Origin of the sequence: Streptococcus sanguinis, assembly GCF_020729765.1 — a bacterium.
GTDB lineage: Bacteria > Bacillota > Bacilli > Lactobacillales > Streptococcaceae > Streptococcus > Streptococcus sanguinis_Q.
Map to the genome: position 1 here is coordinate 1 of NZ_JAJEPD010000070.1, position 57,671 is coordinate 57,671.

At 42.9% G+C, this 57,671-nt stretch carries 54 protein-coding genes, 2 tRNA genes and 1 rRNA gene (1 of these 57 running past the window's edge); 3 read left to right on the top strand and 54 right to left on the bottom strand.

All coding sequences use genetic code 11. The annotated features are described in order from the left end of the window. The 8 genes from K4H96_RS09790 to K4H96_RS09825 form a co-directional block, all read right to left on the bottom strand. Nucleotides 1–118: ribosomal RNA gene (locus K4H96_RS09790) — 16S ribosomal RNA — on the bottom strand; the annotation flags it as partial. Nucleotides 119–540: 422 nt separating this feature from the next. Continuing rightward, nucleotides 541–1,467, bottom strand: a complete 927-nt coding sequence (locus K4H96_RS09795) for an ATP-binding cassette domain-containing protein (protein WP_002920134.1) — start codon at nt 1,465–1,467, stop codon at nt 541–543. A 10-nt stretch (nt 1,468–1,477) separates the two neighbouring features. Further along, the gene (locus K4H96_RS09800; protein ID WP_002898856.1) at nt 1,478–2,545 is read right to left on the bottom strand and encodes an ABC transporter ATP-binding protein; all 1,068 of its coding nucleotides are present in this window, start codon (nt 2,543–2,545) and stop codon (nt 1,478–1,480) included. A gap of 8 nt (nt 2,546–2,553) precedes the next feature. Continuing rightward, nucleotides 2,554–3,480 carry an oligopeptide ABC transporter permease OppC gene (gene oppC / locus K4H96_RS09805; RefSeq protein ID WP_002920135.1) on the bottom strand — a complete coding sequence of 309 codons (927 nt, stop codon included), beginning with the start codon at nt 3,478–3,480 and terminating at the stop codon, nt 2,554–2,556. Then, nucleotides 3,480–4,976, bottom strand: coding sequence for an ABC transporter permease (locus K4H96_RS09810; RefSeq protein ID WP_125382486.1), 1,497 nt, complete (start codon nt 4,974–4,976; stop codon nt 3,480–3,482). Before K4H96_RS09810 ends, oppC begins: the two co-directional genes overlap by 1 nt. 64 nt (nt 4,977–5,040) lie before the next feature. Beyond that, on the bottom strand, nt 5,041–7,017 hold the full coding sequence (locus K4H96_RS09815) for a peptide ABC transporter substrate-binding protein (protein WP_223337592.1): 1,977 nt from the start codon (nt 7,015–7,017) through the stop codon (nt 5,041–5,043). A 232-nt stretch (nt 7,018–7,249) separates the two neighbouring features. Continuing rightward, nucleotides 7,250–9,220 (bottom strand): peptide ABC transporter substrate-binding protein, encoded by a 1,971-nt coding sequence (locus K4H96_RS09820; RefSeq protein WP_223337593.1) that lies wholly within the window; start codon nt 9,218–9,220, stop codon nt 7,250–7,252. Nucleotides 9,221–9,395: 175 nt separating this feature from the next. Further along, nucleotides 9,396–11,351: a peptide ABC transporter substrate-binding protein gene (locus K4H96_RS09825; protein ID WP_223337594.1), complete on the bottom strand. Its 1,956-nt coding sequence runs from the start codon at nt 11,349–11,351 to the stop codon at nt 9,396–9,398. A 292-nt stretch (nt 11,352–11,643) separates the two neighbouring features. Between K4H96_RS09825 and pbp3 the strand changes: the two genes are divergently transcribed. Further along, complete coding sequence (gene pbp3 / locus K4H96_RS09830; RefSeq protein WP_223337595.1) at nt 11,644–12,903, top strand: D-alanyl-D-alanine carboxypeptidase PBP3; 1,260 nt, start codon at nt 11,644–11,646, stop codon at nt 12,901–12,903. Between the two features lie 62 nt (nt 12,904–12,965). Here the strand turns inward: pbp3 and K4H96_RS09835 are convergent, their stop codons facing one another. The 10 genes from K4H96_RS09835 to K4H96_RS09880 form a co-directional block, all read right to left on the bottom strand. Continuing rightward, nucleotides 12,966–13,535, bottom strand: a complete 570-nt coding sequence (locus K4H96_RS09835; RefSeq protein WP_223337596.1) for a hypothetical protein — start codon at nt 13,533–13,535, stop codon at nt 12,966–12,968. A gap of 66 nt (nt 13,536–13,601) precedes the next feature. Further along, on the bottom strand, nt 13,602–15,014 hold the full coding sequence (gene sufB, locus K4H96_RS09840) for a Fe-S cluster assembly protein SufB (RefSeq protein ID WP_223337597.1): 1,413 nt from the start codon (nt 15,012–15,014) through the stop codon (nt 13,602–13,604). Between the two features lie 17 nt (nt 15,015–15,031). Continuing rightward, nucleotides 15,032–15,469 carry a Fe-S cluster assembly sulfur transfer protein SufU gene (gene sufU, locus K4H96_RS09845; protein WP_002902442.1) on the bottom strand — a complete coding sequence of 146 codons (438 nt, stop codon included), beginning with the start codon at nt 15,467–15,469 and terminating at the stop codon, nt 15,032–15,034. Then, nucleotides 15,456–16,688 carry a cysteine desulfurase gene (locus tag K4H96_RS09850; RefSeq protein ID WP_223337598.1) on the bottom strand — a complete coding sequence of 411 codons (1,233 nt, stop codon included), beginning with the start codon at nt 16,686–16,688 and terminating at the stop codon, nt 15,456–15,458. The genes sufU and K4H96_RS09850 overlap by 14 nt, the downstream gene beginning before the upstream one ends. Before the next feature lie 40 nt (nt 16,689–16,728). Further along, on the bottom strand, nt 16,729–17,991 hold the full coding sequence (sufD, locus tag K4H96_RS09855; protein WP_223337599.1) for a Fe-S cluster assembly protein SufD: 1,263 nt from the start codon (nt 17,989–17,991) through the stop codon (nt 16,729–16,731). A gap of 41 nt (nt 17,992–18,032) precedes the next feature. Then, nucleotides 18,033–18,803 (bottom strand): Fe-S cluster assembly ATPase SufC, encoded by a 771-nt coding sequence (gene sufC / locus K4H96_RS09860; RefSeq protein WP_223337600.1) that lies wholly within the window; start codon nt 18,801–18,803, stop codon nt 18,033–18,035. Nucleotides 18,804–18,892: 89 nt separating this feature from the next. Then, nucleotides 18,893–20,059 (bottom strand): glycosyltransferase family 4 protein, encoded by a 1,167-nt coding sequence (locus K4H96_RS09865; RefSeq protein ID WP_317628006.1) that lies wholly within the window; start codon nt 20,057–20,059, stop codon nt 18,893–18,895. Continuing rightward, entirely contained in the window at nt 20,050–20,802 is a 753-nt protein-coding gene (gene mecA, locus K4H96_RS09870) for an adaptor protein MecA (protein ID WP_223337601.1), read from the bottom strand. Before mecA ends, K4H96_RS09865 begins: the two co-directional genes overlap by 10 nt. Nucleotides 20,803–20,976: 174 nt before the next feature. Then, nucleotides 20,977–21,819 (bottom strand): undecaprenyl-diphosphate phosphatase, encoded by an 843-nt coding sequence (locus K4H96_RS09875; RefSeq protein ID WP_223337602.1) that lies wholly within the window; start codon nt 21,817–21,819, stop codon nt 20,977–20,979. Between the two features lie 139 nt (nt 21,820–21,958). Continuing rightward, nucleotides 21,959–23,854 (bottom strand): DUF2207 domain-containing protein, encoded by a 1,896-nt coding sequence (locus K4H96_RS09880; protein ID WP_061592739.1) that lies wholly within the window; start codon nt 23,852–23,854, stop codon nt 21,959–21,961. Nucleotides 23,855–23,985: 131 nt separating this feature from the next. Between K4H96_RS09880 and K4H96_RS09885 the strand changes: the two genes are divergently transcribed. Together K4H96_RS09885 and K4H96_RS09890 are read left to right on the top strand one after the other, a co-directional pair. Then, nucleotides 23,986–25,551, top strand: coding sequence for an ABC transporter substrate-binding protein/permease (locus K4H96_RS09885; protein ID WP_223337603.1), 1,566 nt, complete (start codon nt 23,986–23,988; stop codon nt 25,549–25,551). After that, entirely contained in the window at nt 25,548–26,288 is a 741-nt protein-coding gene (locus tag K4H96_RS09890) for an amino acid ABC transporter ATP-binding protein (RefSeq protein WP_002893646.1), read from the top strand. Before K4H96_RS09885 ends, K4H96_RS09890 begins: the two co-directional genes overlap by 4 nt. 95 nt (nt 26,289–26,383) lie before the next feature. Here K4H96_RS09890 and K4H96_RS09895 read toward each other — a convergent pair whose 3' ends face one another. The 36 genes from K4H96_RS09895 to K4H96_RS10070 all read right to left on the bottom strand — a co-directional run. Beyond that, nucleotides 26,384–26,599 carry a capsule biosynthesis transcriptional regulator gene (locus K4H96_RS09895; RefSeq protein ID WP_002893653.1) on the bottom strand — a complete coding sequence of 72 codons (216 nt, stop codon included), beginning with the start codon at nt 26,597–26,599 and terminating at the stop codon, nt 26,384–26,386. A gap of 108 nt (nt 26,600–26,707) precedes the next feature. Continuing rightward, nucleotides 26,708–27,640 carry an SPFH domain-containing protein gene (locus K4H96_RS09900; protein WP_002898882.1) on the bottom strand — a complete coding sequence of 311 codons (933 nt, stop codon included), beginning with the start codon at nt 27,638–27,640 and terminating at the stop codon, nt 26,708–26,710. 56 nt (nt 27,641–27,696) lie between these two features. Continuing rightward, the gene (gene ilvA / locus K4H96_RS09905) at nt 27,697–28,947 is read right to left on the bottom strand and encodes a threonine ammonia-lyase IlvA (protein ID WP_223337604.1); all 1,251 of its coding nucleotides are present in this window, start codon (nt 28,945–28,947) and stop codon (nt 27,697–27,699) included. A 99-nt stretch (nt 28,948–29,046) separates the two neighbouring features. Continuing rightward, complete coding sequence (gene ilvC, locus K4H96_RS09910; RefSeq protein WP_002902418.1) at nt 29,047–30,069, bottom strand: ketol-acid reductoisomerase; 1,023 nt, start codon at nt 30,067–30,069, stop codon at nt 29,047–29,049. 64 nt (nt 30,070–30,133) lie between these two features. Continuing rightward, entirely contained in the window at nt 30,134–30,610 is a 477-nt protein-coding gene (ilvN, locus tag K4H96_RS09915) for an acetolactate synthase small subunit (protein ID WP_002898887.1), read from the bottom strand. Next, the gene (locus tag K4H96_RS09920; RefSeq protein ID WP_223337605.1) at nt 30,603–32,303 is read right to left on the bottom strand and encodes an acetolactate synthase large subunit; all 1,701 of its coding nucleotides are present in this window, start codon (nt 32,301–32,303) and stop codon (nt 30,603–30,605) included. Before K4H96_RS09920 ends, ilvN begins: the two co-directional genes overlap by 8 nt. Before the next feature lie 260 nt (nt 32,304–32,563). Then, nucleotides 32,564–33,163: a response regulator transcription factor gene (locus tag K4H96_RS09925; RefSeq protein WP_223337606.1), complete on the bottom strand. Its 600-nt coding sequence runs from the start codon at nt 33,161–33,163 to the stop codon at nt 32,564–32,566. Beyond that, nucleotides 33,160–34,260 carry a sensor histidine kinase gene (locus tag K4H96_RS09930; RefSeq protein ID WP_223337607.1) on the bottom strand — a complete coding sequence of 367 codons (1,101 nt, stop codon included), beginning with the start codon at nt 34,258–34,260 and terminating at the stop codon, nt 33,160–33,162. The genes K4H96_RS09925 and K4H96_RS09930 overlap by 4 nt, the downstream gene beginning before the upstream one ends. Nucleotides 34,261–34,264: 4 nt before the next feature. After that, nucleotides 34,265–34,999, bottom strand: coding sequence for an ABC transporter permease (locus K4H96_RS09935; RefSeq protein ID WP_004193330.1), 735 nt, complete (start codon nt 34,997–34,999; stop codon nt 34,265–34,267). A 10-nt stretch (nt 35,000–35,009) separates the two neighbouring features. Continuing rightward, complete coding sequence (locus tag K4H96_RS09940) at nt 35,010–35,885, bottom strand: ABC transporter ATP-binding protein (protein ID WP_223337608.1); 876 nt, start codon at nt 35,883–35,885, stop codon at nt 35,010–35,012. A gap of 416 nt (nt 35,886–36,301) precedes the next feature. Continuing rightward, nucleotides 36,302–36,901, bottom strand: coding sequence for an SP0191 family lipoprotein (locus tag K4H96_RS09945; protein ID WP_061592746.1), 600 nt, complete (start codon nt 36,899–36,901; stop codon nt 36,302–36,304). A gap of 109 nt (nt 36,902–37,010) precedes the next feature. Next, nucleotides 37,011–38,675, bottom strand: coding sequence for a DAK2 domain-containing protein (locus tag K4H96_RS09950; protein WP_223337609.1), 1,665 nt, complete (start codon nt 38,673–38,675; stop codon nt 37,011–37,013). Nucleotides 38,676–38,677: 2 nt separating this feature from the next. Next, a complete protein-coding gene (locus tag K4H96_RS09955; protein WP_002893676.1) occupies nt 38,678–39,043 on the bottom strand; it encodes an Asp23/Gls24 family envelope stress response protein in 366 nt (121 codons plus the stop codon). A 143-nt stretch (nt 39,044–39,186) separates the two neighbouring features. After that, complete coding sequence (gene rpmB / locus K4H96_RS09960; RefSeq protein WP_001140948.1) at nt 39,187–39,375, bottom strand: 50S ribosomal protein L28; 189 nt, start codon at nt 39,373–39,375, stop codon at nt 39,187–39,189. A gap of 126 nt (nt 39,376–39,501) precedes the next feature. Further along, entirely contained in the window at nt 39,502–40,164 is a 663-nt protein-coding gene (locus tag K4H96_RS09965) for a LiaF transmembrane domain-containing protein (RefSeq protein ID WP_223337610.1), read from the bottom strand. Nucleotides 40,165–40,169: 5 nt separating this feature from the next. Further along, complete coding sequence (locus K4H96_RS09970; protein ID WP_002893678.1) at nt 40,170–40,616, bottom strand: LytTR family DNA-binding domain-containing protein; 447 nt, start codon at nt 40,614–40,616, stop codon at nt 40,170–40,172. A 191-nt stretch (nt 40,617–40,807) separates the two neighbouring features. Next, nucleotides 40,808–40,880 (bottom strand) — tRNA-Thr (locus tag K4H96_RS09975). A gap of 51 nt (nt 40,881–40,931) precedes the next feature. After that, nucleotides 40,932–41,390 (bottom strand): GNAT family N-acetyltransferase, encoded by a 459-nt coding sequence (locus K4H96_RS09980; RefSeq protein ID WP_223337611.1) that lies wholly within the window; start codon nt 41,388–41,390, stop codon nt 40,932–40,934. Nucleotides 41,391–41,440: 50 nt separating this feature from the next. Then, nucleotides 41,441–42,226: an ABC transporter permease gene (locus tag K4H96_RS09985; protein ID WP_002908043.1), complete on the bottom strand. Its 786-nt coding sequence runs from the start codon at nt 42,224–42,226 to the stop codon at nt 41,441–41,443. 1 nt (nt 42,227) lies between these two features. Continuing rightward, a complete protein-coding gene (locus K4H96_RS09990) occupies nt 42,228–43,046 on the bottom strand; it encodes an ABC transporter permease (RefSeq protein WP_223337612.1) in 819 nt (272 codons plus the stop codon). A 1-nt stretch (nt 43,047) separates the two neighbouring features. Next, nucleotides 43,048–44,040 carry an ABC transporter ATP-binding protein gene (locus K4H96_RS09995; RefSeq protein ID WP_223337613.1) on the bottom strand — a complete coding sequence of 331 codons (993 nt, stop codon included), beginning with the start codon at nt 44,038–44,040 and terminating at the stop codon, nt 43,048–43,050. Between the two features lie 334 nt (nt 44,041–44,374). Then, on the bottom strand, nt 44,375–44,623 hold the full coding sequence (locus tag K4H96_RS10000; protein WP_223337614.1) for a hypothetical protein: 249 nt from the start codon (nt 44,621–44,623) through the stop codon (nt 44,375–44,377). After that, nucleotides 44,595–44,963: an inorganic pyrophosphatase gene (locus K4H96_RS10005; protein WP_223337615.1), complete on the bottom strand. Its 369-nt coding sequence runs from the start codon at nt 44,961–44,963 to the stop codon at nt 44,595–44,597. Before K4H96_RS10005 ends, K4H96_RS10000 begins: the two co-directional genes overlap by 29 nt. 127 nt (nt 44,964–45,090) lie before the next feature. Continuing rightward, nucleotides 45,091–45,897, bottom strand: coding sequence for a hypothetical protein (locus tag K4H96_RS10010; RefSeq protein ID WP_223337616.1), 807 nt, complete (start codon nt 45,895–45,897; stop codon nt 45,091–45,093). Between the two features lie 238 nt (nt 45,898–46,135). Beyond that, the gene (locus K4H96_RS10015) at nt 46,136–47,017 is read right to left on the bottom strand and encodes a class II fructose-bisphosphate aldolase (RefSeq protein ID WP_002893690.1); all 882 of its coding nucleotides are present in this window, start codon (nt 47,015–47,017) and stop codon (nt 46,136–46,138) included. Between the two features lie 178 nt (nt 47,018–47,195). Beyond that, nucleotides 47,196–47,281: transfer RNA gene (locus K4H96_RS10020), tRNA-Leu, on the bottom strand. 144 nt (nt 47,282–47,425) lie between these two features. Then, nucleotides 47,426–47,836 carry a GyrI-like domain-containing protein gene (locus tag K4H96_RS10025; protein WP_223337617.1) on the bottom strand — a complete coding sequence of 137 codons (411 nt, stop codon included), beginning with the start codon at nt 47,834–47,836 and terminating at the stop codon, nt 47,426–47,428. A 70-nt stretch (nt 47,837–47,906) separates the two neighbouring features. After that, a complete protein-coding gene (locus tag K4H96_RS10030; RefSeq protein WP_223337618.1) occupies nt 47,907–49,520 on the bottom strand; it encodes a CTP synthase in 1,614 nt (537 codons plus the stop codon). Nucleotides 49,521–49,718: 198 nt separating this feature from the next. After that, complete coding sequence (locus K4H96_RS10035) at nt 49,719–50,405, bottom strand: B3/B4 domain-containing protein (RefSeq protein WP_223337619.1); 687 nt, start codon at nt 50,403–50,405, stop codon at nt 49,719–49,721. A 120-nt stretch (nt 50,406–50,525) separates the two neighbouring features. After that, nucleotides 50,526–51,116 carry a DNA-directed RNA polymerase subunit delta gene (gene rpoE / locus K4H96_RS10040; protein ID WP_002898937.1) on the bottom strand — a complete coding sequence of 197 codons (591 nt, stop codon included), beginning with the start codon at nt 51,114–51,116 and terminating at the stop codon, nt 50,526–50,528. Nucleotides 51,117–51,307: 191 nt separating this feature from the next. Further along, on the bottom strand, nt 51,308–52,591 hold the full coding sequence (gene tig, locus K4H96_RS10045) for a trigger factor (RefSeq protein ID WP_223337620.1): 1,284 nt from the start codon (nt 52,589–52,591) through the stop codon (nt 51,308–51,310). Between the two features lie 79 nt (nt 52,592–52,670). Beyond that, nucleotides 52,671–53,234, bottom strand: a complete 564-nt coding sequence (locus K4H96_RS10050) for a TIGR01440 family protein (protein WP_223337621.1) — start codon at nt 53,232–53,234, stop codon at nt 52,671–52,673. A gap of 17 nt (nt 53,235–53,251) precedes the next feature. After that, nucleotides 53,252–53,728, bottom strand: a complete 477-nt coding sequence (locus K4H96_RS10055; RefSeq protein WP_149565873.1) for an ECF transporter S component — start codon at nt 53,726–53,728, stop codon at nt 53,252–53,254. Beyond that, nucleotides 53,709–54,479, bottom strand: a complete 771-nt coding sequence (locus tag K4H96_RS10060; RefSeq protein ID WP_223337622.1) for a bifunctional hydroxymethylpyrimidine kinase/phosphomethylpyrimidine kinase — start codon at nt 54,477–54,479, stop codon at nt 53,709–53,711. Before K4H96_RS10060 ends, K4H96_RS10055 begins: the two co-directional genes overlap by 20 nt. Then, a complete protein-coding gene (truA, locus tag K4H96_RS10065) occupies nt 54,469–55,218 on the bottom strand; it encodes a tRNA pseudouridine(38-40) synthase TruA (RefSeq protein WP_149565871.1) in 750 nt (249 codons plus the stop codon). The genes K4H96_RS10060 and truA overlap by 11 nt, the downstream gene beginning before the upstream one ends. Nucleotides 55,219–55,473: 255 nt before the next feature. Next, nucleotides 55,474–57,671, bottom strand: partial view of a ZmpA/ZmpB/ZmpC family metallo-endopeptidase gene (locus K4H96_RS10070; protein ID WP_223337623.1) — the end only. It continues 3,505 nt past the right edge of the window; 2,198 of the gene's 5,703 nt are visible here — the last part of the coding sequence; the start codon falls outside the window, past its right edge — the gene reads right to left on this strand; its stop codon occupies nt 55,474–55,476.

Genomic DNA, 57,671 nt, shown 5'->3' on the forward strand with positions numbered 1-57,671 from the left:
TTACTCACCCGTTCGCAACTCATCCAAGAAGAGCAAGCTCCTCTCTTCAGCGTTCTACTTGCATGTATTAGGCACGCCGCCAGCGTTCGTCCTGAGCCAGGATCAAACTCTCATTAAAAAGTACTCACCCGTTCGCAACTCATCCAAGAAGAGCAAGCTCCTCTCTTCAGCGTTCTACTTGCATGTATTAGGCACGCCGCCAGCGTTCGTCCTGAGCCAGGATCAAACTCTCATTAAAAAGTTTGAGTTCGCACTCATTACTGTCCACTGACAGATTTATTTTCTCGTTTTTTGACAGGTTACATATCTCTATGTCACCCTGCACTTGGTTCGTCTTGTTCAGTTTTCAAAGGGCTTTGTCTTTCGCGACAACTATATTAGTATATCACCTATACCTACTACCTGTCAATACCTTTTTTGAAAAAATTTAAAAAATTATTATTTTTAAATTGGTGGATAGTTTTACATACCTTTGAGGCTGGTAATTGACCTACATTCTTTCTTTTAAAGGCGCAAAAAATGCCCTTTCGGACATTTTTTCTATTCTTGTTCTTGTTTATACTTTTCGAGTTCAGCTTTATTAGCCCAGACATAATGTCCCGGACGAATCTCTGCCATTTCTGGTTTATCAACAGAATAATCGTGCTGGTCAGGATCATAGACCTTCAACACTTTCTTGCGCTCTAAGATTGGGTCTGGTATTGGAACAGCCGAGAGCAAGGATTGTGTATAGGGGTGGACAGGATGGTTGAACAATTCCTCTGTCTCAGCCACTTCTACAATGACACCTTTGTAAATCACGGCGATACGATCAGAAATAAAACGAACTACCGAAAGGTCATGGGCAATAAAAAGATATGTCAAACCCAACTCTTTTTGGAATTTTTTCAAAAGATTCAAGACCTGAGCCCGAACAGATACATCCAAGGCTGAAATCGGCTCATCAGCAATCACAAAGTCTGGTTGCATGACCAAAGCACGAGCAATCCCAATCCGCTGACGCTGTCCACCAGAGAATTCGTGAGGATAGCGAGTTAAATGCTCAGCCAACAAACCGACTTCATTGATGATATCTTTGACTTTTCTTTGACGGTCTTCTTCACTATCAAACAAATGGTAATTATAAAGACCCTCAGATATGATATAGTCAACTGTTGCACGTTCATTCAGGCTAGCTGCTGGGTCTTGGAAAATCATCTGAATCTTGCGAATCAAGTCCGCTTCTTCTGCTTTTGACTTTTTACCATTAATCTTTTTGCCTTCGTAGAAGATATCACCTGAACTGGTATCATTAAGGCCGATAATAGCTCGACCAATAGTAGTCTTACCAGATCCTGATTCTCCTACAAGAGAGAAAGTTTCTCCCTTGTTAATGAAGAAATTTGCGTTTTTTACTGCTACAAATTTCTTACTTCCTTCGCCGAAGGAAATTTCTAAATCTTTAATTTCAACTAATTTTTCAGTCATTTCCTTCCTCCTAAGCTTCTAATTGATTGAAGCCCATTTTTGAACGAATTTTTTCATGTAGGTTTTCGATAATCTCTGGTTTATCAACCTTAGGCGCATCTTCGTGCAGCAACCATGTCTTAGCCCAATGAGTATCTGACACATTGAAAGCCGGTGCTTCTTCTTCAAAGTCAATTGACATGGCATAGTCAGAACGCAAAGCAAAGGCATCCCCTTTGATCGGTGAATAAAGTGACGGCGGAGTACCAGGAATCGAGTAAAGTGCACCATTCGCATCTGCCAACTGAGGCAAGCTGGATAGCAAACTCCATGTATAAGGATGTTTTGGCTCGTAGAAGATTTCTTCAACTGTACCGTATTCTACAATTTCACCGGCATACATGACCGCAACCTTATCTGCAATACTAGCCACAACACCAAGGTCGTGCGTAATAAAGATGGTTGTGAAATGATATTCTTGCTGCAAGGATTTGAGCAAGTCAATGATTTGCGCTTGAATTGTTACATCGAGGGCCGTTGTCGGCTCATCACAGATAAGAATATCAGGACGGCAAGCCAAGGCAATAGCAATAACAATCCGCTGACGCATACCACCTGAGTATTGGAAAGGATATTCTTCAAAACGTTTTTCCGCATCTGGAATCCCGACCTTACTCATGTAATCAATGGCCATTTTTTTAGCCTCTTTGGCTGATTTTCCTTGGTGCTTGATAATGACTTCTGTAATCTGGCTTCCAATCGTATTAATGGGATCCAAGCTCGTCATCGGATCTTGGAAGATAGTCGCAATTTTTGCACCGCGAATCGGCTCCCAATCCTTATTACTCCGAAGAGTTGTCAAATCTTTGCCGCGGTAGTCAATAGTTCCTTTGGCCACACGGCCATTTTCTTCTAACATACCAGTAAAGGTCTTAGTCAAGACAGACTTACCTGAACCAGATTCACCAACAATAGCCAGCACTTCGCCTTCAATCAAGTCCAATGAGACACCGCGAATGGCGGTTAAGACACGATCGCGAACATCGAATTCCACGACAATATCGCGAGCAGTCAATATTACATTTTCATTCTTTGTCATATTTACTCCTATCTATGTGTACGTGGATCGCTCGCGTCGGCTAAGTTTTGACCAACTACGAAGAAGGTAAGGGATACCAAAATCAAAGTTGTGAGTGGAATCCAAAAGAGGTAGGCATTCGTCGTCACGTTTTGAGAATAATCTGAGATCAAGCGTCCCAAACTCGGCACTGTTACAGGAAGCCCTAATCCAAAGAAGGACAGAAAGGCTTCGTAAGAGATAAAGCTTGGCAACATCTGTGAAGTGGTGGTCACGATAACAGATACCAACTGCGGCATAATGTTCTTCGTAACAATCTTGAGAGTCGGTGTACCAAGGGTACGAGAGGCAAGGTTGTACTCCAAATCCCGATAGCGCATAATCTGCACACGGATGGTGTAAGCAATACCAACCCAACCAGTAATCGTCATGGCAAAAATCAGATTCCAGAAACCAGCACCGATAGAGTAAGTCAAGACGATGACAATCAAAAGAGCTGGGATGTTTGAAATAATATTGTAGACTTCCATCATGACGCGGTCGACTGTTTTGGAAATTCCCCAGATACCGCCGATGATAACTCCGATGGCCAGATTAATAACCGTCGCAATAATCGAAATAAGAATAGAGTTACGGGCACCAAACCAAACACCGTCAAAGAGAGACTTACCATTACTATCCGTTCCAAACCAGTATTGAGCACTTGGTTTGATATAACGCATGCTAAAGTCATTTACCTTGCTCACATCATTAAAGTCGAAGTTGGAAAACATAGGATAAATGAAGCTCATGAGAATAATGGCAATCAGAATCCCTAACATGGTAATGGTTGATTTCTTTTTCAGAAATTGACGCATGACTGATTTCCAGTAAGAGTAGGCTGGAGCATCAATCGTTTCAGAGGCAAAATCGTCACGTTTGACAAATTGGAATTTGCTTTTATCAATTGTAGCCATTATTTACCTCCTTTTGATGTTAACTTGATACGTGGGTCCAGTACTGTCATCAGAATATCACCTAGCAAGAGTGCAAAGATAGACAGACATGTGAAAATGAATACAAGACCAACAACCATAGAGTTATTAGATGCCTTGACGGAATCAATCAGCATCTTACCCATACCAGGGAAAGCAAAGACTGTTTCTGTCAAGGTCGCACCTGCAATAACACCAACGATAGAAGCTGGGATACTAGATACCAGCGGCACCATAGCGTTTTTAAAGATGTGCTTGTTAGAAATTTCTTTTTCAGAGAGTCCCTTTGCACGCGCAAAGCGGACAAAGTCCTGAGACTGAAGGTCAATCATATACCGGCGAATCCAAACCGCTGTCCAAGGAGCACTCAAAAGGCCTAGGATAACAGCTGGCAGGACATAAGAACGCCAATCTCCTGCTCCCAAGATTGGGAAGGAATCTGGAAGACCAACAGCAGAGCCAGCCAAACGGACGATGTAGACCAAGGCGATGGTTGGCAGTGACATCATAAAGGTCAAGCCCGCTGTAGAAATGCTATCAAACCATGTATTCTTGAGTCGAGCCATGTAGGATCCGAGCGGAATAGCAATCAGATAAGACAGAGCCACACCAATCAAACCGATAATGGCTGAGCTGGTAATCATGGATGGATTTTGATAGTTGCTTTGAGTCGCTGTATAGGCATCTCCCTTACCAAACTTAGCAATGTCCTGTGAATCGGCTTTGCTTGGTGTCTTATAGGTACGAGAGTAAATGTTAACAGACGATGTCTTTTTGCCTGTTGGGAATTGAACTTCAGAAGACTTAGTTTGTCCTTGTCCCTGTGTAATAACCTGCAGTACAGGGATATTAGCATAGGTTGGATAAGAATTMCCTAAATTAAAGGTAATAAAGTTCTGGTGGACAAATGGAAACTGACCRTTAAARTAAAGTAAATATTTATGCTTGGTACCAGAACCTACAAGAGACCAACCAATAGAAGGATCATTTTCAAACCGGATATAACGCTCTAGGTTTGGATTTTCCTCATCTTGGATAACATTTGGATGGTCAATTTGAATCAAATTAGCATAGAACTCAAAGACACGTTCATACACAGGTACTTCGCGTACAGCGTAGAATTCTCCGCTCAGTGGAAATTTCTGCAATTTCCAGCCATTACCGAGTTTATCAATATACTTCTGATAAATCTTCTCGTTTGCTTCAGTAGCTTCTGTGGTAACAGAAGAATCTTCCTTGCTGGCTTTCTCCTGCAGTTCCTTTGTATCATAATAGTCAATGTAGCCCATCCGCTCAAAGATAGTGTTTTCATAGTTAGTCTTTTTATCTTTATTGGTCGCTATCTTATTATAGTTAGGATCCTGCTTGAAAATCAACCTTCTTGGCACCATAGTATAGATAATGGCATAAGTCAGGGTCGTCACCAAGAAAATCGACACAATTGAGCGTAAGATACGCATAAAAATATATTTTTTCATTTATCGTTTCCTTTAAATTCCAAAAGAACTTTCTCCTCTATTAGAGAAAGTTCTCTTAGCAAGCTTATTTCACGTGGTCTGCTAATTCTTCTTGAGCTTTTTTATTAGATTCCGCACGTTCTTTATTCCATTTTTCCTGAGCGCTATTATAATCTTTTGTCGTTACAGGCTCATCCTGCAATTTCATGTATTTATAACTTGCTGCTTCACGCGCCTTAGCACCAGACCAAGCAAACGGTGCTGAGAAAGGCACTACCTTAGTCAAGGTTGGACGACCTGTTCTAGAAGTTACCGGAATCAACAAAGCACTATCAGTCAGCCAAGCCTGAGCAGCCGCATATTTTTCATAACGCTTGTTCAAATCTTGCTTTTCTGCACCAGCTTCGTCAACCAGCTTGGTATATTCATCCAAACCAACTTGTTTCGCTGCGGCATTATCTGTGCCATCAAATCCTAAGAAGGTCTTGGTATTTTCACCACCAGGTTTGATGACATCTAGATAAGTAGATGGATCTTGATAGTCCGGAGACCAGCCGACATTATCTGAAATATCCCAGTCCTCTTCAGCAGCAGAAGGAGCAAACAAGGTAATGTTAGTCACTTCATCCTTAGACAATTGGTGAACATCAATCACAACATTATCTGTTCCCAAAGTCTTCTCAATGGATTGCTTGAGGGATTGAACGCGCTGTACTTTAGAAGTAGCCGTTTGATCAACCGGAATGTCCAGATGAATTGGGAATTCTACTCCATCAGCTTTCAAAGCTTCTTTTGCTTTAGCAAATTCAGCCTTTGCTTTGTTCTCATTATAGAGACCATCTTGGCCATCTGAGAAGTCCACATCTTTCCATTCGTCGCCATAAGTTACTACTTTTTCCTTAACTAAGTCACCGAAGGACTTGTCACCAGCCTGCACAAATGTAGGTGGGATGTAAAGGTTACGAAGAAGTTTGTCTGCTCCGTCCTTACCATTAATCTGAGATGCATAGGACTCACGATTGAAGGCAAAGGTCAAAGCCTGACGGAAGTCCTTGTTAAGCAAGGCTTTCTTAGTTGAAGTTTTTTGAGTTTCTGATGTCTTAGCAGTATGATTATAAGACTGACGATCAATGTTTGTACCTACTAAGAAAGTTGAGGCATCTTGAGGTGTATAGACGATATTATCTTTAAAGTCTTTTTCAACCTTTTCATAAGTCGCACTAGTTGGGAAAAGTCTGGCTGTTGTCAATGCGCCTTGGCTGAACTGCTCAGCAGGTTTTCCTTGATCTTGTCCATCATAGAAAGAGAGTTTCACTGCATCTACGTGAACATTTTCTTTGTCCCAATAATTAGGATTCTTCTCAAATTGAATTTCCGATTTTGAAGTCAATGATTTGAGCAAGAAAGGTCCGTTGTAAAGCAAACTTGTTGGATCAGTTGCTTGAGCGAACTTATCACCTTGGTTTTCCAAAAAGTCTTTGTTTACTGGGTAGAGAATTCCCATTGTAGTCTTAGAGTTCCAGAAGCTTTCTGGCTCATTAAGAGTATACTCAACAGTATGATCATCCACTGCTTTGATTCCTACTTCTGAGAAATCAATCTTCCCAGAAATATAGTCCTTAAGCCCTTTTACAGAATCCTGAACCAAGTAGATTGTTTCAGATTTGTTGTCTGCCGCATACTTAAGACCTGTGACAAAGTCTTCTGCTGTCACATCTGCGTACTCTTCACCTTCAGAAGTATACCACTTAGCATCTTTGCGAAGCTTGTATGTATAAGTTTTTCCATCTGATGATACAGTCCATTCCTCTGCCATTGAAGGAACCAAGTTCCCATATTGGTCGTTTTCTAAAAGACCATCAATGACATTTGCTGTCAAGTCTGTTGTAGCAGCTTTACTTGAAGTGAGATAGTTCAAGTTTTCAGGATCTGTCTCGTAGATATAATTAAAGGTGTTAGAACTGCCTGATTTTGTGTTTGGCTTAGAGCCTGAGCAAGCTGCAAGAAAGCCAGCCGCAAGAAGAGTAACTCCTGCTAACGCAAGGACTTTGCTTTGTTTCATATGGGTTTCTCCATCTTTTAGATTTTTAGATTTAATTAAGATTATAGCATAGATAGTACTAAAAGTAAAATAAATTTTCAGAATATTAAGTTAGCTCACTGGCACCCTCATATGTTTATGTAATCAGGTTTCCCGCATGTCTGTCATCTAGGATTAGACAACCTTAGTCTCGCCCATTCCGCCTCTAAAATCATCAAAAATCCCACTGTTGCTACAATGGGATTTTCTTGATTTATTTGATATGTTCCGCGAGTTCTTCTTGAGCTTTTTTATTGGATTCTTCCTTTTCTTTTGCCCATTTTTCACGCGCTTTCTCATATTCTTTAGTCGTTATTGGTTTATCTTGGATTTCAACATATTTAAAGCTGTATTCACCCTTGTTTCCAGTCCAAGCAAATGGTCCTGAGAATGGAACAACCTTACGGACACTTGGTGTTGCACCAGATGACCATGCCGGCATTAACAGGGCACTGTCTGTCAGCCAAGCCTGAGCTGCTGCATACTTTTCGTAACGTTTGTTAATGTCCTCGTTTTCTGAAGCAGCGTCTTCCAAGAGCTTGTCATACTCTTCAAAGCCAGCCTCTTTAGCTGCTGCATTATCCGTTCCAGGGTCAAAACCAAAGTAACTGTCAACATTCTCACCAGTCTTAGATCCAGTGATTTCCAGATAAGAAGAAGGATCGTTATAATCTGGACTCCAGCCGAGATTATTATTCAAGTCCCAGTCTTCTTGAGATGCTGAGGTCGCAAAGTAGGTGATGTTATTCAACTCATCATCTGTCATCTGCTGAATATCAATCACCACATTGTCAGAGCCAAGATTAGCTTCGATAGACTGCTTCAGTGACTGAACACCCTTAACGCCATTGGTATCTGCTGAGCTAACCGGAATATCCAGATGAATAGGGAATTCTACTCCTTCTGCCTGCAGCGCTTCCTTAGCTTTGGCAAATTCTGCCTTGGCTTTTTCTGGATTATAAAGACCATCCTGAGCGTCGTCTAATTTGACTCCCTTCCACTCATCACCATAGCTAGCCAGGTTTTCTTCTACAATGCTGCCGAACTCTTTACCATTAGCTTGTACAAAGGTTGGCGGAACAAAGGTATTACGAAGCTGCTTGTCTGCCGCTTCTTCTCCATTAGTTTGTGCAGAATAGGCAGTACGGTCAAAGGCAAAAAGCAAAGCCTGACGAAAATCTTTATTGAGGAGTGCTTTCTTGGTAGAAGATTTCTGTGCATCCGTTGTCTTAGAAGTATGCTCGTAAGACTGACGGTCGATATTAGTTGTGACAAAGAAGGTTCCTGAACCTTGAGGAGTGTAGACGATATTATCGCCATACTGTTTCTTCACACTGGCAAAGTTGGAGCTATTTGGGAAAAGACGAGCAATGGTGTAGTTGCCATCAGAAAAGCCACGTACCAGAGATTCTGTATCTTGACCATCATAGTAAGAGAATTTGACAGTGTCAATTTTTACCTTTTCCTTATCCCAATAGTTTGGATTTTTCTCTAAGCTAATTTGAGATTTTGAAGTGATAGATTTCAAGATAAACGGACCGTTATAGAGGACACTAGTCGGATCCGTTCCCTGAGCAAACTTGTCACCTTTTGATTTCAGAAATTCTTCATTAATTGGGAAAAGAATCCCCATGGTTGTCTTAGAATTCCAGAAACTTTCTGGCTGATTGAGAGTGTATTGAACAGTAGAATCATCCACCGCCTTGACACCCACTTGAGAGAAATCAGTTATTTTACCATTGACATAGTCGTCCAAGCCTTTAACAGATTTTTGAACGATATAGAGACCATCAGACTTGCTGTCTGCGGCATGCTTCAGACTGGTCACAAAGTCCTTAGCAGTCACATCTGCATACTCTTCACCATCAGAAGTATACCATTTCACTCCCTTACGAAGCTTATAAGTATAGGTCAGACCATCTTTTGAAACGGTCCAATCTTCTGCCAAAGAAGGCACTAAGTTACCATACTTATCGCTTTCCAGCAAACCATCCACTACATTAGCCATAATCTCGTTGGTTGCCCGCTTATTGGACACAGTGTAATCCAACGTATCTGGATCTGCGGTATAAACATAGCTATAGTTTTTCCCAGATGAATTGGAGCCGCCAAACGAACAGGCAGCCAGAATTCCTGCAGAGAGAATGACAAGCCCAGCAGCTGCAGCTAACTTAGATGTTTTCATAAACTTCCTCCAGTTTTCATTAAGATTACTTTCATTATAGCACTTCTGCGACAGGATGTAAACGCTTCAATGCAATGAAGGCCGATATAAAAAAAGAGAGAACAAAAATGTTCTCTCAACTAAATAACTTAATTCAGGACAACCACAAAGAGACAAACTTTTGCTGTTCAAAATCTTATTTGATATGTTTTTCTAGCTCTTCTTGGGCTTTTTTATTGGATGCTTCCTTTTCTTTTTCCCATTTCTTAAGAGCAGCTTCGTAGTCTTTAGCTGTCACAATATCATTTTGGAGCTCCATGTTCTTAAAGACATAGACATCTCCTTTGATTCCAACATAAGAGTAAGACTTGGTAAATGGCACGACCTTCTGAACGACTGGTGAACCACCGCCAGAAACACCAGGAATAACAATGGAGCTATCTGTCAGCCAAGCCTGAGCTGCTGCGTATTTGGTATAACGAGCATTGGTATCTTGTTTTTCCTTATCTGCCTCATCCAATAACTCTTTGTATTCGTTCAAGCCAACTTTATTTGCAACATCAGCATTTTTCCCTTTTTCTAAACCAATATTATCTGTAGCGTCACCCGTTTCTGGGTTGAAAATATTCAGATAAGTTGATGGATCTTGGTAGTCTGCTGACCAACCAGACATGTTGAGGTCGTAGTCCTTCTGAGCTGCTGTTTCTGCAAAGTAGGCAGAGTTATCAAAGTCATCTGTAGACATTTGCTGAACATCAATAACGACATTGTCCTGACCGAGTGCTGCTTCAACAGACTGTTTGAAAGAGTTGGTCCGTTGTACCAAGACTTTGTCAGTCTGATCCACAGGAATATCGATATGAATCGGGAATTCAACACCTTCTGCTTGCAAGGCTTCCTTAGCCTTAGCAAACTCAGCCTTGGCCTTGTCAGCATTGTAGATGCTGTCTTGGGCATCTGTCAGTTTGACACCGCTCCACTCATCGCCATAAGTAGGAAGTTTGCTCTCTACAACATCTGAAAAGTCTTTGCCATCAACCTGCACGAAGCTAGGAGGAACTAGTAAGCTACGAATGAGTTTAGTCGCTCCGTCTTTACCATTCATCTGAGCTCCAAAAGATGTCCGGTCAAAGGCAAAGTTGATTGCCTGACGGAAGTCTTTATTTTGAATAGCCGCTGTAGTTGATGCCTTCTGAGCATCTGATGTCTTAGACGAATGATTATAAGTCTTACGATTCAGATTGAAAGCAAAATAGAAACTAGTTGAATCCTGCCGTGAGAAGATAATATTATCCTTGTATTGCTTTTCTACAGAAGCGTAGTTAGAACTTGTTGGGTAAAGCCGTGCTTGAGAATAGGCACCGTCTGAGAAGTTGCGAATCAGTGATTCCTGATCTGAACCATCAAAGTAAGTCAGCTTTATATTTTCAATCTTGACATTGTCCTTATCCCAGTAGTTCTGGTTTTTAGCGTATTCAATGACAGACTTAGAAGTGAATGCTTTCAGAACATAAGGGCCATTATAAAGAATAGAGGAAGGTTTTACGGTACCAAAATCTTTGCCTTGTGACTTTAAGAAATCCTCATTGATTGGGAACAGAATCCCCATAGTAGTTTTAGAGTTCCAATAACTTTCTGGCTGGTTAAGAGTATACTCAACCGTATAGTCATCGACAGCCTTGACACCGACGGTTGAAAAGTCATTTGACTCACCCTTGACATAGGCATCCAAGCCTTTGATAGAGCTTTGGACAATTGGAAGAGCTTCTGATTTTTCATCTGCTGCATGCTTCAAACCAGTGACAAAGTCTTGAGCTTTAACCTCTGAGTATTCTTCACCGTCTGATGTATACCATTTAGCATCTTTGCGAAGCTTATAGGTATAGGTCAGACCGTCCTTTGAAACAGTCCAGTCTTCCGCAATAGATGGAACCAGATTGCCATATTCATCATTTTCTAAAAGGCCATCCACCAAGTTTGCAATAACATCAGAAGTAGTAGCTCGATTTGAATTGACATAGTCCAAAGTATCAGGGTCATTCGAATAGACATAAGAATAGGTATTGCTTGCGTTGGAATTTCCACAAGCAGCTAAGATTAGTGTTGACACGACTGTCAGTCCAGTAATGGCCAACCATTTAGATTTTTTCATGAGCATTCTCCTTCTCAATTTATATTGTATTATTATACAATATTTTTTTATAAAAACAAACGCTTTATGTAAAAAAATAATAATTTTCTATTTTTCAGTCTATTTAACTGTGTTTTTTCAAATATTTTTCTATTTTGTGAGATTTTCTGAAAGATGCTTTTATAAAAAATCTCTTTAAGGGGATTACTCTACTTTTCTCTACATTTATTTTGTAATCTTTTATTATCCTTGATTTATAAAAGAAAAGAGAATTTTATGATACAATGGTTATATCTTGTTTTAGGGGAAAGAAATGAAACGATTATTCCTATGTTTACTAGTTTTGGTCGGAATGACCGCCAGCAAGGTTGCAGCAGATGATTTCAACATTGCCGCTAAGAGTGCAATGGCTGTAGACGCTACTTCCGGAAAGATTCTCTACGAAAAAGATGCTAATACTCCAATTGAAGTCGGCCCCATCACCAATCTTTTGACCATCTACCTGGTCTATGAAGCCATTGAGAGAGGAGACCTGACTGCCGATACTTATGTTGATATTTCAGACTATGCTTACAATCTGACATCTAATCCAAATATCAGCAATGTCCCTTTGGAAGCCAAACGTTACAAAGTCAAGGACTTGATTGCCGCTTCCTTGATGTCCAGCTCCAACAGCGCCACGATTGCTTTGGCTGAGAAGGTTGGAGGCAGCGAAGAAAATTTCGTCCAAATGATGAAGGCCAAGCTCAAAGAATGGGGAATCACAGATGCTACTATTGTGAACTCCACAGGGCTGAATACTCTTCTTCTGGAATACGCAACTGAAGAAACCGACTATACTAGCACAGCTAAAAAAAGCAAGGACACTGAAAATAAATTCAGCGCCTACGACTTGGCTGTTATCAGCAGACATCTGATTATGGACTTCCCTCAAGTGACAGACATCACGTCCAAGTCTACAGCCAAAATTGCGGGGACGAGTCTTGAAAATTATAACTTCATGCTGGAAAACCAGTCCAATTTCCGCTCAGGTGTAGACGGACTCAAAGCCGGCAGTTCGGATAAGGGAGGATCTTCCTTTGTTGCGACGACTACTGAAAATGGTATCCGCATGATTACTGTTGTGCTGGACGTTGAGCAAACCGACGGCGACCCCTACGCACGCTTTGTAGCCACAGCCTCTTTGATGAACTATGTTTCGCAAAACTTCACCCAGACGACTATTGTGGCTGAGGGGGAAGCCTACAATAAAAGCAAGTCAACCGTTATTGATGGCAAGCAAAAGACCGTTCCAGCCGTTGCCAGCAAGGATTTCACCATCATTGAGCGCATCGCCAATCAGGCTGAGCACAAGGTAGAATTTTCAACCAACGAAAAAGGCTTCCAAGCTCCGCTGAAAAAAAATACTGAACTTGGTACCCTGACCTATACCGACCCTGAACCGATCGGCCAAGGCTATCTGGAAAACAAAGCACCTTCTGTCACAATGGTAGCAGGTCAAGAGGTGGAAAAAAGCATTTTCTTCAAGGTCTGGTGGAATGACTTCGTCCGCTATGTCAACGAGAAACTATAAAGAAAAGCCGCGAATCAAATGATTCGCGGTTGTTTTGTATGTTTTGATTAAGAAGAAAACAATTAAATTTCAAAGTAGGGCAAAGCACTATCACTGTCTAACGGTTGTGTTGGAATTGCCTCTTCCAAGACAGCCCGCCAACCAGCTGCTAATTCTTGGAAAGTGAGGCTCGATTCTGGTGAAACAGTCATAATCTTACGACCAAACCAAGCCATCGTTTGAGTTTCAAACTTAAGCATAGCATAATCAATTAAAGGAACACCTGCATCTTTATATTCAGAATTAACTGCACGCGCTACTTCTGGCGCTTGGGGAATAAGCTGATTCTCAAGCTTTTTCACCACATCCGGATCCATTTCTCTCCACGATATTAGTTTCCCATCAACTTGATAATATAGTTCGAATGTTTCCTGTCCCTGTTTAAAATTAACAAGAACAAAAGCACGCTCCACCTTATCGGGTCCACCCGCTGCCTTAACAGCATTTATCAAAATATTTTGTTCCATTTGAAACCAGTAGTTGTCCGCCTCTTCTTCAAGACTAGGAGCAAAGGATTGGTTCAATTCCTCTATCCTCGCCTCCCCCTTATTAACTTCTTCTACCTTACCAAATAAACGTTTTAAAAACCCCATTCTAACCTCCAGATAAGCCAATGTTTTCTTTCATTACTAAAATCAACCAAACACTATTAGCTCTTTTTACCCAACTGATCCTTCCATTTCATAGCAGATAAGACGGTTAAGCTCAACAGCATATTCCATAGGCAGTTCTTTGGTGAATGGCTCGACAAAGCCCATGACAATCATTTCAGTTGCTTCGGATTCAGACAAGCCACGGCTCATGAGATAGTAGAGTTGCTCTTCTGAAATCTTAGAAACCTTGGCCTCGTGCTCCAGAGCTACCTGAGAGTTATGGATTTCATTAAAGGGAATGGTATCTGACGCAGAAATATCATCCATGATAATCGTATCACACTCAATATGGCTAACAGACTTCTGTGAATTCTTTCCAAAGGTCACTTGACCGCGGTAATCCACTTTACCTCCTCCCTTAGCAATGGACTTAGACACGATAGATGAGCTGGTATGCGGAGCATTGTGAATCATCTTAGCACCTGTATCTTGGTGCTGATTGGTATTAGCAAAGGCAATGGAAAGCATAGTTCCACGCGCTCCAGGTCCGTCCAGATAGACAGACGGATACTTCATAGTTGTTTTTGCACCAAGGTTCCCGTCAATCCACTCAACCGTCGCATCTTTCATGGCCCGCGCCCGCTTGGTCACGAGATTGTAGACATTGTCGGACCAGTTTTGAATAGTGGTGTAGCGCATATAGGCACCATCGAGGGCAAAAATTTCAACAATCGCAGCATGCAAGCTATTACTGGAATAAGTCGGAGCTGTACATCCTTCTACATAATGGACACTTGCTCCCTCGTCAACGATAATCAAAGTCCGCTCAAACTGACCCGAATTTTCATTGTTAATCCGGAAATAAGTCTGCAAGGGAACATCTACCTTGACACCTTTTGGCACATAGATGAAGGTACCACCAGACCAGACAGCGGAGTTGAGAGCTGCTAGCTTGTTATCTGTTGGAGGGACCAGCTTAGCAAAATACTGCTTGAAAAGCTCTGGGTATTCCTTGAGAGCTGAGTCGGTATCTGTGAAGACGATTCCTAGCTTTTGGAACTCTTCCTTCATATTGTGGTAGACCACTTCGGACTCATACTGGGCAGCCGCACCAGCCAGGTAGGCTCTCTCCGCTTCTGGAATCCCAATCTTCTCAAAGGTTTCCTTGATCTTCTCAGGCACTTCATCCCAGCTTCTAGCAGGTTTATCAGAGGCCTTTTGGTAATAAATCAAGTCATCAAAATTAATTTCTGACAAATCCGGCCCCCAAGACTGCATAGGCATCTTCTTGAAAGCCTCGTAGGATTTGAGGCGGAAATCCAGCATCCATTCTGGTTCATCCTTGGCTGCAGAAAGCTCACGAATGACCGCTTCATTCAGTCCTTTCCCTGTCGAGATAACAGGCTCAACATCATCATGGAAACCAAACTTGTACTCACCGAGATCAATCGGTTTTGGTTCTACTCTTTCTTCTGACATAATTTCCTTTCACATTCTTACTTTTTATCTTCTTCAATTGCTCGCTTGAGGGCATTCCAACCCAAGGTCGCACACTTAATCCGCTGCGGGAATTTGGCAACGCCTGCTAAAAAGGCTCCATCTCCCAATTCTTTCTGGCGACTGTCTTCCTGGCCCTGAACCATCTGCGAGAAGACCTCTGCTAATTCCAGCGCCTGCTCTTTTGTCTTGCCCAGAACCGCATCCGTCATCATGCTGGCCGAAGCCGTTGAGATAGTACAGCCGGAATTCACAAAGGCAATATCCTCAATTTGATTTTCAGCATTAAACTTCACAGACAGGCTGATAACATCGCCACAGGTAGGATTATTTAAGACTACCTGCTCCACATCTTCCAACTTACCATGATGATGGGGGTGAGCTGAGTGGTCGGTCACAACCGCCTTGTAAAGACTGTCTAACTTAGAAAGCGCCATTGAAAAACTCCTTTGTCTTTTCTAAAGCATCTACCAGCTTGTCACAATCGGCATATGTATTGTAGATATAAAAGCTAGCCCGCACAGTCGCCGGCACCTGCAGGTAGGTGAGCAGGGGCTGGGCACAATGATGGCCCGCCCGAATAGCTACTCCTTCGTAGTCCAGAGCCGTCGCGACATCATGCGGATGGAGACCATCTAGGTTAAAGGCAATCACACCTGAGCGCTGGGCCAAATCCTGAGAGCCATAAATGGTCAAGCCTTCCACAGCTTGCAGCTTAGGAAATACGTAGGCAATCAAGTCCTGCTCATGCTGAGCAATGGCATCCATGCCCAAGTCTTCCAAATAATCAATGGCCGCCGCAAGACCGATTACTCCTGCCATATTTGGCGTTCCGGCCTCAAACTTCCAAGGCAATTCCTTCCAGGTCGCTTCCTGTTCATAGACAAAATCAATCATTTCACCGCCAAACTCGACTGGCGACATCTGATCTAGCAGCTCTTCCTTGCCATAGAGAACTCCGATACCAGTCGGGCCTGCCATCTTATGCCCAGAAAAGGCGAAGAAGTCCACATCCAAATCCTGCACATCAATCTTCATGTGCGGAATGGACTGAGCCCCATCTACCACCAAAAGCGCTCTTTGCTGATGAACCAACTGGGCAATCTCCTTGATGGGGTTGATGACACCGAGGACGTTAGAAGCATGAGCCAGAGAGACAAACTTCGTTCGCTCATTAAGCTTGGCATGGAAATCCTCCATATCCAGAGCACCGTCTTTGAGATAAACATAAACCAACTTGGCTCCAGTCTTCCTACAAGCTTCCTGCCAAGGAATGACATTGGAATGGTGCTCCATGATCGAAATCAGCACTTCATCACCAGGCTGCAGCCTTTCAGCCGCAAACTGAGCCACCCAATTGAGACTCGTCGTGGTTCCTCGCGTAAAGAGGACTTCTCTGCTAGAAGCCGCATTGATAAAAGAGCCAACTCTTTCCCTGGCTGCTTCATAGGCCGCTGTCGCCCGCTCGGCTAGCGTATGCACACCGCGGTGGACATTGGCATTGTCTCTAAGATAGTAGTTTTCAATAGCTGCCAGCACCTGCTTGGGTTTCTGGGTTGTCGCCGCATTGTCCAAATAAACCAAAGGCTCATCATTGACAATTTGGTCCAAAATGGGAAAATCTTGCTTGATTGCTTCTGCATTAAATCCAGTCATGAAGACTCCTATCTACTTACAAGGGACAAGGCCCAGCTTTTTATCTTTTTGCGAGAATAATATCGATATTTTCAATCATTTCATCACGGACTTCCTTAACAGGAATTTCCACAATTACTGAGCCCAAGAAGCCGCGCACGACCAAGCGTTCAGCCGTCGCCTTATCAAGACCCCGACTCATGAGGTAGTACATATCTTCTGGATCTACCTGACCGATAGAAGCCGCGTGACCAGCTGTCACATCGTTCTCATCAATCAAGAGAATGGGATTAGCATCTGAGCGCGCTTGATCAGACAGCATGAGAACCCGGCTTTCCTGCTGGGCATCTGCTCCCTTAGCCCCTTTGATAATATGACCGATACCATTGAAGGTCAAGGTTCCTTTTTCCAGGATAACCCCGTGCTGCAGGATATTTCCGATAGAGTTGCAGCCATAGTTAGTTACGCGGGTATCAATCCCCTGAACTTGCTTACCGCTTGAGAGAGCCACGACTTTCATATCAGCATGGCTGCCCTTGCCATAGAGATCGCTATCAAAGTCAGCCACGACATTGCCTTCATTCATAACACCGATAGCCCAGTCAATCATAGAATCGTTGTTCAGCTTACCGCGACGGCTGATATAAGCTGTTACATTTTCGCCCAAGCGGTCAATAGCTGAAAACTTAATCTGAGCACCAGCCTGAGCAATAACTTCGACAGTGATATTGGCTGTTATCGGAACAGATCCTTCACCATAAGTCTCCAGACGTTCCAAGTAGTTAACCTTGGAATGCTTGCCTGCGATAATCAAAATATGCTTGTTAAAAGGAACATCGCTTTCGCTGTCCTGATAAAAAATTCCTTCAATCGGCTGGTCAATCTCAACATTGTCCGGCACATAAAGAACCGCACCGCTGTTGAAATAGGCAGTGTGATAAGCCGCTAATTTGTCCTCATCGTACTTGACCGCGGACATAAAATGCTGCTCCACCAACTCTGGAATTTCTTCCAAAGCTGTGTGGAAATCAGTGAAAACCACACCTTGGGCTGCCAAGTCAGCTGGCAATTGCTCCAGGACAGTCTGAGTTCCCACCTGAACAAGCTTGAGATTGTCATCTAGGGCTGTAAAGTCTGGAACACTTGTCAGCGGCTCACTCTCTGAAATACGGCCGTCACCCAGATTCCAGCGGTGAAATTTAACCCGCTCGATCCGAGGAAGTTCCAATTGGTCAATTTTATCAAAGGCCCGCTGGCGCAGTTGAAAGAGCCAGTCTGGCTCTGTATGTAGCTGTGAAAATTCTTGAATTAATTCTTTAGTCATGTCATTCTCCTATCTTTTATCAAAGTCAAAAGAATGTTTGACTAGGCTTCTTCGGTATAGGTGAAGCCCAACTCTTCAGCCAATTTAGCATAACCTTCTTTCTCCAAGCGAACTGCCAATTCAGGACCGCCAGAAAGAACGACTTTACCATCCATCATGACATGAACCACATCTGGAGTGATATAGTTGAGCAGGCGTTGGTAGTGGGTGATAATCATAGCACCAAAGCCTTCACCTCGCATAGCATTAACTCCTTTGGACACAACCTTAAGAGCATCGATATCGAGACCTGAGTCAATCTCATCCAAGAGCGCAAAAGTCGGCTCTAGCATGAGCAACTGCAGAATTTCATTGCGCTTCTTTTCACCACCAGAGAAACCTTCATTAAGGTAACGCTCAGCCATTTCTTCTTTCATGTTGAGCAGTTCCATCTTTTCATCCAGCTTCATGATAAAGTCGCGGACAGAGATTTTTTCCTCTTCTTCCTTGCCAGCATTCATAGCTGCACGTAGAAACTCTGCATTAGTAATACCAGGAATTTCACTAGGGTACTGCATAGCCAGGAAGAGTCCCATGCGAGCACGCTCATCCACTTCCAATTCTAAGATATTGACTCCATCAAAAAGCACTTCTCCTTGAGTCACTTCGTAGTTAGGATTGCCCATAATTGCTGCAGACAAGGTGGACTTCCCTGTTCCATTTGGGCCCATGATGGCTGCAACCTCTCCCGTTTTCAGAGTGAGATTCACCCCTTTGAGAATTTTTTTCCCTTCGATTTCTACATGAAGATTTTTGATTTCTAAGACAGACATTTCTTTTTCCTTTCTTTGCTTAGCTGATTTACACACTTTAGTATACCAAAAAAAAGCCCAAAAGGCTTTTATTTTGTTTAGAGCTATTCTTATTTATTCCTCTTTTGACGCCATTTCCGCCGAACTTCCTCACGGTAGGAGGAGTTGCCAATAAAGCGGAGAATATTGAGCAAAGGAGTACGATTAGGCCCCAAAACTCCGACCAGCTCAGCAAAGAGCTCAACTCCCAGAAGTAAGCCGATCATCAAGAGCACGCCACCAATTCGACTGGAAACATTCAACAAGAGAGAAATCATGGCAAAGACCAGTGAAATCCCATAGATAACCAACACTGTCCCGCGGTGAGTCAATCCCAAGGACAAGAGTCTGTGATGAAGATGATGCTTGTCAGGCGTGTAGAATTTCTGGCCAGACAGAGTACGGCGGATAATCGCCAGAAAAGTATCCGTAATCGGCACCCCTAAGATAATCATAGGAGTCACTACCGCAACAGCCGTTGCATTTTTCAGCCCTTGCAAGGACAGAACAGCAATCATAAAGCCGATAAAGAGGGCTCCTGTATCACCAAGATAAATGATAGCAGGGTGGTAATTGTAAGGGAAAAAACCAGCAATTGACAAGACCAAGACGAAAATTGTCAGGGTCAAAAAGAGATTGTGCTGGGGCAAAAAGAAGTAAGAAACAATCCCCATCGTCACCAAGGAGATGATGGACACCCCACTCACCAGACCATCCAGACCGTCAATCAAATTAACTGCATTGGTGATAGAAATAATCCACACCACTGTCAAAATATAGGATAGCCAAGGCTCAAAATGCAGGAAAGGTCCGCCAAAAGGAATCTTAAAATCATCCAATCGGAAATCTGTCAGCCACCAGATTAGACTGGCTGCTAGAACAATTCCCCCCATTTTCAGCATGGGCGTCAGCTCTTTGATATCATCAACCAGCCCTGTAAAGGCAATAATCAAACCACCTAGAACGACCGGCCAAACATAATCAAAATAGGCCTGTCCAAAAAAATCTACAGCAACAATCTGCGGCATCAAGAGCAGAGTAGAGATAGAAAAGGCCGCTACAATCGCCAACCCGCCACTGCTAGGCATGGGCTTTTTATTGATGCGGCGAGCATTGGGATAATCTACCGCCCCAATCTTAAAGGCTAGGAGCCGAACCAAGGGTGTCAGAATCACCCCGATAAAAAAAGTTCCCAGCAATACCAAGATAAACTTTAAAGGAAAAGTAATCATAGGCATTCAACCTTCTGCAGGCCGGAGACGGCATCTGTCATCAAAAGCAGATGACCGTGCTCCTGCAGCACTGCCCGAGTGATATCTGAATCATCTGCGAATTCACGCATCTTAGCCAAAAGCCAAGCTGGATAGCGCTCTGGGAAGCCCTCAACATCTACTAAAATCGTCAAATAATAAGCTGAATCGTACTTATAAAGCTCTGATAAGTCAATCTTATAGTCCACCGTCTGGGCAAAGGCCGCAGCAGCCTTAATATCTTCAAAGCGCAGGATATAGTATATATAGCGCTCTGCATTTTCTGCCGACTGCTCATCCGCCGCCTCCTGAGAAAGCTGCTCCCTTTCCTCTGCTTCGGCTGTTTCCAAAGATTGGACTGCTTCTATGTCTTCCTTACTCTTTTCAAAAATGCTCTTTTCCAATGTCTTGAGGAATTCATCTGGAGACATATGAGACAGCTCGTCCATGTCTGGCAGATCTGCCAAATCCTCAAAACTCAGATTCTTATCCAACTTAGATTTGGTAACAAAAACATCTACCTTGTCTGGCTTAGGCGTCACTCGAAAACTCAGCATACCGCTGTCCAAAAAATTATCCGGCATCTCCAACTCATCTAAGATGGTATAGAAAAACTCTTCCGTCTTTTCTTGGGGAACCAAGAAATCGGCCATTTCCATGCCGCGCTCTTCCAAATCTTCCAGCTGAATCGTGATTTTTATGGTCGAATCACTAATCTGTTTCATTTCCATATCTCTACCTCATACACTTCTAGTCCTACTATTATACTAAAAAATCCCCCGTATTTCAAAAAATAGCTAGTATTGCTCTGAAAACGGAAGTTACAAGAAAAAAACTCTCAGAAAATTCCGAGAGCTTATTATTTCACTACATGAGAGAGTCAGGGAAACATTAAAATTGCCTTTTTATCCCATCAAGGCTTTGATGGCTGCATAAACCAGAAGCACACCGCCTAGGCCAATCCGGTATTTGCCAAAAGCGGTAAAGTCATGCTTTTTGACGTAGTCTGTCAGGAAACGAATCACGACTAGACTGACACCGAAGGCCACCCCCATGGCAACTAAGAGCAAGAAGATTTGCCCAAATCCTAGACTATTCCCATTCTTGATAAATTTAAGAATTTTCCAGCCACTAGCGCCAAACATAATGGGAATCCCCAGATAGAAAGTGAACTCTGTCACGACAGAACGACTGACACCATTTAAGAGACCGCCGACAATGGTGGCACCAGAACGGCTAGTCCCAGGAAAGAGAGCTAGAATCTGAAAGAGACCAATTTGCAAGGCAGTCTTGTAAGGAAGAGAAGCTAAATCAGTCACAATAGGCTCCTCATGCTCGCGCCTTTCCAGATAGATAAAAGCCGCCCCATAGACAATCAGCATCACTGACACAGAGACCAAATTATAGAAATGCGCTTCAAACCAATCATCCAAAAATAAGCCGATAAGAGCAGCCGGCAAGGCTGCCACGACCACCTTGGCCCAAAGCTGCCAGGTCTTTTGAACCTGACGTGCTGACTTGCCTGGTTTAAAAGGGTTGAGCTTATCAAAATAGATGACAACAACCGCCAAAATAGCTCCCAGCTGGATAACGACATTAAACATTTCCATAAAGGCTGGACTTTGATTCTTAAACTGGATAAAGTCTTGAATCAAAATCAGGTGCCCTGTACTGGAAATCGGCAGCCATTCTGTGATTCCTTCGATGATACCGTAAATAATAGAGATGAAAATTTCAATGATAAACATAGAATACTCCTGAAACAAGGGTTTACTCAAGGAAAGTCACATTTAAATTCCCAAAGAGTATTAGGTCTTATTATATCACAATTTCAAGGCTAGGAAAAGCCAGTACGATAACTTTTCTGGCTAGCAGAGAGCTTGTCTATTAGAAAGCTCCACCGCCTCCGCCACCTCCGCCGCCGGAGAACCCACCACCTGAACTTCCGCCAGATGAGACAGAGAAATTGCTGGCTGTGGTGGCTACATGGCCGTAGTTTGAGAAACTGTGCATGCTGCTATAGAAGGCATAGTGCAGGTTAGCCTGAACATAGCTGTCCATAGATGGATTTTCCAAGTGAATCTGACGCAGAGTCATGACACGGCTGACACGATCTGCATAGCCAAAGAGAGTCGCATAGACCAAGAGACGGTTCCAAAGGATAATGCCTTCGATTTCCGTCTTGTCCAGATGGGCAATATCTCGTAGCATATTGGAAAAACTTCTCCACAGATAGTAATCATGCGCGCCTTCTTCATTCAGGACGCCATCTCGCCAATAAAGCTGTGACTTACTAGCAAAAATGCAAATCATAACAAGTCCCACCAGTGCTAAAGGAATATATATCCAAATAAGACTTTCAAAAGCTGCCATATAGACAAACAAAACTCCAATAGAGAACAACAAAACAGCACTAGCTAGAATAATGGCAGTAATCAGCAATCTCTTTTCCTGAACTTTAAGAGGCCGATAGTGACCAAAGAGACCCAAACGCTTGCCTTCCGAGCGCACTTCTTTAGATAAGGAGCGCAAACTGTTTGTAAATAAGGACTTAATATTGCTACCGATGTTACGGATATAGGACTCATCCGCAGAAGACTTGTGCTTATAAATATCTTCTGAAATTTGATAGGCTGAAAAGAGATCTTTCACCCTAGCCTGGGATTGCTTGTTAAAAGCCATGCCCAGAAAACGTCTCTCAAAGTCTGCCAGCCCATCATAAGTCGCTATTTGCAGAACAGGATTTTCAGCATCCCCCTGCAGGAGGAGATTGCCCCTGTCCAGCAAGTCTAACAAAGTCGCCTGAACCATGTTTTCAAAGTTCAGCACTGCCTTTCCGCCCCTAGTCGGATCGACATCCTCCATGTCTACCGCGTAAATATTTTCCGCCAAGACAAGAGGAGCCAAGTCCTGAGGCGCCTCGTATAGACGGGCATTCTTGGGATAAGACTGCTTAGGCTTGATCTTCTGAGCAAAGACAAAATAAAGGATAGCCGCTACAAGGATAGCACATAGGAGCAGCAAGGGTATATAAATTTCTCCTAGCTGCCGGTAAAAGACCGTCTTGCGGGCAATCTTTTCTTCTTGAGCTTTAAAGGTTGGCAAGTAGTCGCTCTCGTCTTCATTCTGGGACACAAGAGAGACCGCTTGTCGATCCCAATAACCGTGGAGCTCGACATTATCGCCCGAGCCAATTCCATTGAGTTTGACCAGATAGTCGGTGCCATCCTTATCCACGAAAGGCTGGGTTCCAAAGTAGCCACTATGAGCAAAAAGCTCGCTCTTATCTGGATTGCTCAAGCCAGAAACCGTTAAAACGACCTCCCCTATCCCCTGGTCCCAGTCACTGATAGGAGTCCAGTTGAGCTCAGCAATATCCTTGTGAAGAAAAAGGAGATTTCTCAGCTGCCAAGTCACAGTAACAACAACTCTGTCACCGTCGTTTCCGGAATTATAGATTTTGACTTCATAGCCATCTCCCAAGTCTCTGACTTGGGGGTTAATGTCCATATCTGGCTCACCATTCGTCAGAACCGAGACCGTCGGATTCCCATCAATGGCAAAGCCATTAGGCATCTTTCCAGCAGAACCCAGCGAAACAATCTGACCATTATAGTCGTCATTAAACTTGTAGGTTACTTTTTCTGTATAGGTAGCTGTATTGTCCTCACGCAAGGCCAGATCGCCTTGATAGGATTCAATATCATAGTCAACAGCCGAGACAACCCGACCAAAACAAAGGCAGGAAAATAAAACCAACAGAAGATAAAAATATCGCTTCATATTCAACCTCTCTTTACAGATACTTGGCTCTATTATATCATTTTTATCAAGTAAGGGCTTACTAGGATTGAAAAGAGTAGCAATTTTCGATAGAATAGGAAGAACTATTATTAGATAAGCAGGAGAATCCCATGAAGAAATTATTACTCACTTTATTTACAGCCCTCCTGGTCACCTTAGGAACGGTCCATGTTATTCAGGCCGATGACTACCTGAGAATCGGTATGGAGGCAGCCTACGCTCCCTTCAACTGGACTCAGGATGATGATTCCAACGGTGCTGTAAAAATCGAAGGCACCAACCAATATGCCAACGGATACGATGTGCAGATTGCCAAAAAAATTGCTCAAGAGATGGGTAAGGAACCTCTGGTTGTTAAGACTTCTTGGAATGGCTTAATTCCTGCTCTGACTTCTGGCAAAATTGACATGATTATTGCAGGTATGAGTCCAACTGCCGAGCGGAAAAAGGAAATCGCCTTTTCCAACAGTTACTACACCAGCGAGCCTGTTCTCCTAGTTCGTAAAGATGGAAAATATGCATCCGCTAAGACTCTAGAAGACTTCAAAGACGCCAAAATCACTTCCCAGCAAGGAGTTTATCTCTACAATCTCATTGACCAGTTGCCTGGCGCCAAAAAAGAAACAGCTATGGGTGATTTTGCCCAGATGCGTCAAGCCTTGGAATCTGGGGTTATTGATGGCTATATCTCTGAGCGGCCAGAAGCCTTGACTGCCGAGACTGCCAACTCAAACTTCAAAATGATTCAATTTGAGAAAGGCTTTGAAGTTGGCGAAGAAGATGCTTCTATTGCAATTGGGATGCGTAAAGATGACAATCGTATCGAGCAAGCTAATGCAGCTATCGCTAAGATTACTACCAATGACCAAGTCAAGCTGATGGATGAGATGATTCAGAAACAGCCTGTTGATACGGATAGTGAAACAACGAATGAATCATTCTTCAGTCAAGTAGCTAAGATTCTAGCTGAAAACTGGCCGCAATTCCTACGCGGAGCTGGTTTGACCTTGCTCATTTCGATTACAGGTACCATCGCAGGTCTCATCATCGGACTGCTGATTGGCGTTTATCGAACAGCGCCAGCTTCTAAGAATAAACTCCTAGCATCACTGCAAAAAATCTTTGGCTGGTTCTTAAATGTCTATATTGAGATTTTCCGCGGAACTCCCATGATTGTTCAGTCCATGGTTATCTACTACGGAACTGCCCAGGCTTTTGGAATTTCTATCGACCGGACTATCGCTGCCATTTTCATCGTCTCCATCAATACGGGAGCTTATATGAGCGAGATTGTCCGCGGCGGTATCTTTGCTGTTGATAAGGGGCAATTCGAGGCTGCAACGGCACTGGGTATGACACATGGTCAGACCATGCGCAAGATTGTTCTGCCTCAGGTCGTCCGTAATATTCTGCCTGCAACTGGTAATGAATTTGTCATCAACATCAAGGATACATCCGTGTTAAACGTTATCTCAGTGGTTGAGCTTTATTTCTCTGGAAATACTATCGCTACCCAGACCTACCAATACTTCCAAACCTTTACTATCATCGCTGTAATCTACTTTGTCCTGACATTCAGCGTGACACGCATCCTGCGCTATGTTGAAAGACGCTTCGACACAGACAACTACACGACAGGCGCCAATCAAATGCAGACAGGAGAAGTGAAATCATGACAGAAACTATTCTAGAAATTAAAAACCTCAAAAAGTCCTACGGTGAAAACCAAGTCCTCAAGGACATCTCCCTCACTGTTCATAAAGGAGAAGTGATTTCCATCATCGGCAGTTCCGGTAGCGGAAAGTCAACATTCCTGCGCTCCATTAACCTTCTGGAAACACCAACTGGCGGACAGATTTTCTACCGCGGCAAGAATGTCCTGGACGAGAATTACGACTTGACCCATTACCGTGAAAAGCTGGGCATGGTCTTTCAGTCTTTCAATCTCTTTGAAAATCTTAATGTCCTGGAAAATACCATCGTCGCTCAGACAACGGTCCTGAAAAAAGAACGGTCAGAAGCCGAGAAAATTGCCAAAGAAAACCTCAACAAGGTTGGAATGGGCGAGCAATACTGGCAGGCCAAGCCTAAGCAACTCTCAGGCGGTCAGAAGCAGCGGGTCGCTATTGCCCGCGCCCTCTCTATGAATCCTGACGCCATCCTCTTTGACGAGCCGACTTCAGCCCTCGACCCTGAAATGGTTGGTGAAGTTCTAAAAATCATGAAAGAACTGGCTCAGGAAGGGCTGACTATGATAGTCGTAACCCACGAAATGGAATTTGCCCGTGATGTCTCCAGCCGTGTTATCTTTATGGACAAGGGCGTCATCGCTGAAGCTGGCAGCCCGCAGGATATCTTTACCAATCCAAAAGAAGAAAGAACCAAAGAATTCCTGCAGCGCTTCCTCAGCTAAATTACTTCGATTTTCAAAAGCAAAAAGGAATCTGGAACTAAATCCAGATTCCTTTTTTGATTTAATGAGCAATATCAGTTGCACAATTTTGAAGTTTAGTCTTCAAATTTTTCATGGTTTTTGTCGTAGAAATCAATCAAGCCAAGAGCTGTTTCAAAAGAGATATTTTTCACTTTTGCACGTCCTTGAGCAAGAGCAATGATAGACATTTCACGTGCATTTGTTTCTTTACTAATACGGTAACCAGTGATCTTCTTATCACGTACCCAACTAACAACAGATTCTACTTTCTCGAAATTAGATTTAGCCATTTCTTACTCCTCTCTATTCTAGCTACATCAACTACTATAATTGTTTTTATACAGTTTGTCAACTTAAACAAACCAAATTCGAACAAATTAAATAATTCTGAATTTTCTTTACTTAGCTTTGAGGGCTGAAAGTATCTGAGTCCGAATACTTTCGACACCTTCTGGATTTGCTGGAAGGAAGATGGTATTATTACCCGAACTATCTGCAAAATTATTCAGCGTATCCAGATACTGGTTGGTCAAAAGAATAGACATAATCTGCTCTTCTGTCAACTCAATATTGGCACCCTTCAATTCCTTGATAGAGTCTGCCAAACCATCCACAATGGCCTTCCGCTGCTCAGCGATACCAACCCCATGCAGGCGGTCTTTCTCAGCTTCTGCAGAGGCAGCTGTCACAATCTTAATCTTATCCGCTTCAGCCAATTCCTGAGCAGCCACACGCTTACGCTGCGCCGCATTGATTTCGTTCATAGACTGTTTAACTTCAGCATCAGGCTCAACCTTGGTAATCAAGGTTTTGACAATGATATAGCCATAGGTCGACATTTCTTCTGCCACTTGCTTTTGGACTTCTAGGGCAATTTCGTCCTTCTTTTCAAAGAGCTCGTCCAAGGTCAGTTTTGGAACGGAGGAACGAAGGGCATCTTCAATATAGGACTTAATTTGAGCTTCTGGCCGCATAAGTTTGTAATAAGCGTCAATTACGTTGTTCTCATTTACACGATACTGGGTCGCAACGTTCATAGTTACGAAAACATTATCCTGTGTCTTGGTCTCAACGACAATCTCGCTCTGCAGCAAACGCAGCTGAACACGAGCCGCTATCTTATCAATCCCTAAAGGAAGACGGAAATTGATACCGCTGCTGCTAGTTTTGTGGTAGCGTCCAAAACGCTCAATGATTGCCACAGATTGCTGACGAACCACATAAACGGCACTAAGCAACAAGAATATAAAGATTATGATCAATATGATAAAGAAAAATGGAATAAAAAACATGTTCAAGCCTCCTTGATTCACTATAGTATATTCTAACATATTTAATTTGCAGTTTCAAACGAAAGCATACAAATTAGGCTAAAATATCTTTACAATCAGACAAGCATATTGTAGAGTGTTTCATTCCCGTTCAGATTGATAAAGGACGGATCGAACTGCTCAATACGGTTAATCAAAGAAGCATAATCATGCTTATCTGCCAGAGAAATACCAATCAAAACTGGACCCGTTCCCTTGCTTGCCCGCTTGATATATTCAAAACGAGTGATGTCGTCATTGGGTCCTAAAATATCATTCACAAATTCTCTCAAGGCACCTGGACGCTGCGGGAAGTTAACCACGAAATAGTGCTTGATGCCATCGTAAATAAGAGCCCGTTCTTCCATCTCTGGCATTCGGTTGATGTCATTATTACCACCTGAGATAATGCAGCAGATAGTCTTCCCCTTGATATACTCACTCAGCACTTCCAAAGCAGCAACACTTGCCGCACCAGCAGGCTCTGCGACAATCCCTTGCTTGGAGTATAGATCAATGATGGTCTCTGAAATAAGCCCTTCATCTACACCGATAAGATTTTGAACATTCTTTTGTGTAACCTCATAGGTTGACGCACCAACCTTCTGGACTGCGATGCCGTCAGCAAATTTGTCGATTTCTTTAAGCTTGACCGGACCTCCAGCTTCAAAAGCTGCTTTCATACTGCGGGCACCGTTGGCTTCCACACCAATAACTTCGATAGCTGGCTGACTTTCTTTGATATAGGTTGAGACTCCTGATATCAGTCCGCCGCCACCAACTGGTACTAAAACTGCATGAAAATCGATAGCTTCTCTCTTGGCCTCATCTAAGATTTCATAAGCCACTGTTCCTTGACCAGCTTGGACATCTTCATTGTCAAAAGGATCGATAAAGGTGCGATTTTCAGCCTTAGTATAGTCAAGCGCAGCCTTGGCCGAAGCATCAAAGGTATCTCCAACCAGCTTGATATCCACAAATTCACCGCCAAAGAAGCGAACCTGACCAATCTTCTGCTGAGGAGTCGTGATAGGCATAAAAATAGTTGCTGGAATTTTCATTTCCTTACAAGTATAGGCCACTCCTTGGGCGTGATTTCCCGCAGAAGCACAGACAACCCCACGCTGACGTTCCTCTTCATTAAGTTGAGAAATGGCATAATAAGCCCCGCGAAGTTTAAAAGAGCGCACCCGCTGCATATTTTCCTTCTTCAGGTAAATCTTGGCCTGGTACTTCTCCGACAAATAGTGGTCGTAGTCAAGCGGAGTATTGACAACCACATCTTTTAACACTTTATGAGCATGCGTGATATCTTTTGCTCTGAGCATATTTTTTCCTTCCCTATTCTTCCAGTTTATTCTCTATCAAGCAAAACAAGGGGCTGGGAATTCGCATTCCTACCCCTAATTTCTTATATGCTCTTTATCTTAATTGTAAATCTTGAAAGCATCGTCGTCGTTTTTACCAACGAATGGCATTGCTTTACGCAATTCTGCACCGACCTTTTCAATCTCCAGATTCGCAGCTTGCTCACGGTAAGCAGTGAGTTTTGGACGACCAGCTTTATAGTCATCAACGAAGTCATTAGCAAATTTACCGTTTTGGATATCAGCCAAGACCGCCTTCATGTTTTCTTTGACTTGCTCAGTAATCACGCGCGGACCAGATACATAGTCACCATATTCGGCTGTATTTGAGATAGATTGACGCATCTTCTTGAAGCCACCTTCATAGATTAAGTCCACAATCAGTTTCATTTCGTGCAGCACTTCAAAGTAAGCCAATTCTGGCGCATAACCAGCTTCGGTCAGAACTTCAAATCCTGCTTCAATCAGGGCAGTCAGACCACCACAAAGGACAGCTTGTTCACCAAAGAGATCTTCTTCTGTTTCTTCTTTGTAAGTTGTTTCAAGTAAACCAACACGAGCCGCACCAACACCTTTACACCAGTCCATTGCGATGTCTTTTGCATTTCCAGTAGCGTCTTGGTAAACTGCATACAGAGCTGGCACACCAAAGCCTTCTTCGAAAGTACGGCGAACCAAGTGACCAGGGCCTTTCGGTGCACACATAAAGACATCTACATCGGCAGGAACTTTGATAAATTCAAAATGGATGTTGAAACCATGAGCAAATCCAACTGCGTTTCCAGCTTCCAAGTTTGGAGCGATTTCTGCTTCATAGAGATCTTGTTGGATTTCATCTGGGGCCAAAATCATGATAACATCAGCCAATTTAGCTGCTTCTGCTACTGTATAAGTATCAAAGCCATCTTCTTTAGCCTTGTCAAATGACTTCCCAGGACGAACACCGATAATCACATCGTGGCCTGTATCACGCAAGTTTTGCGCATGGGCATGACCTTGTGAACCATAGCCGATTACGGCAATTTTCTTACCGTCAAGTGCTGCTACTTTTACATCTTTTTCGTATTCCATTGTTACTGCCATAAGTTTTACTCTCTTTTCTATTTTTATTGCCTGTTAGGCGGTTTTAACAAATTAAAGGTTTGGTTTAATCTCGGGTAAAGCCTGTCGCTCCAGTCCGAGCAATATTTTTGATGCCATATGGGCGAATAACTCGAAGCAGAGCCTCGCTCTTCTCCGCATCACCAGTCATCTGAACGGTAATGGAGCTAGGTGCTACATCCACAACTGTCGCCCGGAATGGCTGGATAATAGACAGAATCTCTGCCCGCTTATCAGCTGGAGCCGAGACCTTAACCAGAATCACTTCACGCTCTAAATGAGGGCGATCCGTGATATCTCGAACCCGAATCACATCAATCTGACGATTGAGCTGCTTGATAATCTGCTCGACTTCTGCCAATGAAGCCACATCAATGATGATGGTGATACGGGAGACTTCCGGATTTTCCGTCGTTCCGACTGAGATACTCTCGATATTAACCTGACGTCTGGAAAGAACACCAGTGAAACGGTTCAGGACACCCGAACGGTTTTGGAGTTTAGCTGTCAACATTCTACGCATGGAACTTCACCCCCAACATCTCATGATTGCTCTTGCCAGCTGGCACCATTGGAAGAACATGCTCCTTACGAGAAATATCTACCTCGATAAACATTGGTATATCTTCCTTTAAGGCTTCCAAATCCTGGACAATGGTCTCCGGATTGTCAAATTTATAGGATTTAACACCATAGGCCTGAGCCATGAGCTGGAAATCTGGCAAAGTTTCAAAGACAGACTCAGAGGTACGACCATCATAGAAAGCTTCCTGCCACTGGCGTACCATGCCTAGCGAATGGTTGTTAAGCATGATGACCTTAATCGGAATCTTATAGATATTGAGAATAGCCATCTCTTGGTTCGTCATCTGATAGCCACCATCTCCAACAAAGAGCACCACTTCCTTATCCGGATTGGCAATCTTAGCTCCAATCGCTGCAGGTACACCGAAGCCCATGGTTCCTAGACCACCAGACGTTACCAGTTGACGCTCGTTTTTATAAGGATAATATTGGGCAGCCCACATCTGGTGCTGACCAACGTCTGTTACAACGATGGCATCACCCTTGGTCAGCTCACCAACGCGCTCAATGACAGCTTGAGGCTGTACGACACGTTCTTTCTTATCATATGAGCGAACCCGTTCCTTATCTTGCGTTACTTTTTCAATCCACTTGCTGGTATTATTATGCACCTGCTCTTCATTCAGCAACATCTGCAGGGCTTTCTTAGCATCCCCTACGATAGGAATATCTACGCTGATAATTTTTCCAATTTCCGCTGGGTCAATATCAATATGTGCTACTTTAGCGTTCTTGGCAAAGGTTTTCGGATTACCGGTCAGACGGTCATCAAAGCGGCAGCCGATACTAATCATAAAGTCAGCCTCAGTCATAGCAATATTGGCCGCAAAAGAACCGTGCATTCCACCCATACCTAAGAACAAAGGATGGTCTGTCGCAATAGTTCCCTGACCTAACAAGCTAGTGACCACTGGAATCTGATAACGCTCCGCAAAGGCAACCAATTCCTCTGCTGCCCCAGCATAGCTAATACCGCCTCCCGAAAGAAGAACCGGCTTTTTAGCCTTAGAAATCTGCTTGATAATCTTCTTAATCTGCAATTCATTAGGCTCAATAGTCGGCTGGTAGCTCGGCAGATGCAACTTGCTGTCATAGATAAAGTCCGTTTCCAGAGCCGAGACATCCTTAGGCAAATCAATAACGACTGGCCCAGGACGACCTGTCGTCGCAATGTGAATAGCTTCTGTAATAATACGCGGAATGTCTGCCGTCTCCCGAACCTGATAATTGTACTTGGTAATAGGAGTCGTAATCCCAACAATATCCGCTTCCTGAAAAGCATCTTTACCGATTCCGGCCTTGGCTACCTGACCAGTAAAGACTAAAAGGGGGACGCTATCACTCATGGCGTCGGCAATACCGGTAATGGCATTAGTCGCTCCCGGACCGCTAGTCACAACTGCAACTCCGATTTTCCCAGTAGACTTAGCATAGCCTTCTGCTTCGTGAACACAGCCTTGCTCATGGCGACCTAGAATATGACGGATGCCTTCAAAACTATAAATAGCATCATAAAGCGGCAGTACAGCGCCACCGGGATAGCCAAAAATCGTATCAACACCAAGATTTTTCAAGGTTTCCAAAACAAGCTCTGAACCTGTCTTAGAAGTTTCTAATTTGATTTTCTCCATTCTTCCCCTTTCATTTATTTACAATTTTCTAAAAATTCAAAAAGCTTTCTACTATGATAACATTTTTGAAAAAAATTGCAAGCCATGCAGAATGTTTTTCTACAAATTTTCTCTAAATCCGAATGTTTTTTCTAATAAAAGATAAAAAGTCAGAACTATATTTATAGTCCCGACACTTCATTGGAATATTCCTCACACAAATATTTTCTTTAGCTAAAAACTCTCTTATTCCACCTTTTCTCCAAAGCTGAATCTTCTAGCTATAACCAGCCTTTCTCTTGCCCGATTCGGACGGCTTCTGTTCGATTTTCAGCATCTAGCTTGGTCAAAATAGCAGACATATAGTTACGAACCGTTCCATTTGACAGGTAGAGTTTTTCAGCAATTTCTTTATTGGATAGGCCAGTCGCCGCAGCTTGCAGGACTAGCCTCTCCTGCTGAGAGAGAGGGTTTCTACTGGTCATCAGTACCTCCATCAATTCCGGCGAATATTCCTTCTGTCCATCTAGAACAGTGTGAATGGTTTTCATCAAATCCGCAATGCTGCGCTCTTTGAGCACATAAGCATCTACATCCGCCTTAACAGCTCGCTCAAAGTAGCCCGGTCGCTTGAAGGTTGTGACGATGATGACCTTGATGTTGGGTCGATTGGCCTTGACCCATTCGAGAACGTCTAGACCGGTTTGGTGGGGCATTTCTACGTCCAAAATAGCTGCATCAAGAGTTTCTGAGCTAAGACAGTCAATAGCCTTCTGCCCATCTGCGGCCTGATAGACTTCTTCGACATCTGGCTGCAGCTGCAAGAGCTGAGCTAGAGCATCTCTCAGCATACTTTGATCTTCTGCTAACAAAAGTTTCATGATTCCTTCCCTCCGTATGGCAATTCAATTCGAATCCACGTCGGATCTTGGCTGCTAAGAATCTCAAGCTTTCCTGATAAGGCAGACAGCCGCTCTCGAATACTATGCAACTCCCGTCCGGTCAGCTTCTGAAAACCACAACCATCATCCTGAATGTCTAAAATAAGCTTTTCGTTTTTCTTTACCAAAGAAAAATTGCTCTTTTTAGCCTTGGCATGCTTGATGATATTGGTCGCTGCCTCTAGTAAGATCATACTAATCGTTGACTGCTGACTCGGTGGGATACTGGCAACATTGAGCTGGTTATCTATCTCGACCTGAACACCGCTCATCTCCAGCATGGCACGAATGGTCACTAGTTCCTCGTCCAGCGTCCGATTCTTTAGATCATTAATAATCCGCCGAACATCAGCCATGGACTTCTTGCTGATCTCTTGCACTTCCTGCAGTTCTTTTGCTGCCTTGTCATAGGCTTCCATCTGCAAAAACTGCTGAGCCAGCTCCGCCTTAACACTGAGCATAGCAAAGGTATGCCCTAGACTATCATGTAAGTCACGGCCAATCCGATTGCGCTCATTTTCTGCCAGGAAAAGATTCAGCTGGGCATTTTGCTTGACCTTTTCTTCCTTGATCTGCTCTGCCGTCTGAATCCGATAGAGACCAAATGTCATACCATCCGAAAAGAGAAAGACTACAATATAGAAAAGCAATTCTGTTGGACCAACATTGCCCATCAAATAATTAGTTAGTACAATAGCAGGCTGCAAGGCGATAAAGGTCAAAAAACGCCAGGATTTAAAAGAAATATCATCCAGTTCGTAAATTAGCAGATTAGATAGATAAAAAATATACCAGGTAAAACCTGTATTTAAGAAGACAGAACTATAATATATGTAAGAAATCAAGAGCCACCAAGAAAAAAACTGGATAAGGCGATGGTTACTTAACAAGACCGCATAGTAAGCCACAACAAAAATAGCTGTCCAGAGCAAGAGGAAAAGCGGGTATTCCCCGCTGATTACTCCCGCAACTGGAAAGATGATAAAGACCAGCGCAATATGAAACATATAGTGGACTTGTTTAAGTTTTTCCCACATGAATTTATTTTACCTCAATTCGCTTTTTGAGCTGCAGCACAAGAATGCTGACCAAAACCGTATAAATCAGAACAATCAAAGCGGCCTTGCCATTGAACTGATGGTGTTCTAGATAAGAAGACACGACTTGCATCAGTTGATAACTTGGCGTCAACTTACCGATTGGCTGGAGCCATTTTGGGAACATGGTCAGAGGGAACCATAGACCGCCCAGAACAGCCAGTGCCATATAGACGATATTGCCCACTACAGACATGAGCTGAGCACTTGGCAAGAGACTGACCAATACACCCATGGCAATAAAGACCACACTTCCTACTAGAAGTATCAAGGCAATAAGAAGCCAGTCCACCATTGGCAGATTAACCCCGCGAACAAAATGCCCAATCGAGAAAACTACGATTATGGAAAGCATAAAAGTCAACAAAGTACTGCAAAGCTTTGATATATAATATTTTACCATAGAAATCGGCGAGTGCTGAATCATTTTTTGCCAGTTATTATTTTTATCAGACTGCAAAGTGCTTGGAATGCTAAAGAAAGCACTAGACATGATACTAAAAAGGGTCATAGAGAAGAGGTATCCTCGAAGCACACGCTCAGGCGTATCACTTCCAGACATCATTCCTGAGAAAATCAGGTAAAAGACGCTGGGCAGACCAATAGACAAGAGATAATAAGCAGCCTGCCGCTTCATTAAAATCAACTCAATCTTCATAAGACTTGCCATATTTTTCATGATTACTCTCCTATTCTTGTGTCGTTTCAAAAATACTATCCAAGAGGGTACGGTTACGTACTTCAATCTCTTCGATTGTACAGCCGTTTTCCTGAAGAACCTGCCAGACCTGTCCAGCATCCCTAGTAGCAAAAGATAAAGCCTTTTGCTTGATTTCTAAATCAGTCACATTATCCAGTTTTTCCAGCACAGACTGATAAGTCAGTGGCAAGGTAAAGTGTTTTTCCTGCTCCTCACTGCGCATGGCATAAGGCGTCGTGTCCCGAATCAACTCGCCCTTGTGCAGCACCAAAATCCGGTCTGCCGTATGCTCAACTTCTTCGATATAGTGAGAGGAGTAGACGATGGTCACTCCCTGCTGCTTGAGCTGATTAACAATTTCCCAGAAATGCTGACGAGTGGAGGTGTCCATAGCTGAAGTCGGTTCGTCCAAGAACAGAATCTTAGGACGGCCAATCAGACTCAGAACAAAAGAGAAGAGACGCTTTTGTCCACCAGACAGCTTGCTGGCCAACTGATCCTTTTGCTTGTCTGTAAATTGCAGCAAGTCATCAATTTCTTGATTGGATAAACTATTTGGATAAATAGCTTGGAAGAAAGTCAAGAGTTCCTTGACCTTCAAATCCTCCACCACTGTATTTTCCTGCGGTAAAATCGCTACCGACTGCTTGAGATGATTGTCAGTTGGTTTGAGCCCCTGAATCCTTGCTTCACCTGCTGTCAGAAACTTATCGCCCAGCAAACAATCCATGAGAGTCGTTTTACCTGCTCCGTTGGGACCAATCAAGGCCACACAGTCACCTTGGGAGATTTCAAACGAAATATCCTTTAAAATCTCCTTACCATGAATGCTTTTTGAAAGCTTCTTTACTTCAATCAGTTCCATTTTGCTCCTCCTTTGATTTGATGAACCGTATGTACATCTTTCCTTTATTTTTCCAAAGCTGGAAGAATACTAAGCACTATCGCTTTTTCAATGCCTACAGCAACCTTTTATCATTTTGTTAACTATATTATAAGGCAAAGAAATTTTTCCTACTAGTTGATTTTGTCACCGACTGACATGACAAATGTCACTATTCTGCTTTTAAAGCACAAAGCTAGCAAATATTGGAATAATCTGTTTATCTCCCTTCTGCATGAAGACACAAAAAAGCCGGTTCCCCTCGTTGAGAGGAGCCGACTAGTTGTATGTCTGTTGCAATTTAGATAGAAACTGGAATTAAAGCAGCCTAATCTAAAAATTTTTCAATAAACTAGCTACTCAATTTGTAAGATGAAATGACCAACGCTTTTTAAACTTTAGCTCTGCACCTCTTCTTTGAGACCATTGAGCTTCAGACTCAGAATGAACATTTCAGGTGTAATATCCTTAATATCCTTCAGTCCAAAACCTTGGAAGAAACTGTTCTTTTCCACCTCTTCGACATTGACCTTTTGCAAATCAATTTCAATCAAGGTCTGCAATTTCTTCTCTGCTGTAACTGAATAATCAATATTGACACCCTCCAGACTCTTAGCTGCTACATAGTTTGAATCAGACTGCATTCCTTCACGAATGATAGTCGTCATCTCCTCTGGAGTCAAAGTAGCTGATGCCGCACTAGCTTCTTCTGGCAAGGAAGTGAGCAATTCCATACGAAGATTCAATATTTTCTTGCCATGATAGGTAATTGTATCACGATGATGGATTCCTTCAATGTCTCCAACCAAGGTTTTAGAGACAATCTCTTTACTTTCGGAAGAAGAACTGGATGACTTGCTAGAGCTAGAGCTAGATTTAGTCCGCCTAGAAGAAGCTGATTCAGAAGAATGTCTAGGACGATGCTTGCTGAAGCTAGGAAGCACGCAGCCCGTCAAGAGTACCGAAGCAGAAATAACAAGAATGAAAAATTTTTTCATAGTTCACCTTTTTTACTTTTTATTTGTTACAGTATAACATAATACCAGTTTCTTGTCTAAGTGTTTTCTATAAAATGACAAAAGGCAACCTTTCGATTGCCTTTTTATGCTATTCAACACTAAAAATATATGGATAAACCGGCTGACTGCCCTGATGAATTTCTACTTCTACATCCTCGAATTGTTCCATCAAATCTTGAGCAAGACTGCTAGCCAATTCTTCGCTGCCGTCTTCACCGATATAGATAGAGACAATCTCACTGTCTTCATCCAGCATCTTGCTGAACGTTTCTTTCAAAGTTGCCAGCATATCTGGATTAGAAACAACAATCTTACCATCCACCATACCAAGGTTGTCATTTTCATGAATTTCCAAGCCATCAATCGTCGTATCGCGAACCGCAGTCGTCACACTGCCGCTGACTACTTCTGACAAGGCCGCAGTCATACGCTCTTGGTTTTCCTCAATAGTCTTGCCGCCATCAAAAGCTAGGAGACTGGTCAAGCCTTGAGGGATTGTGCGAGTCTCAATAACAGCTGCTGGCTGTTCAATCACTTCTGCTGCTGATTGGGCTGCCATGAAGATGTTTTTATTGTTTGGCAAGATAATAATATTACGAGCATTGACTTGCTCCACAGCTTTGATGAAGTCTTCCGTTGATGGGTTCATAGTTTGCCCGCCAGAGATGATGTAGTCAACTCCCTGAGCCTTAAAGATTTCAGCCAGACCATCACCAGCCACTACAGCAATAATCGCAAACTCTTTTTCTTGAGCCGGCTTAGCTGAGCGCTCTTCCTTTTCAACCTGCGCTTCGTGCTGGTTGCGCATATTGTCAACCTTGACCTTGACCAAACTACCGTACTTGAGACCTTCCTGCATAACCAGTCCTGGATCTTCAGTATGGACATGGACTTTGACGATTTCATCATCGTTGACTACCAACAGGGAATCTCCCAAATCGTTGAGGTAGTTGCGAAATTCATCATAATCAAAGTCTTTTACATAGGTTGGTCCTTTCTTGAGAGCCACCATGATTTCTGTACAATAGCCGAAAGTAATGTCTTCTGTTGCCACATGGCCAGCTACAGACTTATGATGCTCAGCATTAATCATCTCAGACATGGTCGCAGGTGTCGCCACAAAGTCCTCAGATGCTATATATTCGCCTGTAAGTGCAGACAAGAAGCCTTCGTAGATAAAGACCAACCCTTGACCGCCAGAGTCCACAACACCGACTTCTTTCAGAACCGGCAGCATATCCGGTGTCTTAGCCAGAGCAGCCTTAGCTCCTTCAAGAGCCGCTTTCATAACTTCTACAGCGTCATTAGTGACTTCAGCTTTCTTCTTGGCACCGATAGCCGCACCGCGGGAAACAGTCAAAATTGTTCCCTCAACCGGCTTCATAACTGCCTTGTAAGCCACTTCTACACCAGACTGAAAGGCCAGAGCTAGGTCTTCACCAGTCAGCTCTTCATGCTCTTTCACGCTTTGAGAAAAACCGCGGAAAAGCTGGGAAGTGATAACTCCTGAGTTACCACGCGCGCCCATCAAAAGACCTTTCGCAAAGATACCTGCTGCTTCGCCAACTGTTGAAGCAGACTTGTCCGCCACTTCCTTGGCGCCATTTTCAATGGTCATGCCCATGTTGGTCCCTGTATCTCCGTCTGGAACTGGGAAGACATTCAAAGAGTTTACATATTCAGCCTGTTTATTTAAGCGAGTAGATGCTGCCTGCACCATTTCTTGGAATAAACTAGTAGTAATATTTGCCACGATTATTCTCCTACGACTTTAATATTTTGGATATAAACATTCACTGCATGGGCAGTAATTCCGAGCTTGTTTTCCAAGCTGAACTTAACACGCTCTTGAATGTTTTTGGAAACTTCGCTGATTTTGACTCCATAGCTTAACACAGTGTAGACATCAACTGCGATATCACCTTCATCAGTCGCTTTCACAACCACGCCCTTAGCATAGTTTTCTTTTCCTAAAAGGGCTTGAAAATTATCCTTGATTGCGTTTTTGCTGGCCATGCCAACTACACCAAAAATTTCAGTCGCTGCACCACCGACGATTGTCGCAATCACATCATCAGTCAGCTCAATTTGACCATCTTTTGTATTAATTTTCACAGTCATAATTTGTACCTCAAAAGTATTTTATAGTTTATTCTACCATATTTTATACAGGGTGTAAAAGAGGAAGGGTCTAAATCAACTGTCTAGGCGGAAATTCCCAAGCAAAAAAAGGACGGAAAATTTCCATCCTTTTTAAATAAAGATTAAACGCGTTCAACTTTACCTGATTTAAGGGCACGAGCTGAAGCCCAAACTTTTTTAGGTTTACCGTCAATCAAAACAGTAACTTTTTGAAGATTTGGTTTAACAGCGCGTTTTGTTTGGTTCATCGCGTGAGAGCGGTTGTTTCCTGATACAGTCTTACGACCAGTAAAGTAACATACTTTAGCCATTATCGTGTTTCCTCCTATTAGATCTAATATTACGGATGTGCTAGCACCACATACCTTCCTATATTACCAAAAAACTTGACGTTTGACAAGTACATTTGTCCAAACTTTCGAAATTAATCCGTTTTCCTAAACATAGCTAATCTTCAAAGAACCGAAAGCTACGTTGCCTTTGACATAGAGAGTTTTTCTCTTTTCATTGACATTACGAGGATTGTAGACAGAGCCAAAGGCATTATCTACATCCAGCTCTACACGCCAGTCACTGGGCACATAAAGCATCACACTGCCAAAAGACAGATCCACTTCAAAAGTTGCTGAGTCTCCTTCGATAGTCGCATTATCAAAATAAACCGATGCACTGCCAAAAGCACAGTCTAACTTTTCATAGGTGAAGTTATCTGAGTTGATATAGCGCGTGCCACTGCCAAAAGCAATATCATCTTTTGAGGAAGAAGAGGCAGCCGAGAAGATACGCCCCTTAAAAATTCGCCGGGGCTTGAAAATCATATTGAGACCAATACAAGCCAGAATACCACCCAAAACCAAAGTTCCTGTTGAAATAGCTAAAAAGTGGTAAACGGCATTGGCAATAATCAGCGCAATAACTGCCATGATCAGCCCAGTGCCAAAGTCTCTTTCCAAGAAATTTTCCAAGGCGAAATAGGAAAACATTGCAACTACTAGCATGGGCCAAATATTAAAATTGAAGGCAGGGATTCCAAAATTCCCCTGCAGCAGGACCCAAGCTGCCAAGACTAGAAAGCCGATTCCAAAAATTGTTTTTTTCATGATAATTACCTCACTTCACTCAACTTTTCTTTTACTAACTGATAATAGTGCCTAGACACATGCACCTGTTTATGGGTATTGTAAAACTGGACGGTACTTGTTCCTGAAAAGGACTTGTCCAAAGCATAGATAGCCTTGATATTGGCAATGGTAGACTTAGAAATCCGACAGAAATAACGGGGCAGAATCTCTTCTAACTCATAGAGTTTTAGTTTGACCTCATAAGCATCATTGCGGGCATGGGCAAAAATCTTGCTGCCGTCCGTCTCGAAAAAGAGAATATCCGCTAAATCGAGAAAGTACTCGCTACTTTCCTTATAGAAAAGAATGGACGGAGTCGCCGTTTCTTCCAGAGCTTCTTGAATCCGCTGAATCCGCTCATCCAGCCGCGAAACTTTTATCACCATTTCTGTTTCATCCAAACTCTGATCTAATTCAATCCGAATGTTCATACGCTCTCCTTTCCATCTGCTTATCTTTATTATAACAAGAAACTCCCAAGAAACAAGGCCTTTTCAGTAAGTGGTTAGATTTGACCAGTAAGTGGTTCATAAGAGATGATAGAAAGCATACCTGTCCTATACAAGTAAAAAAATCTAGTAAGAACAAAGAAAAAAGAAGCCTTTAAGCTTCCAAATTAAGATGCCGATTGCAGGGCTCGAACCTGTGACCTACGCGTTACGAGTGCGTTGCTCTACCAACTGAGCTAAATCGGCGCCTTTTCCCCTTTATTTTAGCATCTTGAGTTTTTTTGTCAAGGGAAAATTTCACAACTTTTTAACCCAAATCAAACAAGGGTTGCTTTTATCCCAAAGTTCAGGAAAGATTTCTAACTTTTTAAAGCCCTGAGCCTGATAGAAGGCGTTAGTCCTGTCGTAAGTAGGATAATGACCTGGTGCCACTGTTTTGACTTGCAGATAGGATGCCTTTGGACGGGCAGATTTTTCTAAAACTCCTAAAAGTTGACTGCCAATTCCCACTCTATGATAGCATTTCTTAACAGCCAAGCAGTCAATCTCAGCACAATCTTCGCTAGAGTAGGATAAGCTGATAAAGCCAGCCAAATCGCGCTCCTGATAGGCAGCCCAAACTTGCAAATCCTTGGCTCCTTCAATGTAAGCTTGTGTGCTTTCAGGAATCCCAAACCATTCTGGCAGATCCTTCAAAACTTCGCTAACCACTAGCATCTTTTGTTTTTCTTCCTTCACTTCTTCAATCACTATCATCTTAAAATCCTTTCTTGATTTAAGCTTTAGGGCTAATCATATTTTCTATCTTACGATCCTGCACTTTCGTAGGCGTCTAAGCCTCTGTCCCATAGTTTCAAAGAAATGAAAAAGAAGATAAGAGAAATCAGAATCAAACCACCGATATTAAAGAGTCCATTCTTTTCCTGCAAGAAATAGCTAGCTGGATAGTAGGCCGTAAAGGCGAAAGGCACGATAAAACTAATCAACCAACGGATAAGCGAGTGGTAAATCGAAATCGGATACTTGGCAAAATCATTGAACATATAGAAAATGTAAATCATGGCGCCTGACTGCTTGGTCCAAAAAGCAATACTCGCTGTCGCAATTTTCAAAGAAGTATAAATCAAGGTCGCAAAAGGAATACATACTAGGAAAAGCAAAAATTTAGGAAAGGTCCAGCTAATACTGGTGACCGTTGTCGCCAGAAGGATTCCACCAACTAAAAGTTCGCCCAAAGCATCAATCTGAAAGGTCTCGACTAGGATGTGAAAGAGAGGATTGATAGGACGAGTCAGATATTTGTCAAACTCTCCTTTTCGCACCAAGCGTTGCCCCAGTGCCCAGAGATTGTCAAAAAAGAGATGGTCCAATCCCTTGGGAATCAAGGAAAAACCATAGATAAAGGCAATTTCTTGAAAGGTCCAGCCCTCCAAGGAAGGGATGTGTTGAAAGAGTACATTGAGAAACAAGAGGTTCAAGCCTTGGGTCAGGAAGACACCTAAAACACCAACTACAAAATCAACCTTGTATTCCATGATTTGCTTGATGTATTGTCTGATAAAAATCAGATGCATGCGCTGATATTTTTTCATACTAACCTCCTTGAATGGTGATAAATGACTGGACTCTTTTCCAAATCAACTGAGATAAGCCCGCCATCACTAAGAGCCAGAAGAACTGAAGCAAAAGTGCTTGAAGAATCTGACTGGCATCGTATTTTCCAACGATAATCATAACCGGAGTGTAAATCAAGGATGAAAAAGGCAAGAAGGACAGAATATTTGAAACAATCTTGGGAAAGAAAGCCAAGGGAATCAAACTCCCCGACATAAAGGCAATCAGAGAATTCTTAAGCAGATTAGAGCCCCATAGATTTTTAAAAACAAAAGCTGAAAACCCAAAGCAGATATTAAAGAAAAAGTTAATCAGGTAGGCTAGCGTTAAGCTAAAGAGATAAATGACAGTTAATCCTAGCACTTCTAAAATGCCTTGCCCAGAGAGGATTTTCATCAAGACAATGATACTTAAAAATGGAAGGCCAACGCTGATAAAAATCAACCACTTGGAACCAAGCTCGGTGAAGAGATAAGAGGCCGCAAAATGAACTGGTCTCAGCAAGCGCATGATAATGGAGCCATCCTTGACCTCCTCTCCAATCATAAAGGAACTATCAGACCTGGTCAAAAGATTAGTCACAAAACTCATGATGATATATAGGGTGATATCCTCCATACTGAAGCCCTGAATCAAAGGCTCTTGCGAGGAATCAAAGACTGCCTTCCAGAGATAGAAAGCGACAAAGGCCCCCATGACATCGCCAATCCGATAGAGAATAAAGTTGACTCGATAGGTAATCAACTCCTGAATCCCTGCATTGATAAAGGGTTTATAACGTCTCCACAATTTGACCATCTTAGAGCTCCTTTCGGTAGAAGCGACGGATAATATCCTCAATATCCGTATCCACCATCTTCAAATCGCGAATCTCAAAATCAGACAAGGTTTGCTTGATAATATCAGCCGTTTGGTAGCGGGAACTATCGTATTGAATGTTGAGGCTATTTCCTTGTCTATCAATGTTCATATCCGAAAAGCCTTCATAGTGAGAAAGGAGATGACTTTGACCTGGTACCAGTTCAAAGGAAAGAGTCTTCATCTTGCCAAAGGTCTCCTTGAGCTGGCTCACCGTTCCATCAAAAATCTCCTGCCCCTTGTCAATCATAAAAATCCGATCACAAAGTTGCTCAATATCACTCAAGTCGTGAGTGGTCAAGAGAATGGTTGTTTCTTCCTCCTGATTGATCTGGGTAATGGCTCGACGAATGTTGTCCTTTACCGAAACATCCAGACCAATGGTCGGCTCATCTAAAAAGAGAACCTTGGGATTGTGCAGTAAGGAAGCCGCAATGTCCGCACGCATCCGTTGACCAAGCGACAGAGTCCGCACGGGATCTTTGATAAATTCCTTCAAATCCAAGACTTCATTTAAGAAGTCCATACGCTTATGGAAAAGCGAATCTGGTACATCATAAATCTCCTTCAAGACTGTATAGGTTTCTTGCAGAGCCAAATCCCACCATAGCTGGGTGCGTTGTCCAAAGACCACTCCAATATCCTTGACATAGTCTTGGCGATTATCCTGCGGAATCTTGCCATTGATTCGACACAAACCAGAAGTGGGCTTCAAAATCCCGGTCAGCATTTTAATGGTTGTTGACTTCCCAGCACCATTAGCTCCGATAAAGCCTAAAATTTGGCCCTTGGGTACCTCAAAAGTCAAATCCTTGACCGCTTCAAAGGTCTGCTTTTCAGGATGAATAAAGGAGCGCAAAGCCCCTTTCAATCCTGGTTCCTTAACTGTTTTTACAAATTTTTTCTGAAGATGCTCTACTTCTATCATCGCCATATCTATCTCCCCTATCGTAAGGAATAGAAAATCGTATTTTCAAACACAAGTATTCTAAATCCTTACTTTCTATACCTTCTAACTTTTATTATTACAGGAGGCTTTATACCAACCTATTATAGTCCAACAAAAAATGGAATGCAAGCGTTTGCCTATAGATCATGAAATTAAAAATTTCTCTCTTAAAATAATACTTTTAATACAAACTTCTGGTTTAATAGTTTCCTTAAAACACCAAAAAACCTACCCTTGCGGGCAGGTTTCTGTTTTGTAGTCTTCAGCTAGATTAAGCTTTACCTTCTGAACATAGTTGATTAACTCTTTTAATCATTTCTTATAAACTTACGTTCTTCAATTGTCCTTTAATGACAAGTCCTGTAATCTTCTCATACCCAAACGCCGAAAAAACCATGACAGCTAGCATTCCAAATGAACCTAGTGTAGCCAAAGCTGTAGTTAATGCAGCCTCAATATATGCTCTGGAGATTTCATGAATCCCAAACCACTCTGGCAAATCAGTTAGAATATCTGGCACCAGAGAAGATTTTTCATCCTTATTTATGACCTCTCTTACTTGAAACATTACTCTCCTCCACCATCTCAATCCAAGAGTCAAAATACTGCTCCATAAAATAGGTCTGCTCTGCAATCAAACCTTTATCAACCTTCTCATCCAAGGGCGCCCAAACCCACTTGTCTTCTATATCATCACGACGGTGAATGATGGCAACCGACTTCCCAGTAAAGACTTCCAGAGGCTTTGACTTTTTACAAGAAACAATATAAACATCTTGCTTTTCGCCATCTCCCCCCATCAGTTCAGGTATGTAGTCATAGTTAATCGGATAGACATTCCCAAAAGAATCTTCAAACCCTAACAGCCGATCAATGACACCACTAAATATTCTCTCTTTGAATTTCAACTTTTCATTTCCTCCGCAGTATACTTTCTAGCCTCATTATACAAGAAAAATCCCGCCGTAGCGAGATTTTAAAAATATTTTTCTAAGAAATAATTTTATATAAACAATTACTATATTCTTAATTCACTTATTGATTCAATTCAGTAAAAATCAATCTAGCTTCATCGCTAGACATACTACGATCAGTATTGTCAAATTTTGTTGAGACAATTTGTCCTTCTTCAAGTTTAACAGCAACATCCATATTTCCTGGATTGTATCTTTGCTCAATGGTTTTACCTGTTGAAGTATCCAAAATATTAATGGACCATCCTGAACTTGTCAATTCAGGATTCATATTCGCATTAGAACTAAGCTTATAGGTACCAGGCTTAATATCACGTCCAACAATATACTCTCCGATGCCCAGCTCATTGCTCATTTGAACTTTAGCTGGGACAGCGGTAAATTTAATTTTGGAGATATTACTGAATTTCAACACATCTCCTCTAAACAAAATTAGTCGTATTTTAGAAGGGTAATCCAGCCCTGACCCTGGAGCCGAACCAATATAATTTATAAAAAGCGTTCTGACAGCCTCTCTAGTTCCTGTGATATTTCCGCTCCCGCCAGTAATTTCTAAATCATAAATCCCTTGTTGAACATCTCCTTTTTCTCCTACAACTACATCTCCAGTTACATAAATTTCATCTGTAGATTTTGAATTCGCAGCAGCTCTATTCATGATATCAACAACAGTATTCTTTTCACTTGATGAATCTTCATTTCCTGAATTTTCTTCTTCAGTAACATCCTCTGTTTCCGATGTAGATTTTGTTTCTACTTTGGGATTATTTTTAGATGAATCAGAAGCATCTGACGCAGTATTCGAACGACAAGCAACCAACATAGAACTAGCTATAAAAAGCATTAACAATAATTTAGTGTTTTTCATATTCACACTACCTCCCAATATTACCTAAACTTTACTTTATTTTACCACACACAATCACTCAAAACAATATCTATTCTACAAAAGAACTAAATTCATATATTTCTAAACTATCTAAGCGCAATCAAGTTAAAATTATCGATTCACTAAACAAACTACTTAAAAACTTTCTCTAGTCAATCTAACATCAAAGCCTAACTAAAAAATCCCGCCGTAGCGAGATTTTCTATCTATAGCCTAATTAAGCTTTACCTTCTGAACCGAATACGTCGATACGTTCTTCAACTGATGCTTGGATAGCTTTTACACCGTCAGCCAAGAATTTACGTGGGTCGAAGAGTTTCTTCTTGTCGTATTCTGCTTCGTTTGCTTCGTAGTCGCGAGCAAATTTACGAGTTGCGTTAGCGAATGCGATTTGGCATTCAGTGTTAACGTTAACTTTCGCAACACCAAGTTTGATAGCTGCTTGGATTTGGTCATCAGGAATACCTGAACCACCGTGCAATACGATTGGGAAGCCTGGAAGAGCTTCTGTCAATTTCTTCAAGTGGTCAAGGTCAAGACCTTCCCAGTTTGCCGGGTATGGGCCGTGGATGTTACCAATACCTGCAGCCAAGAAGTCGATTCCGGTTTCAACCATTGCTTTAGCGTCTTCGATTGGAGCCAATTCACCTTTACCGATGATACCGTCTTCTTCACCACCGATAGTACCAACTTCAGCTTCTACTGAGATACCTTTAGCGTGTGCTTTTTCAACAACGTCTTTAGCCAATTTAAGGTTTTCTTCTACTGGAAGGTGTGAACCATCAAACATGATAGAAGTGTAACCAACTTCAATACACTCAAGTGCATCTTCGTAGTGACCATGGTCCAAGTGAATCGCAACTGGTACAGTGATGCCCATTGATTCTACAAGGTTAGCGATCAAGTTACGAGCAACTTTGTAGCCACCCATGTATTTAGCAGCACCCATTGAAGTTTGGATAAGCACTGGTGCTTTCTTTGCTTCTGCCGCACGCAGGATAGCTTGAGTCCACTCAAGGTTGTTTGTGTTGAATCCACCAACTGCGTAACCATTGTCACGAGCTGCTTGGACAAATTTTTCTGCTGAAACGATTGCCATTCTTATCAGGCCTCCTCTTATTTTTTGTGGTTAAACCACTTACATTGTTTATTTTATCACTTTTTCACTAAAATTGCTAGTTTTTCCTGAAATTTTAAAGAATTGCAGGGAGACACTTAGCCTTTTTAAGCGTCTCTAGTGCAAAAAGAAAAAAGCTGACCGAAGCCAGCTTACTTGATGCGGAGAGAGGGACTTGAACCCTCACGACCTAAAGCGGTCACAGGATCCTTAGTCCTGCGCGTCTGCCAATTCCGCCATCCCCGCGATTGAGTACCTTACTAGTATAACAGGACAGCTAAGGCTTGTCAAGAAAATTTTTGACTTTATTTCAAAAAATCAACTTTCTACTCAATCAGCAAATCTAGGAAATCTAAGCGAAAATGAAGCTAAGGCAGGAACACAGAAAACTCAAGGTTGCTGAGTCGCAACAAAGACAGCCACCGTTTGGTCGGGATCGTATTTTTCAAAGTCAAAAGTGTAGTCTCGATGAAGTTCACCTGTTTCTTCTGCCTGCCAAATCCTCTGCCAAGCATGAAGAATCGCTTGAGGATCCTCCTTATCAACCTCAAATACTTGATAGGTCTGCTCGGATGTATCAAAATCATAGACTTCCCCATCTGTCAAACGGCAGATAGAGAGACTGTAGTCTCCTTTGTAATCACTGGCATAGTCATGATAGACAGCATAGACCGGTTCCCCTTGGGCAAAAGCTTCTTTCACAGCCTCCTCTTGTTCCTGCCAGAGAGCTTGGATTTTTTCTACACAATGCTCATCTTGGAAATTATTAGTACGAATACTAGCTAAAATGTTTAGAAACATCTTCTTCCCTCCTTTTGTTTTTCATTATAACATTTCTCTAGAAAAATCGCTTATCCTAGAAAAAGCAGGTCTATCTCTCCGAGCTCTTTTCTACCGCTGCTGTGACAAAGGCTGTATAAAGACCTTCAGGTCGGTTCGGGCGGCTGGAAAGCTCTGGGTGATACTGACAAGCAACGAAGAATTTGTTTTCTGGGATTTCCACTATTTCGACCAAGCGATTGTCTGGTGAAACTCCAGAAAATACAAATCCAGCCGCCTCAAACTGCTCGCGGAAAGCATTGTTAAACTCATAGCGATGACGGTGACGGCGCTGCACGACTTCTTGATGGTCGTAAGCTGCTGCTGCCTTAGAGCCAGGCTTAAGTTTAGAAGGATAGAGCCCCAGTCTCAGCGTCCCACCCAAGTCTTCGACATCAATCTGATCACGCATGAGGTCAATAATCGGAAATGGTGTGTCTGGATTGAGCTCCGCTGAGTTGGCATCAGCCAATCTCAAGACGTGACGGGCAAATTCGACACAGGTTAGTTGCATGCCCAAGCAAATCCCCAACATAGGCACATCCTGCTCACGCGCATAGCGGATTGCCTGAATCTTACCCTCAGTTCCTCTCTGACCAAAGCCACCCGGAACGATAATTCCATCTGCACTTCCAAGAAGCTCTGCTGCGTTTTCGGCTGTTACCTGATTCGCATCAATCCAGTCAATCTTAACATCTGCATCATTGGCATAGCCGGCATGCTTGAGCGCTTCGACAACTGAAATATAGGCATCTGGCAACTCGACATACTTGCCGACCAGAGCAATACGTACTTGCTTTTTCAGGTTCATCACTTTTTCTACCATAGCTGACCACTCCGTCATATCCGCTGCCGGCACATCCAGCTTCAGATGGTCACAGACGATTTGGTCCATCTTTTGCGCCTGCAAATTGAGAGGAATTTGGTAAAGATGCTCCACATCTAGCGACTCAATGACCGCCTCCGGCGCCACATCACAGAATTGAGCCAGTTTGTTTTTGATGTTTTGTCCAGCTGGCTTCTCTGTGCGGATGACCAGCATATTAGGCTGAATCCCCAAACCGCGCAACTCTTTGACAGAATGCTGAGTCGGCTTGGTCTTCATTTCACCGGCTGCCTTGAGATAGGGCAGGAGGGTCGTATGGATATACATGACATTGTCTGCTCCGACATCCGCCTTCATCTGGCGCAAAGCTTCTAAGAAAGGAAGAGACTCGATGTCGCCCACTGTGCCACCAACCTCTGTGATAATCACATCCGAGTCTGTCGTCCGTGCTGCCCGCTTGATCTTGTCCTTGAGAGCATCCGTAATATGCGGAATGACTTGGACCGTCGCTCCCAGATACTCGCCTTTACGCTCCTTGCGCAGGACTTCGCTATAGATTTTACCAGTAGTGACATTGGAGTATTTATTGAGATTGATGTCAATAAAACGCTCATAATGCCCCAGATCCAGATCCGTCTCAGCTCCATCATCTGTCACAAATACTTCCCCATGCTGGTAAGGGCTCATGGTACCGGGATCAATGTTGATATAAGGGTCAAACTTCTGAATCGTAACCTTGAGACCGCGATTCTTCAAAAGTCGGCCCAAGCTAGCTGCCACAATCCCTTTCCCGATAGAAGAAACTACACCGCCGGTGACAAAAATATATTTAGTTGACATACATGCTCCTTTTCATAAAACAATTCGTTCCAGCAAGCAACACAGTTGCTGGAAACTTAGCTATAGGAGGATTTTCCATAATCTGTCTGAAAAAGAAAAATAGCTCCCTGAACACAGGAAGCTCTGACCTCTAAAAGAGGTGCCCGAACAGTATAATATCGCAAACCTAAAAAAATGTCAAATATTTTCATTCGGTTTTCATCCATTTTCACCAATACTAATAACATGTGTTTCAAATTCTACATCGGGCATGGACTCTGCTAAATCGTGACGGATTCGCTCCAAGGCTTCCAGACGCATTTCGACAGAGGTATTGGCATTCCCCTGAATGATGAAAATGGCATCCTTGGTCTCCTCATCAAACTTATAATACTCGCTGTCACGGACATCCAGCCAAGCCAAAATGCCTTTCGTATCCCGATAGACATAGTCCGTCTTGGCAACATGCTTCTCCTTGGACAAAATAGGCAGAAAGACATCTTCCTTTTGGCTTACAGTGAATTCTATCTGACCATCAATCTTATCAAAATCATGCCCACCAATAGCCAGTAGAGAATGCAGGGCTTCGACATTATAAATATCAATAATGCTATTAATATGAGGGAGCGAGCCTCGGTGCTGGATATTGCGAATCAGAGCAGGAACCGTCGGAGGATTTTTCTTGACACTGCGACCTACGCGCTGCAGTATTTCTATATAACCTTGAACTACTGGCGACTCAAGCACCTCATCCAAGTCACAGGCCAGAGCCCAGTCTTCCATTTCCTTTTTCTTTTTTAGAAATGAGGAAGACAGTTCTGCATGCGGATTAACATTCTTGGCAATCCCGATAACAACACTCTTAATGCCTAAATCACTCAGACTTTTATCAATGACAAATTTCATAGCAGCATACCTCCATCTTTTCTTTATTAAATTTTATTAGTATTCTACACCTTCCGAACTTATATTTCAAGGAATATTAAAAGAAACAAGGGATTTCGTCCCTTGTTTCTTTTGGTTGATTTATTCTTCCTCTTCGGTCTCCGTGTCTTCGTCAGAGTAGTCGTCATCTTCTTCGTTGAGTTCGACTTCTTCACCTAGGTCATCTGGAGCGATTTCGTTGATTTCAGCATCGTAAGCTTCCACTTCATTCTTCTCATCATCTGGATTTTCCTCGTCGTACGAGAGAGCCGGATCTGCTTCGTAGCCGTCCTCATCTTCTGGATCGTCATCGCTGTAGTCAATGGCATCCTCATCGCCATCCATAAAGGCATTGACGCGTTTCTTCTTACGTTTCTTAGGTGCGTCGTCCTCATCAGTCTCTTCCAAGGCGATGATTTCTTCATCCACTTCGTCGATAGCATACCATGAACGCAAGCCCCATTTATTATCCCCCAGCGGAATAAAGCTGCCGTCTACATTGAGTTCTGTGTAGAATAAAGGCAGAGCATCACGAATCTCACTGTTTGATTTTTCCAGATAGTTTTGAATTTCATTGACCAGATCATTAAAATACATCTCATGGTCGCGGCCGCGGGCTTCCAAAATGGCACGCGCCACTTCAATCATAGAAAGCTCACTTTTTTCTTGTCCAGCAAATACTTCTAATTCCAAAGTTGATCTCCTTTAAGATTAAGTAAAGGCTTGTCGCCCTCTTGCAATTTTTCGCTACTTTCTATTGTACGATAAATTTCTATTTTCGTCAAAAGAAAATCCAGGAAAAATCACGGAACAAGTACAAAAAGAAACTAGTGCATTTACACACTAGTTTCAAGTGATATCATTTTCATTTTGAATGATGAAGCTTATTTCACTTTCGCAGTGCTTGTAATCACTTCAACAGCTTTCTTGATAGCGATGTCGTGTTTCAGCATGTCTTCTGACAGCAATTGACGAACACGTTCCACTTCCATGTTGTAGTCTGTAGCCAATGAAGTTACTTCTGCTTCGATTTCTTCTGCGCTAGCTTCAAAACCTTCTGCCTTAGCAACAGCTTCTACGACAAGGTTTGTCTTAGTGCGCGACTCAGAGTCTGCTTCGTATTGCTTGTGCAGGTCTTCCTGAGTAGTGCCAGTGATTTGGAAGTACATGTCAGGTGAGATTCCTTGGCGTTGCATGTTGCCCAAGAATTCATTAACAGCACGGTGCACTTCTTCGTGAACCATTTCTGCTGGCAAGTCAATGATTTCAGCGTTTGCTACTGCTTGATCAATAGCTGCTGCTTCTACCGCATCGTTATAAGCTGTTTCCTTAGCTTCTGACAATTCTTTACGGTACTTTTCTTTCAGCTCGTCAAGAGTTTCCACTTCTTCGTCGATATCTTTTGCAAGTTCATCGTCCAAGGCTGGAACTTCTTTTTCTTTAACTTCGTGAATAGTTGTCACAAACTTAGCTTCCTTGCCTGCCAAGTCTTCTGCTTGGTAGTCTTCTGGGAAGGTTACGACAACGTCCACTGTTCCACCTGCACTGTGGCCAACCAACTGCTCTTCAAATCCTGGGATGAATTGACCGCTGCCCAGTCCAAGTGAGAAGTTATCACCCTTGCCGCCGTCAAATTCAACGCCGTCGACAGAACCAACAAAGTCAATCACAACTGTATCACCGTCAGCTGCTGGACCTTCTTTGAGAACCAACTCAGCCAAGTTGTTGCGCTCACGCTCAATGCGCTCATCTACTTCAGCGTCAGTCACTTCTTTAGTAGCTTCAACAGTTACTTCCAAGTCTTTGTAAGCACCCAGCTTAACTTCTGGCTTAGTGACTACTTCAGCTTTGATAACCCAGTCTTGACCTTTTTCCATAGACTCGACATCAAACTGAGGCTGAGCAACTACTTCGATACCTGCTTCTTTAACAGCCGCTTCGTATGCTTCTGGAAGAAGAGCGTTCAAAGCATCTTGGTAGAGGGCTTCTTCACCAAAACGTTGGTTGAAGATAGCACGTGGAAGGCGACCTTTACGGAAACCTGGTACAGCAATATCTTTTTTTACTGAGTTAAATACACGGTCCAAGGCAGGCTTGATTTTCTCTTGACTGATGCTAAAAGTCAAAAGACCGCGATTTGTTTCTTTGTTTTCAAATGATACAGACATTCTGTCATTTCTCCTTAAAATTTATTGAATACAACCCATTATAGCATAATTAGAGTTTTTTTCAAAATTATTTTTCCTTTTATCCCTTCCTGATTTTATCCTCTATATAGGCCGCTCTGGCGCCGCCAATTAGCTTGGGACGGCTGGCTAAAGCTGTGACATGGGCAGCTCCCAATTCCTTGAGAATCGGTCGAATAGGAATCTGCACATGCTTGACATGCATGCCGATAGCAGTATCGCCAATATCCAGCCCCGCCTGAGCGACAATAAACTCTACCTCGACAGGATCTTTCATGTATTGGAAAGCCGCTAGCTGACCGCTACCTCCAGCATGAAGAGTAGGCAGAACATTGACTATCTCCAAATCCTTCTTGTTCGCCAAGGCTCTTTCGACTACGAGGGCCCGATTGAGATGCTCACATCCCTGAACTGCCAGAAAGATATCCTTCTCTTCTAAGATATCCAGTATGGTTTTGACAATGACCTGTCCGACTTCCAGACTGGAATTCTGACCGATATAGCCTCCGACAACCTCGCTGGAGGATAGACCCAGAACAAAAATATCTCCCTCGACCAAGGCAGCCTTGTCCAAAACATCTAGAACAATCTGACGAGTTCCCGCTCCAATCTTAGCTAAGTCCATGTCTCACCTCGTTTATTTCACTGCGACCGTTTTTTCAAACTCTCTGGGAAGGCTTTGTAGAGGGCAAAACCGACCACTAAACCAAATGCATTCTGCATAAAATTACTTAAGATTTCGGCTAGGGCAGCCCCAACACCATTCATGATACTACCAAAGATGGCATAGCCACCGACCATAGCCACTGCGGCCAAGACCAGCCCAAGATAGCGACTCTTGCCCTCAAAGCCAGCAAAGAACCCCTGAAGTCCGTGGCAAATCAGACTGAAAATCATCCACTGAGGATAGCCAGCAATCATATCAATCAAAAAGCCTGAAAGACTTCCAACAATAGCCGCTTCCTTGCGGCCAAAGTAGAAAGCTGTAAAATAAATCCCTGCATCCAGCAGTGTCAAAAATCCTGTCGGAGTTGGGATTTTTAAAAAATTCCCCAAAACCACAGATAGAGCTGTGATGAAAGCTAAGATAACTAATTTTTTAACTTGATGATTTCTCATACTGAACTACCCCATATTGATCTGAGCGCTGAATCGCTCGGTAAACAAAATCTTTAGAAATTTGAACTGCTGCAAGCGGAAACTTGCCTAGAAGCAGCTGACTGGCAATGCTGGAAGCAAATGTGCAGCCTGCTCCGGTATTGTTGCTAGCCAGCACTGGCGATTCCATGATTTCAAAATTTTGACCGTCATAGTAAACATCCACCGCCCGCTCCTTGCTCAAGCGATTACCGCCCTTAATCACCACATGCTTGGCCCCCAAATCATAGAGCTCCTTGGCTGCAGCCTGCATATCCTCCAGACTTTTGATTTCTTTTTGGGTCAATAGCTGAGCTTCTGCTAGATTTGGTGTGATGATACTGACATAAGGAAAGAACTTGATGATTTCTTCTCTCAGCGCACTGACTTCCAAATCATGATTTTCCTTGCAGACCAGAACAGGATCCAGCACAACTGGTATATCCGCATGCTGCTTGACAAAAGCCAAAGCCTGCTCTGCTATTTGCAGATTGGGTAAAAGCCCTATCTTAATAGCAGAAAAAGGAACATCCTTGAGACTGGCCAACTGCTGGGCAAAAACCTCTTCCTCAACTGGAATGACCTCAAATCCCTTATCAGTCATAGCCGTCAGGCAAGTCACAGCTACGAATCCATGCAGACCATTGACTGTATAGGTAGCCAAATCAGCGTGCAGTCCGCCACCGCTGAAAATATCATTGCCCGAAAGGGCTAAAATCAACTTATTCTTCATAACGAATCTCCTTTAGATAGAGGCCGTTTGGACCAGCTGTTGGCCCTGCCAGATGACGGTCTTTCTCCGCTAAAATCCTCTGAATCTGCTCCACCGGCATGCGCTTGTTGCCAATCTTGAGTAAGGTACCGACCATATTGCGGATCTGCTTGTAGAGAAAGCCATTGCCTGAAAAAGTAAAGACTAGAAAATTACGCTCTGCATCATAGCGAACCTTGGCCTCGGTAATGGTCCGAACCTTGTCTTCCACGCTGGTCCCAGAAGCCGTAAATCCAGTAAAATCATGCGTCCCCTCTAACTGAGCAATCGCTTCTTCTATGAGACTCAGCTCCAAAGGATAGGGATAATGCGTGGCATAATGGCGCATCATAGGATTTTTAGGCCGGCCGATGTCCACCAAAAATTCATAGGTCTTGCTGTGCTTATTGTAGCGAGAATGAAAATCATCCGATACCTGCTCCACCCTGATAAAATCAATATCTTCCGGCGTCTGAGTATCTAAGGCAAAACGCAATTTCTCTTCATCCCGCTCTTCTGGTAAATCAAAATGCAGCACCTGGCCCAGAGCATGGACACCGCTGTCGGTTCGGCCCGCTCCATGAATCACCACAGGCTGGCCTTTATTGATACGGGTCAGGGTCTTTTCAATCTCTTCCTGAACACTTCTGGCATGGGGCTGTCGCTGAAAGCCAGCAAAGCCATAACCATCATAGGATATAATAGCTTTATAACGTGTCATGTGTTTATTTTAGCAGGAAAAAAAGCCCCCAGCAAGCCCTAAAAGCAGGAACTGTCCGGGGACAGATTTTTTAAAAATATTGTATAAGAAATAGGGATAATTTGCACTCTGACTTGCCATTATACAACAAAACAACCCATCTGAATCAGACTGTCAGTGACGACACAAACAGAGCTAATTCAAATGGGTTATTGATTACATATTACTAAAAGTCATTATTTGCAGTTACACATGCAGCAAATCTGACACTTTTTCTTAGGAACCCCAAATAGAGTTTTCATCCATAAAACTGTTGGTGTTCTTGAGCAATTGCGTAAAGACAGCATACTTGAAGTCCTTGGTTGCGCGTTCATCTACACGAGACTTCTTCAGATCCTTGTCAACAGCTTCAGCAAAGCCAGCTTTCAACTCTTCATAAGTAGTATAGACTTTTCCATTGACAGTCACTGGCTTAATACCTGAGGTTTGTGCTTTATCCACAACTTTTCTGAAGTAAGCTTTCTTGAAGGCTTCCATGGTTTCAAATTCGCCCTCAGAAATTTGCTTGATGATAAAGTTATCGCTCAAACCAGTCACACCTTGCTCATTGGCTGTCTTACGGTGTTTATTGGAAGCATAGCTTACAAAGCCTTTTTCATAGCCATAGTAACCCCAGATTCTGAAGGTATTATGCTTGAACATCAAGGCACCTGGCGCTCCAGTATTGTTTTGACCGCCACCATAGATACCTGTCATAAAGTCAATCGCAATATAACTAGAGTCGTAGTCAGCAGGGTTATAAGTTCGATTGTCCACCGCACGGTTAGACAGAAAGCCTTGGTCAACCAAATCCTCTACAGACGAGACTGACATGGCTGCTTTTTCCTCTGCCGTCAACTCTCTCACAACATCGTATTGAGTCCGGGCATCTACAACCTTCGGTTCAATCTTCTTGAACCATTTAGCCGCAGCCGCATTTCCTTTAGCCACAACTGCTTGGCCTTCAAGGTAATCCAGCAGCATGAGAGTATCATTATAGCCCTTCATATAATGGTCGATGTCTGCTCGGTTCTTGAAAAGACTTGGCGAGCTATTGAAAATGAGACTGCCATCATTTGGACGATCAAAGGCCATATTGAGACCCAGAGCACCCCAGCCTGGCTGACCAGGAACTGGTGATTGGAGCAGACCTTGGGCATAACCTTCTGGTCCGATACCTTGTCGCCTGCCATGTCCGCCCAGATAAATATCTCTATCGTTGACGTGGGTGAGCTCGTGCGTGAAGACAGACACACCGTATTCCGTCAAGAGGTCAAAGGCCTCGAAGTTCACACGGATTGAACCAGCAGCATGGGCACCGTAGCCATTTGACTTGTACCAGCCACCAGCTCTTCCCCCAACTAGGTTGAAGAACTCGCGGGATGGAGCATAAGGATTGCCCTTATTATCATTTCCGTTGACATCAATCCAGCCACGTCCTTCCACATCAAAACCATCCCATACAGCCGTTACATTTTGCTTGACCATTCTGGACTTGATATCATCTGAGAGAAGCTTGTACCAAGTGTCTACGTGATTTCGATGCTGGGTCGCTACTTCCTTGATGCCCGCATTAAATCGTTCATCAGACCATGACCGGCGCTTGTCTCTGTTGACAAAGGCCATCGTGCTATAGTTTGACAGAATGGCTAAGCGCGTATTCTTCAAGGTTAGAAGCGGGAGGATATAGTTGCTGAAATATTCAGAGTTGAGGTTATCAAAGACGCGATACTTAGCAGACTTAATCTCCTCGACTTCGGACTGGCGTTCTTCAAACTGAATAAAGCCTCGTGTTGCATCCTTGAACCAAGAATCCATGTCTTCAAAGTCAGTCAGCAGGCGACGGTTGTAATCCAAGTAAGCGACCAAATCACTAGACTTGGACTCAGCCTTCAACTGACGCGCAAACATATTGACATTGTCTGCCCCTTTCAGTTGATTTTCTGTCGAACGACCAATCTTAATCAAGCGATCCAGCAATGACACTTTTTCACCATAGAAATCTGGTTTGAAGAGTACTAGCTCCTTGAGGTTATAGTCACCAAATTTGAGATCGTAATAACGGTTGAGGTAGGTCAGACCGAGCATGATAGCCGTCTTGTTCTCTTCGATTTTAGCTTTCAGAGCTTCATTGGCTGCTGGATTATCAGCATGGAATCTTGTCCATTCATTGGCCAGGAGCTTACCAAGCATATCCTGCAAGTTGGCTTTCACTTCAGCCAGAGATTCATCTAGGAAGAGACGCTTGACTTTGTTGACCTTGTCATTATCATTAGGCAGACCAACAGAACGATAGACTTCATCACTGTACAGTTCAAAGCTCTTCAAGCTCTCAGTCAGCTGAGTCAGCAAGTCTTTTTTGACTGCGGTTGAGTGATTTGGAGTATAGACCGTACCAAGCTCTACAATCTGATATTCCGGCAGAGCAGTCTGTT

Bases quoted from the DNA above. Each gene is read 5' to 3' on its own strand.
- K4H96_RS09795 (WP_002920134.1), bottom strand. From the start codon at position 1,467: ATGACTGAAAAATTAGTTGAAATTAAAGATTTAGAAATTTCCTTCGGC.
- K4H96_RS09800 (WP_002898856.1), bottom strand. From the start codon at position 2,545: ATGACAAAGAATGAAAATGTAATATTGACTGCTCGCGATATTGTCGTG.
- oppC (WP_002920135.1), bottom strand. From the start codon at position 3,480: ATGGCTACAATTGATAAAAGCAAATTCCAATTTGTCAAACGTGACGAT.
- K4H96_RS09815 (WP_223337592.1), bottom strand. From the start codon at position 7,017: ATGAAACAAAGCAAAGTCCTTGCGTTAGCAGGAGTTACTCTTCTTGCG.
- K4H96_RS09820 (WP_223337593.1), bottom strand. From the start codon at position 9,220: ATGAAAACATCTAAGTTAGCTGCAGCTGCTGGGCTTGTCATTCTCTCT.
- K4H96_RS09825 (WP_223337594.1), bottom strand. From the start codon at position 11,351: ATGAAAAAATCTAAATGGTTGGCCATTACTGGACTGACAGTCGTGTCA.
- pbp3 (WP_223337595.1), top strand. From the start codon at position 11,644: ATGAAACGATTATTCCTATGTTTACTAGTTTTGGTCGGAATGACCGCC.
- K4H96_RS09835 (WP_223337596.1), bottom strand. From the start codon at position 13,535: ATGGGGTTTTTAAAACGTTTATTTGGTAAGGTAGAAGAAGTTAATAAG.
- sufB (WP_223337597.1), bottom strand. From the start codon at position 15,014: ATGTCAGAAGAAAGAGTAGAACCAAAACCGATTGATCTCGGTGAGTAC.
- sufU (WP_002902442.1), bottom strand. From the start codon at position 15,469: ATGGCGCTTTCTAAGTTAGACAGTCTTTACAAGGCGGTTGTGACCGAC.
- K4H96_RS09850 (WP_223337598.1), bottom strand. From the start codon at position 16,688: ATGACTGGATTTAATGCAGAAGCAATCAAGCAAGATTTTCCCATTTTG.
- sufD (WP_223337599.1), bottom strand. From the start codon at position 17,991: ATGACTAAAGAATTAATTCAAGAATTTTCACAGCTACATACAGAGCCA.
- sufC (WP_223337600.1), bottom strand. From the start codon at position 18,803: ATGTCTGTCTTAGAAATCAAAAATCTTCATGTAGAAATCGAAGGGAAA.
- K4H96_RS09865 (WP_317628006.1), bottom strand. From the start codon at position 20,059: ATGCCTATGATTACTTTTCCTTTAAAGTTTATCTTGGTATTGCTGGGA.
- mecA (WP_223337601.1), bottom strand. From the start codon at position 20,802: ATGGAAATGAAACAGATTAGTGATTCGACCATAAAAATCACGATTCAG.
- K4H96_RS09875 (WP_223337602.1), bottom strand. From the start codon at position 21,819: ATGTTTATCATTGAAATTTTCATCTCTATTATTTACGGTATCATCGAA.
- K4H96_RS09880 (WP_061592739.1), bottom strand. From the start codon at position 23,854: ATGAAGCGATATTTTTATCTTCTGTTGGTTTTATTTTCCTGCCTTTGT.
- K4H96_RS09885 (WP_223337603.1), top strand. From the start codon at position 23,986: ATGAAGAAATTATTACTCACTTTATTTACAGCCCTCCTGGTCACCTTA.
- K4H96_RS09890 (WP_002893646.1), top strand. From the start codon at position 25,548: ATGACAGAAACTATTCTAGAAATTAAAAACCTCAAAAAGTCCTACGGT.
- K4H96_RS09895 (WP_002893653.1), bottom strand. From the start codon at position 26,599: ATGGCTAAATCTAATTTCGAGAAAGTAGAATCTGTTGTTAGTTGGGTA.
- K4H96_RS09900 (WP_002898882.1), bottom strand. From the start codon at position 27,640: ATGTTAGAATATACTATAGTGAATCAAGGAGGCTTGAACATGTTTTTT.
- ilvA (WP_223337604.1), bottom strand. From the start codon at position 28,947: ATGCTCAGAGCAAAAGATATCACGCATGCTCATAAAGTGTTAAAAGAT.
- ilvC (WP_002902418.1), bottom strand. From the start codon at position 30,069: ATGGCAGTAACAATGGAATACGAAAAAGATGTAAAAGTAGCAGCACTT.
- ilvN (WP_002898887.1), bottom strand. From the start codon at position 30,610: ATGCGTAGAATGTTGACAGCTAAACTCCAAAACCGTTCGGGTGTCCTG.
- K4H96_RS09920 (WP_223337605.1), bottom strand. From the start codon at position 32,303: ATGGAGAAAATCAAATTAGAAACTTCTAAGACAGGTTCAGAGCTTGTT.
- K4H96_RS09925 (WP_223337606.1), bottom strand. From the start codon at position 33,163: ATGAAACTTTTGTTAGCAGAAGATCAAAGTATGCTGAGAGATGCTCTA.
- K4H96_RS09930 (WP_223337607.1), bottom strand. From the start codon at position 34,260: ATGTGGGAAAAACTTAAACAAGTCCACTATATGTTTCATATTGCGCTG.
- K4H96_RS09935 (WP_004193330.1), bottom strand. From the start codon at position 34,999: ATGAAAAATATGGCAAGTCTTATGAAGATTGAGTTGATTTTAATGAAG.
- K4H96_RS09940 (WP_223337608.1), bottom strand. From the start codon at position 35,885: ATGGAACTGATTGAAGTAAAGAAGCTTTCAAAAAGCATTCATGGTAAG.
- K4H96_RS09945 (WP_061592746.1), bottom strand. From the start codon at position 36,901: ATGAAAAAATTTTTCATTCTTGTTATTTCTGCTTCGGTACTCTTGACG.
- K4H96_RS09955 (WP_002893676.1), bottom strand. From the start codon at position 39,043: ATGACTGTGAAAATTAATACAAAAGATGGTCAAATTGAGCTGACTGAT.
- rpmB (WP_001140948.1), bottom strand. From the start codon at position 39,375: ATGGCTAAAGTATGTTACTTTACTGGTCGTAAGACTGTATCAGGAAAC.
- K4H96_RS09965 (WP_223337610.1), bottom strand. From the start codon at position 40,164: ATGAAAAAAACAATTTTTGGAATCGGCTTTCTAGTCTTGGCAGCTTGG.
- K4H96_RS09970 (WP_002893678.1), bottom strand. From the start codon at position 40,616: ATGAACATTCGGATTGAATTAGATCAGAGTTTGGATGAAACAGAAATG.
- K4H96_RS09980 (WP_223337611.1), bottom strand. From the start codon at position 41,390: ATGATAGTGATTGAAGAAGTGAAGGAAGAAAAACAAAAGATGCTAGTG.
- K4H96_RS09985 (WP_002908043.1), bottom strand. From the start codon at position 42,226: ATGAAAAAATATCAGCGCATGCATCTGATTTTTATCAGACAATACATC.
- K4H96_RS09990 (WP_223337612.1), bottom strand. From the start codon at position 43,046: ATGGTCAAATTGTGGAGACGTTATAAACCCTTTATCAATGCAGGGATT.
- K4H96_RS09995 (WP_223337613.1), bottom strand. From the start codon at position 44,040: ATGGCGATGATAGAAGTAGAGCATCTTCAGAAAAAATTTGTAAAAACA.
- K4H96_RS10000 (WP_223337614.1), bottom strand. From the start codon at position 44,623: ATGTTTCAAGTAAGAGAGGTCATAAATAAGGATGAAAAATCTTCTCTG.
- K4H96_RS10010 (WP_223337616.1), bottom strand. From the start codon at position 45,897: ATGAAAAACACTAAATTATTGTTAATGCTTTTTATAGCTAGTTCTATG.
- K4H96_RS10015 (WP_002893690.1), bottom strand. From the start codon at position 47,017: ATGGCAATCGTTTCAGCAGAAAAATTTGTCCAAGCAGCTCGTGACAAT.
- K4H96_RS10025 (WP_223337617.1), bottom strand. From the start codon at position 47,836: ATGTTTCTAAACATTTTAGCTAGTATTCGTACTAATAATTTCCAAGAT.
- K4H96_RS10030 (WP_223337618.1), bottom strand. From the start codon at position 49,520: ATGTCAACTAAATATATTTTTGTCACCGGCGGTGTAGTTTCTTCTATC.
- K4H96_RS10035 (WP_223337619.1), bottom strand. From the start codon at position 50,405: ATGAAATTTGTCATTGATAAAAGTCTGAGTGATTTAGGCATTAAGAGT.
- tig (WP_223337620.1), bottom strand. From the start codon at position 52,591: ATGTCTGTATCATTTGAAAACAAAGAAACAAATCGCGGTCTTTTGACT.
- K4H96_RS10050 (WP_223337621.1), bottom strand. From the start codon at position 53,234: ATGGACTTAGCTAAGATTGGAGCGGGAACTCGTCAGATTGTTCTAGAT.
- K4H96_RS10055 (WP_149565873.1), bottom strand. From the start codon at position 53,728: ATGAGAAATCATCAAGTTAAAAAATTAGTTATCTTAGCTTTCATCACA.
- K4H96_RS10060 (WP_223337622.1), bottom strand. From the start codon at position 54,479: ATGAAGAATAAGTTGATTTTAGCCCTTTCGGGCAATGATATTTTCAGC.
- truA (WP_149565871.1), bottom strand. From the start codon at position 55,218: ATGACACGTTATAAAGCTATTATATCCTATGATGGTTATGGCTTTGCT.